Below are 57,671 nucleotides of genomic sequence, written 5' to 3' on the forward strand. Positions count from 1 at the left end.
TGTCTTAAAAGAAGAAATTTCAATTGCGTCAGCTACTAGTTTATTCAACATTTTTAAACTTGATTGGGATGAAGGTGCTTTAAAAGAAGCCGGAATTACTCGTGATCAATTACCAGAATTAGTTGAACCAACTGAACAAGTTACTGGGATGCATGATGAATATGCCAAAGTGATTGGTATTCCAACTGATACCCCATTCATTATGGGAGCTTCTGATGGAACTTTATCTAACTTAGGAGTTAATGCAATTGAACCTGGTGTTGTCGCCGTAACAATCGGTACCTCTGGCGCTGTTCGTACGGTTGTTGAAAAGCCAGTCATCGATCCTAAAGGCCGTGTCTTCTGTTATGCTCTAACTAAGGACAAGTGGGTCATTGGTGGACCAGTTAATAACGGTGGAATTGTCTTCCGTTGGGTACGTGACCAATTGTTTGCCCCAGAAAAGATTACTGCTTCAATGATGAACGTTGACTCTTACGATATGTTAACTCAAATCGCTGGCGAAGTTCCTGCTGGCTCAGACGGTTTAATTTTCCATCCATATCTTGGTGGTGAACGTGCTCCTATCTGGGATGCTAATGCGCGTGGATCATTCTTTGGTTTAACTAGAAATCATACTCGTGCTCATATGGTTCGTGCTGCGCTTGAAGGGATTGTTTACAACCTTTATAACGTGATGCTTGCCCTTGAAGAAGTCGCTGGCTCACCTAAAGAAATCATGGCTACTGGTGGATTTGCTCGCTCAGAACTATGGCGTCAAATGCTTGCTGATGTCTTCGAAAGCCCTGTTACCATTCCAACCGCTTTCGAATCAGGTGCTTTAGCTGCCGTTACCCTTGCCAAACAAAGTCTAGGATTAATTGATGATCTTTCAGTTATTAAAGATTACATCGGTGAAACCAACACTTACCAACCAAATGAAGCAAACTATGCTGCTTACCGCGAATTAGTTCCTATCTTTATTCGTCTAAGTCGCCAATTACAAACTGAATACGCTAATATTGCTGAATTCCAACGTAAATTCAGTGCTAATTCAGTTAAATAAGTTAAAAATATAGTCACAATAACCTGTCGAAACTCGGCAGGTTATTTTTTGTGAATTAAAATTACTTTTCGCCCAAATATTAAACCGCTTTCACCAGGATTGCTTTGATGTTATAATTTATCTATGATTCGTATAGGAAGTGGCTTTTTTGAATAAATTTGATTGGATTAACTCTTATTTTAATAATGCACCGGTTGCCATTATAATATTTCAAAATGGTTCTCTTTTAGTTTCCAATAATTTAGCCACTAAAGTTCAACAAGAACTTAATCTGGATCCAAGTTACTTATTAGATATGGCAAAATCTGTCATCGACAATCATAATTCTAAAATAATGGGCTGCTCTGATTGTAGTGCCTGCCAACAACAAAGTGAGCTCGCAATTCCGATTATTACCGATACAAATAATCCTAATAGAACTGAATATTACATGCTTTATAAAGTAATTAACAAGGACCATGGTATTGTTTCACTAACGATTAAAAATCAAAATTCAATTAATAAAGTTACCCGTCAAGCAACTCGTGAACGAAATAATCAAATTACCATAGATGCAGCACAAAAAGAGCGACAACAAATTTCTGCTAATTTACATGATTCTATTTCACAAAATATTTATTCGTCAATCATGGGGGTAAAACGTTTAACTAACTCATGTCTTACTCAATCAGAAACTGATGAACTTTCAAAATCAATTATTGATCAACTGAATAATACCCTTCTCGAAATCAAAGATATGGCGCTCGCAATTCGGCCGGCAGTTTTAGACAACTTTGGTCTCTTTTCAGCATTAAGAACCTTAGCAAAACGAATTGAGACTAACTCAGGGATCAATGTTATTGTTGCCGGTAATGCCAATCCTGAAAAATTAACTGATATTGTTCAAAACACCTTGTATACCATTGCTCAAGAATCAATTAATAACGTTTTAAAACATGCCAAAGCTTCTGAAATCATTATTTTATTAGTTGAACATACTAATTTTATTACTCTTGAAATTATTGATGACGGAATTGGATTCAATCTTTCTGAACATTCACAATTTAATGGTAATTCCTTAGGTTTATATACTATGAAAGACCGGATTAAATCACTAAATGGTATTTTTAACATTCATTCTGAACTATCCGTTGGAACAACTATTACCGTTAAATTTCCTGTTACTATTGACGTTAAGGAGGTGCCATCATGTATAACATCTTAGTCGCTGATGATCATGCGGTCGTACGCTCAGGATTAACTTATTTGATTAACCAACTACCAGGCTTTACAGTCGTTGATGAAGCAGATAATGGAAATAATACTTTTTCGCGAGTTTCACAAGGTGATATCAATATTGTTGTCATGGATCTTAGTATGCCTCCTGGAGAAAATGGTTTAGAAACAACTAAACGTATTCACCTTGAATTTCCAAGGGTATTAATTTTAATTTTATCAATGCATGGTGAAGAAGAATATGTCGATCGAGCCATCAATAACGGTGCGGTTGGTTATGTTCTTAAAAGTTCTCCTGATACCGAAATAATTAATGCAATCACCACAATTACTACTGGTAAACAGTATGTTGACGAAAATGTTATTCTCTTAAAATCCGATATTAAGGAAATTACTGCCGATGGTTCTAGTACGAACTTATGGGGCCACAATCACCTCACCAAACGTGAACGTGAAGTTATGCCGTTAATCGCACTCGGCTACTCAAACAAGGAAATTGCAACAAATCTCCATATTTCAACCAAAACGGTTGAGGCTCATAAAGCTAGTATTATGCGAAAGTTAGCTTTAAAATCACATGTCGATTTAGTCCGGTATGCGATTCATCATAAATTAATTGAATTTTAAAATAACAAAGGAGTTATGAGAAAAATCTTTCTCATAGCTCCTTTGTTTTTAGTGATCGTTGAAATCTAATTTTCAATGCCGCTAATTTCACAACTACAACATCATTTTGATTAATTCGTGCAAATACCTGAGTTTCTTCAATTAATTGCTGAATTAATTCAGGATGTTTATGCTGTTTCAAAGCATTTTGCGTAGATAGAAATTTAAGTCTTGGTAAATAATAAGTCACCCGATTGTCTGAACAAATCTTGACTCCCAGTTTAATTAATTGATTACTAATTTTAAAATTTTCCATCTCCGAAAAAAATTCTGCCGTATAAAAAATCAAAGTTAAAATTCTTAAAAAGTAATTATCTTCTTGTACCTGATTGTCAGTTTGATTACTACGAATATATTCTGCTACCTTATCAAAGTAAAAAGCTGCTTGCTTTAACTCACGGTGTCTTGCATACATAATTCCTGATCCAAGAAAAGCAAGCTGAGTATAGATAGTTTGATGATGCTCATCTAGATCATTTAAGATTCGTGAAAAATCAAATAATATTTCATCCGTTTGTTTATTAATCAAAGCATTCACGCATCCATGTAAATAACAAAATTGCATTTTAGCAGGCAATGAATTAATTTGACTTTGATCAATTAATTCAAGCTTCCTCAAAACTTCTTGATAATTTTCTACCATTAATTCTTTTTCAGTTTCATTCAGCTTTTCTGCTATTTTTGCATCAGAACAACTATCTTCCTGATACATATCATCAACCGTCATCCCCATCCGAACACAAAGTTTACTGAGAATAGATAGTGAAGGAACACGACTATTATTTTCAAATTTGCTCAAAGTAGCTTGTGTACAAATTCCATCACACAATTTAACCTGTGAAATTTTTAATTCTTTTCTACGATTAACAAAAATACTAATATCCATAGCACTGATACTCCCTATTCATGAATGCCAAGCGCAACCTTAGCATAGCGTGTCATCATGCCCATATTCCAAGCTGGTTCCCAGACTAAATCAATTTGACATTCATTAACACCATCAACTGAGATTGTGGCCTTAGTCACATTTTCATCTAACATATGTCCAAGTGGACAGCCCATGGTAGTTAATGTCATTGTAACGTGGCAAATTCCTTCAGATTCCTTTACCTGATAAATTAGACCTAAATTCACGATATCAATCCCTAATTCCGGATCAATAACTTCCTTTAATGATTCAAACACGTCACTTTCAATATTAGTTAATGTTTCTTGTTGTGGCATCTTTGGCTCCTCCTTTTTATCCGATTGATCCTTCCATTTCAAAACTAATTAGTCGATTTAATTCAACTGCATATTCCATTGGTAGTTGTTTAGTAAATGGTTCCACAAATCCCATTACAATCATTTCAGTTGCTTTAGCTTCCGTAATGCCGCGACTCATCAAATAATATAGTTGTTCTTCAGAAATTTTAGAAACCTTGGCCTCATGTTCCATTGAGACATTGGCATTTGAGATTTCATTAAACGGAATCGTATCAGAAGAAGATTGATCATCCATAATAATGGTGTCACATTCTACATGTGCTTTGGAGCCATCAGAATGTTTCCCGAAACGTACTGTTCCACGGTAATCAGTTGAACCACCCGTTCTTGATATCGATTTGGAGACAATCGTACTTGAAGTATTTTTGGCATTATGAATCATCCGCGCCCCGGAATCTTGATGAATTCCATTACTAGCCACGGCTATTGAAAGCATCGTTCCGTGAGCACCCTCGCCGTTTAAATAAACTGAAGGATACTTCATCGTTACTTTTGATCCAAGATTACCATCAATCCATTCCATGGTTGCATTTTCAGCAGCTGCGGCACGCTTAGTCTCCAAACTATATACATTATCTGACCAATTCTGAATGGTCGTATAACGACAATAAGCATCTTTTTCAACGTTCACTTCAACTACCGCAGCATGTAAACTATCTGATGAATAACTTGGTGCAGTACAACCCTCAACGTAATCAACTTTTGCCCCTTCTTCAACAATAATCAATGTACGTTCAAACTGACCAGAGTTTTCTGAATTAAGTCGAAAATAAGATTGAATTGGGGTTTTAGTTTCAACCCCTTTAGGTACGTAAATAAATGATCCCCCAGACCAGACCGCTGCATTAAGTGCTGCAAATTTATTATCGGTTGGTTTCACTAATTTACCGAACCACTTTTTAAACAATTCTGGATATTCACGAAGTGCAGTATCAGAATCTGTAAAAATAATCCCTAACTTAGCAAAATCATCTCGCATATTATGATAGACAACTTCTGATTCATATTGTGCAGACGACCCAGCTAAATAGTTCCGTTCTGCTTCAGGAACTCCCAAGCGATCAAACGTTTTTTTCAAATCTTCTGGTACATCATCCCAATCACGATACTTTTTATCAGTCATTTTTTGGTAATAGTGCATGTTTTTTAAATCAAGTTTTGATAAATCTGGACCATATGATGGCATTGGTAACTTTTTATAAGCTTTATATGCATGTAACCGATAATCCAGCATCCACTTTGGTTCCTTCTTTTCCGCTGAAATTTCACGGACCGTCTCCTCAGTCAAACCTCTACCAGTAGAATACGCTGGCTGAATATCATCATGGAAACCAAATTCGTAATCTTCATCTTTAATAACTTGATTAACTGCTTTTGACATTGTCTTTCCCCGATTCATTTTGATTTAATAATGCCCGCTGCAATGCCCACCAAGCTAAAGTAGCGCACTTAATTCTTGCTGGAAAACTCACAATACTCGAAAGAATCGCTGCGTCATCTAACTCATCCAAATCAGCTTGTGCATGTTGCTTTCCCATTACCATATCGGAAAATGTTTTAGCCATCTTTAACGCATCATCTTTACTTTTGCCTAAAACTGCATCCGTCATCATGCTTGCCGATGATTGACTAATCGTGCATCCATCACCCGTAAAGCCAATGTTTTCAATAATATCATCAGTTGATAACTTAATTTCTAAGTTAATAACATCCCCGCAAGTTGGATTTTTTAATGTAATTTCATTCGAAACATCATCGACAGCTAACTGCCCTTTATGATGGGGGTGATCTGAGTGATCTAAAATTACTTCTCGATATAAATTATTTAGCTTTGCTAGTCCCATGATTAAAGAACTCCTTTGTTTCAGTCAATGCATTCAAAAAGGAATCAACATCTTCCTTTGTATTGTATAAATAAAAACTTGCTCTAGCAGTGGCAACGACACCCAAATACTCCATTAGTGGTTGAGCACAGTGATGACCAGCTCGAACCGCCACACCTTCCATATCTAATGCTGTAGCTAAATCATGCGGATGAATTCCTTTAAGATTAAATGCGATCACACCCGAATGCTTTTGTGGATTTTTTGGTCCATAAACTTCGATAGCATCATCAGCAACTAACTTAGGTAATAAGTAATCAACAATTTGTTGTTCGTGTTGTGCGACGGATTCCATCCCAATATCAGTTAAATAATCAACAGCTGTGCCCAAACCAATTGCGCCAGCAATGTTTTGTGTTCCTGCTTCAAATTTCCATGGTAACTGTGTCCAAGTACTCTTTTGTTGATAAACAAAATCAATCATTTCTCCACCAAATTGATAAGGATTCATTTGATCAAGTAATTCATGTTTACCATATAAGACCCCAATTCCAGTTGGGCCCATCATCTTATGACCAGAAAAAGCATAAAAATCAACATCAAGTTTTTGTACATCGACGGCTATATGAGGTATTGCCTGAGCTCCATCAACGATGATAATGGCCCCAACTTCATGCGCCAGGTTAGCAAGCTCTTTAATTGGATTAATCGTACCCATCACATTGCTAGCATGTGCTATTGAAACAATTTTCGTACGATTTGTAATTTTAGCTGCTGCATCAACTAAATCGAGTTCACCTTCAGCTGTCAGCCCAATATATTTCAACGTGGCATGCTTACGAATTGCTAACTGTTGCCATGGAATTAAATTACTGTGATGTTCCATAATTGAAATAACAATCTCGTCACCCTCATGAATGTTTTGTTCGCCATAAGTACTAGCAAGCATGTTTAAACCATCAGTTGTCCCTTTGGTAAAAATAACTTCTGCGGCTTCATTAGCATTAATAAAATTTTTAACTTTAGAACGTGCCGCTTCATATGCCGCTGTCGCGCGTTCGGCTAGCGTGTGAACACCCCGATGAACATTCGCATTATCCGTATGATAAAATTTGTCCAAACTTTCAGTAACCACCAATGGTTTTTGTGCAGTCGCTGCATTATCCAAATAAACTAACCGTTCATCATTTACTTGTTGATTTAATATTGGAAAATCTGCCTGCACGTTAATCACTTTCGTGTCCATCTGCTAGTTTCCTCTCAATAATTTTAATTAATTTTTGCTGAACTGTTTTTAACGGAATTGCCGTTAGAACTGCACCTAAGAACCCTCGAATCACTAAACGTTCAGCAAGCACGCGACTTAATCCGCGACTCATTAGGTAATATAATTGTGATTGATCGACTTGACCAACACTTGCCGCGTGACCAGCTAGAACATCATTTTCATCAATTAATAAAATTGGATTAGCATTACCATATGCATTATTTGACATCATTAAAATACGATTTTCTTGTTCCGATTCGGAGCCTGACGCCCCATGAACAATATCACCAATTCCATTAAAAACTAATTGTGAATCATCTAAAATTACTCCACGTTGTAAAATGTCGCCAACGGTATGTTTACCCACATTTTTTATTCCAGTATTAATGCCCACGCGTTGTCGATGTTTAGTAATAGCCACTACTTTTGCCTTTGCTTGCGCTCCATCCCCATTTAATTCAAGCGCAAAATTACCAACGGTATCCCCATCATTCATCATTCCAATCGCCCAATTAACATGAGCATTGCGTCCAACTGCTGCGCGTCTTTGTAAATAAGCTAATGTATTCTCGCCTAATTCATCCAAAGATGACATATTTACATGACTATTTTCTTGAGCAATTACTTCAACAAAAGCATTAGCTAAATTAGCTTGACTCCCTTTAGTATGGATCTGCTGGATAACAGAAAATTTGGTGTTAGCACCAGCTACAATTAAAGTATGGCTGACTAATGGTGAAACTTGGGTACTATCTTGAATAAGATTTAATTCAATTGGTTCCTTAAATTCAACATTATCTGGTACATACAAAAAAATACCAGAAGTTAAACACGCAGCATGGTAACTAGCAAGAAAGTTATCATCCGTCTGAATCGCCTTTGTCATAAAATTATCATGAACAAGTTCTGGATAATCACGAGCAGCCGTAAACAAATCAGTTAAAATGACCCCTTGTTGCTTAAGCTCCGTTGCTAAATTAACACTAAGCGTGGTTTGACCGAACTGAACTAAACTATTATTATTCAAATCGCAATTAAGTAAGTTTTTATCAGATTTAATCCAAGCTAATAAATCACTTGTCATTTGCCAATTTCGGTAATTAAATCGTAATACGTTAGGAAAATTGAGAGTCTTCATTTGTTCACAAGCTAATAAACGTTTTTCAATTAACCAATCAGGTTCCATGTTTTGACGAGCGAATTCAGATAATTCATCAGCACTGATCATTTGTTCAACAGTTTTCATTAGCATGCCTCCTAATTTTCATCTACCAGTGCAACATCTAAATCTAAGTCATCACGTAGGCCGGCATAGCCTTCAACTTCAAGTGTTTTAGCGAGCTCAGCATTTCCAGTTTTAACAATTTTACCGTCCATCATAATATGAACAACATCTGGCACAATATAGTTTAGAAGTCGTTGGTAGTGTGTAATTATTAGTGAGCCAAAGTTATCTCCACGCATTGCATTCACACCCTTTGAAACAACCTTCAAGGCATCAATATCAAGTCCAGAATCAATCTCATCAAGCAAAGCAAAACTTGGTTTAATCATCATTAATTGCAAAATTTCATTACGTTTCTTTTCACCACCAGAAAAGCCTTCATTAAGGTAGCGCTCCGTCATCTCTTCACTCATATCAAGTAAATCAAGATTCTTATCTAGTTCTTTCAAAAAATTCATAACCGAAATTTGATCATCTTCTAAACGACGAGCATTCATCGCTGCCCGAAGAAATTCAGCATTAGTTACTCCTTGAATTTCTGCTGGATATTGCATCCCCAAAAATAACCCTTTTCTGGCTCGTTCATCAACTGGCATGTTAACAATACTTTCACCATTCAACAAAATATCACCTTGTGTTACTTGATATGCAGCTGCCCCCATAATTGTTTCCGACAATGTTGATTTTCCCGTTCCATTTGGTCCCATAATGGCATGAATTTCACCAGTTTTTATTGTTAAATTAACACCTTTTAATATTTCTTTTGCGTGCTGTGTCTCATCATCAGTCACTGAAACATGTAAATCTTTAATTTCAAGTATTCCCATTATTAAGTAGCCTCCATTATTTTTAAGTAAAAAATACATTGTGTACTTATGGACGATCTCAGTGTTCATAATCTTTATGGGAATATTCATGAATATTCTCAATCAAGCATTGCAAAACTACCGTTGAAAGCCCTTGCAGCTATTATACCCAGGAATATTCACAAAAAAATATTAGGCAATTCCCTAATGTTTGTGAAACTAGGAACATGATAAACTGAAACCATCAAGATATAAAGAAAGCGCTTTAAATATATGAAAGGTCTGTTGATGATGCAGCTTAACTACGCAGAACCATCCCATCAAACCGTTACCGTCCATCAAATGGAACAAATAGATAAGCCCACAGCCACACGTTTACATAGCCTCGGTATTCATTCAGGATGTGAATTAGCTGTACTACGTAAGTATCCATTCCATGGACCAGTTATTGTTGAATATGAATCTCAAAGAATTGGAATTCGTTATTCAATCTTTTTAGCTTTGATTGGAGGTAACTAACATGCCGGTTGTCGCTTTATTAGGTAATCCCAACACTGGTAAAACAACGTTATTTAATGGCCTCACAGATACATACTCATACGTTGGTAACTGGGAAGGCGTAACGGTTGAAAAAAAGGTTGGTAAAATTAACCATTCTGAATTGTTGGTTATTGACTTACCTGGAATTTACTCGCTAAATCCAATTACTAAGGATGAATCCGTCGCAATTAATTGTTTACTAAATGACTCTCCTGATATTATTCTTAATGTAACCAACGCTTGCCAACTCAAACGTAATCTCCTTTTGTCAGTCGAACTCTTAGAATTTGGTCAACCAATGGTCATTGCATTAAATATGATCGATGACCTTAAACGAAGTGGTATTAATTATGATCTCGATATTTTATCAGAGACTCTAGGTTGTCGTTTCTTTAGTACCAATGCCCGTAACAAAGACGGACTAGCACAACTAAAATCAGAATTAATAAGTTCACCAATTAAAAAAGCTGCTGTATTACACTTAAATTATCCAGTAGAGATATCAAATATTATTACCCTCACCAGCATGCAGCTCATGCAACAATTCAATTACACAGAACCTTTTGCTCGTTGGTTAACGATTCAGTTTATGAACAAGAATCTTCAAGTGAGACAATATGCGACTGATCATCATTTACATCCATTAACCAGTCAAGAAACCATTTTTGATAGTCATAACTACGAATCACAAATTTTTAACACTCGCTTGGATTTTATTAACTCAGTTTTAGACAGAGCCACTCAACAAGAATCATCAAAAAGTCATCAAAATATAACTGCCAAAATCGATCACTGGATTACACAGCCACTACTTGGATTACCAATTTTTATTGGCATATTCTTTTTAATGTTTAAATTATCATTTGACTGGTTGGGAACACCCCTCTCTGATTTATTAGACAGTTTCATTTCTGGCCCGGTATCCTCAGCCACAGCTGCCCTATTAACTCAACTTGGTGCAATCCCGTTTTTAAAGTCGTTAATTGTTGATGGAATAATTGCCGGTGTTGGTGGCGTACTGACATTTATTCCACAAATTTTTATCTTATTTGCTTGTATTTCCTTACTAGAGGATTCAGGATATATGTCACGCGCTGCATTAGTGACCGACCGATTAATGCAAATATTTGGACTAAACGGCAAAGCGTTTATTCCCCTAATTATTGGATTTGGTTGTAACGTGACCGGTATTATGGCTGCTCGAACAATTGAACAACCAAAAGAACGTCTGATCACCACATTAATCTCACCGTTTGTCAGTTGTTCAGCTCGTCTGCCTATTTATGGATTATTTGTCGCCGCCTTTTTTCAAAAGCATCAGGCTCTTGTAGTACTATCAATTTATTTCATCGGTATTTTCGTGGCATTATTAATGGCTAAAGTTTATCAATGGCTTTTTAAAGTGAAAGAAACTTCAGTCTTTATTATTGAATTACCAAAATATCATTTACCCAGATTAGATATCATCGCTATGGGTACATGGGATAAAGGCAAAGGCTTTATTAAAAACGCAGGTTCAATTATTTTTGCTGGAACGGTTTTAATCTGGTTACTTTCTAATTTAGGACCCCAAGGAGTAGTTACTAATATCAATGCCAGCTTTTGTGCTTTAATTGGACAAGCTGCATTACCAATCTTTAAATTAATTGGTGTGACTTCATGGGCGACAGTTAGTGCCCTATTAACAGGAATTTTCGCTAAAGAAGTCATTAGTTCAAGCATGATTGTCCTGTTTCATTTAAGTGGCCAAACTGGATTAATTGCTACCTTTAGCACATTGTTTACACCCTTGTCAGCTTATTGCCTTTTAATTTTTATCTTATTATATGCCCCTTGTTTTTCCACATTGTCAGCAATTAAAGCTGAAACCGGGTCAATCAAATGGGCAATATATTCCTTGATTTCTAACACAGTTCTCGCATTTGCGATTTCAATGATAATTTATCAAGTCGGTTCACTATTTATTTAAGGAGGAATATTGATGAGCTTGTTGGTTAATATCGTTGTAATACTAATAATTATCGGTATTGCAGCTTTAATTATTTTTCATAACATTAAAAAATCAGGAACCAATCAATGTCCAATTGGCAAAGATTGCAACTGTCAGATTAAAAAAAATATTAAATAACATTTTTTCATTAAAAAAACCACCAGATTCAAAATTCTGAATCTAGTGGTTTATTTTTCTCTATTTATGATCTTGATTCTCTTTTTCTTCTGGAAAGTAACGAAGCATCAATTGTTTAAAATAATCTGACGCATATCCAATGACAAAAATCCCCAATAACATTGATAAATATAATTGGAAAACGAATAATCCCCAACTATGAATGGTGATATTGGAAAGAATTAACATCGTCGTTCCCCAAGCAATCAGCCAAGCTGGCACGATTGTAAATTTCATAATGGTTCCTTGTAAAAATAAAACAATAAACGTCATAATACCAAACATGATCGATGAACCAATCAAGCCAGACATAAATGAAATATGCAAAAAATAAAATGCAATTAATCCCCAGCCAATTCCTAAAGCGAAACTAACCAAAATATTCCATATTTTATCCTTCGGAAACCCTGCACCAAAGAAATAAGATACTGCAATAAATGCCGCTGATCCCATCCAAAGACCGCCACCAGTCATCATTAAACTATAAACTAATGTAAATAATCCAACGCCAATCGAATCGAACCAAACTTTTTTACTAATTTTCATAATAACTAACCCCTGTCTGTTTAATAATTATATAGAAGTTGTTTTAAATTTAAAAATAATAAGGCTGGTACCAATCAAATGGGCCAGCCTTGTTATCTAACCAATCATTGCTTGCTGTAGACAAACGCTATTTCAATGGTTAATAGTTTATTATAATTAATTAAAAATGAGTCAATCGAACTGATTCAACCTGTTTATCTTCTGCATTTCCTTTACGACCAGGTTTCATAACTTTTTCACCAGTAGTAATAGCTCCAACCGGACAAACTAAGTTACATAAGTGACAACCAACACATTTGCTAGTATCAACACTTGGACGACGAGTTTTAGGATCCCATGTGATGGCTTGATGGGCACCATCAAAACATGATACATAACAACGACCACAACCGATACATTTATCCCAATCAATTTTTGGATATACTTTATAATCACGATCTAAATCTTCTGCAGGAACAATATTCTTATTAGCAGAACCAATTAATTCAGAAAGGTGATCAACTCCTTGATCTTCCATGTAATGCATCAAGCCATTTTTCATATCTTCAACAATTCGGTATCCATACTGCATAACCGAAGTTGTAACTTGTAATGTTGTTGCCCCTAAAAGAATAAATTCAGCGGCATCTTGCCAAGTTTCAATACCACCAATCCCTGAAATTGGTAGTTGTTCTAAACCGGCAGCTACACGTAATTGTTGAATAAAGCGAAGTGCAATTGGCTTAACCGCTTTTCCTGAAAAACCAGATATTGATGATTTTCCATTCACAATTGGTAAGGCAACCCGTTTATCTAAATCAATATTTGAAATTGATTTAACTGTATTAATTGTAGCAATACCTTCAGCTCCACCAGCTAAACTTGCTTTAGCTGCAGGAATCATATCCGTAATATTAGGAGTCATTTTAGCCATCATTGGTAAATCAGAGCCACGTTTAACCGCTGCACAATACTTCTTAACCAATTCTGGATTTGTTCCAACATCTGATCCCATTTCATGTGAAGTCATTTGTGGACATGAAAGATTCATTTCAATCATGTCTGCCTTTGCTTCTGTAACTAATTGAGCTAGTTCTTCCCAATCTTGCTCATTAGTCCCCATAATTGAAGCAATCACAATTTTATTCGGATAATTTTCTTTTAATTGTTTTAAATCATGTAAATTCTCCTCAAGAGAATGTTCCGCAATTTGTTCCATGTTTTTAAAACCAACAAAAGGTGTCCCCTCTTTTGTGAGTTCATCAAACCGTGGTGAAACTTCGTCAACAACAAAGTGTTTAGGGCCAATAGTCTTAAAGACTACCCCGCCCCAGCCTTCATCAAAGGCTTTAGCACACATTTCATAACAGTTATCTACAGGAGATGATGATAACAAGAATGGATTTTCAAAATGAACTCCTAAAAAATCTACGGATAAATCTTTTTTAATCATTATTTTGTACCCCCATCAATTCACTATCAATCAAATCAGCAACTTCTTTACCTTTACGAACTGCCCAAACAACAGTTTGATCACCTTGAGCAATATCACCAGTAACGAATACTTTTGGATCATCGGTTTTATAACCAGCATATGGCACAACACCGTGTTCGATATTAATTCCAAGGTTATCAGCATTGACTTGTTGCCCAATGGCTAAAATAACTTTTTCTGCCTTAATAGTTAATTTGCTATCCATATTACGTGCTTTAAATGTCACCGCATTACCTTCAATTGAATCTGGAACATATCCGTCAACGATGGTTACTCCGACACGTTGAGTACCCTCTAATTCCTTCTTAGAAGCACGGAATTCATCAAATTGTTCATAGGTTACATCAGTCACATGTTCAACATTCAAACGTTTAAGGGTGGTTGCAACATCCATAGCTACATCCCCACCACCAATTACGATAGCACTAGTTGGTAAATCTTTAATATTACCATTGGCTTCTTTTACACGTGCTAAGAAATCAACTGCTGATTCAACGTACTGATTGCCTTCAAACATTGGTAATACTTTGGCTTCACTTGCACCAACTGCAACTATGACAGCATCATTATTAGCTTTAAGTTCATCCATCATCATGTCTTTACCAATAGTTACGTTATAGTGGATCTTAGCACCTAGATTAATAATTCGTTTAATTTCATAATCTACAATGTCTGCAGGCAAACGATATTCTGGAATTCCATAAGTTAAATATCCACCAGCTTTTTCACTTTTTTCATAAATATCAACGGCATAACCACGTTCAAGCATCGTTGTGGCTGTTTGTAAACCAGCAGGTCCACTCCCAACAATCGCGATACTCTTACCATTAGCTTCACCTTTTTTCAAAATATCCATTTCAGATTGTTGTTCAAAATCCGTCACGAATCGTTGAATACCACCGATATCAATTGGCTTATCAATTCCAGTCCGTGAACAAGCTAATTCACAATATTTTTCAGTTGGACAAACACGAGCACAAATCGCACCCATTGCATTATTTTCACGAACCGTTTCGGCGGCTCCTTTGAGATTACGGAAGCGAACACTTCGAATAAATTTACCTGGATCAGTGTGTGCTGGGCACATCTGCGAACATGGCGCGTCATGACATAAAAGACAGCGTGCAGCTTCTTCCATTACGGTTGTCATGGTATAGCCAGGGGCTTCTGTTTCATAATTTTTAGTCATACTGATTACTCCTTGCCTTATCCTTTATTTGTAAAGTCTTAATGTGATTATATTTCATAATTTATTTACACTTCTTTACAAGTTAAAGATTATCAGCAAGTTTCAAAGTAAACAAAAAATTACTAAAAAATTACTACTTTTAAGCCCTCCATATTTAACTTTATATATTTTTATATGTAACCGTTTATTGCCAACTATCCTGATAGCATCCACATTCTAGCTGTTAAATCATCAATTACTAAAAAATTAAAAATTTTAATTATTTTTTCTATATCATTTTGGAATAAATTATCAAGAATAATTTTAATAAAAAAACACCTGAAATTAATCAGGTGCCCAATTTCTATTTATTTAGCTCCGGAAACATTTTTAATAGATAATCACGAGCCCCATTAGGGAACTCAATTCGTGGATTATTATCAAACCATTCATGTCGATTATCGTAAGTTAATTTAATTCCATTAAATAATTTAACCCGAATTCCTAACAAAATGGCGGCTTTAATTAACTCTTGCGCCACAACTGAATATTCATCAGAAATCACTTGGATTGGTAATTCTAACGCATGTAACTTTTGATAGCGATCATTAGCAATTTTTAGTCCAAATGATTCTAATGAATCATCCTCAATTCGATTTAATAATTGCCCACTAATGGTTAACGCTGGATTATTAACTCGTTTACGTGCAATTTCAATCGCAAAGTTGTACTTCTTAGGTGCATCATATTCTGCTACAAAATCACTTAACTTATCTAATAATTTTGTTGCTTCATCCATTAGCCATGCTGGTTGTTCTTTAGGATTTTGTAAGGCTACTTCATCATTCTTATCAGCAGCTTGTATGAGCTCTTGTGACAGATTTTCAGGTACATCTGCAACTAAACAGTATCCCATAAACAATTCTAAGAAATCTAAAGTATCATCGCTAACCCCGGCGCGAGAAAATGGATCTAAATCAAATGCTCTAAATTCTAAGTAAGTAACGCCTTCTTCTAGCATTTCATCCAAATCATTAGGTAATGAACCCTTCAGTCTAACTGGACCATAGAATTCCTGTAACGAACAAAATGTCCCATCGGCAAGCGATTGCTTTAATTGATCAATTTGTTCATTCAAAGAATTATAGGTAATGGTTTCATTTTCGCGATTAGCATAACCAAGACTACTACATCGAATACTTCTGACTGGTAATTCTAAGTCTGCTGGTAAATGACTTAACTTATTTTCAGTAATTGGGGAGGCTCCATAAAGATACGTAAACAACCAACGATATCTTACAAAACTTTGTGATAATTTGAAATAAATATGATTGCGTAATTCAGCAACTGATTTGAAATCATCACCATTATCAGCCTGATACAATTGATAAATCAACGTATCATTGATACTGAAGTTAATATGCGAGCCGACAATAATTTCGGACTCTGCTCCATATTTTTGTTCCATATAATCACGATATTCGCGATACCATTCCCGATGGAAATCTTGATGAATAAACTCTTCATCATCTTCTTCTAACTGAGGTGGCATGCTTAAAGGCCAAATTCGTTCATCATCATGTAATTCCGCATTAACAATTTGTTGTAACATTTTCAAATTTTTAACTGCTTCACGACTACCTTTGGTTGGTTCGGTAATTAATTCCAACATACTATCCGTAAAATTAGATTGTAGATACGGATGATTTATTCGTGAGCCAAATTTTTCAGGATATGGATAACGACTAATACGACCATCCGCCATTACTCGGTGCTCTTCTTGCTCTAAGCCAAAAAAGCCTTCAAATAACTTACTAGTTAATCCCAACTCTTTAATTTTTAAACCAAAATTTTCAGTCATCTTATTCACCTTGTTATTTTATTAAGTCCATAATTACTTATATATTATCGAAATGATCATCATAATCTAGACGCTTTCATCACTACATTCTATCACTCTCAGTGATGATTATACTAGTTAAAAATTTAAAGTAAAAAACTGATTCAGCAAATTGCCAAATCAGTTTTCATTCAATTGCTTTTCCACTGGTTCTTGTTAAAATTGCCGTTAAAACACCATCATTTGCTCTCTCGTATTTTGCTAAAATACCATTAGCTATCACTTCTGAATGTTGCTTATCTTCATTCGGACCCTCAGCAAAACCAAATTGGAATCCTGCAAAAGTTTGTTGATACTCAACGGAATGTGATTTAGTTGTCGTAATCGTAATTTTTTCGACTAACTGACTACTAACTACAATCGTTAATTTAATCAATTCATCATCAAAAATTGTCGTTACTCCATTTTCAATTTGCCTAGGCAAACGATACTGCAGTAAGCGAATGTTTTGATTATATACTTGTTGAATCGCATCATAGCTTCCGATGTCCATCACTATCACTCCTTAATTAGCAGCCAACTCTCGTCCATTTTTGAATCATGTCTGAAACGTTTGCCGTGTTCATCAATCGTTGCATGCCATTCTTTGACAGTTTGATAATTTAGATTATCAGTGTAATGTTGAAATTCGTTTCGCATCTCCATGTAACTATCAAACGTTCCCAAATCTAAGCGACCAAATAGTCGTAAAGCATATGTATCAGCAACAAAGACTTTCCGTTCAAAGATATAAAGTAACATTACATCAGCAGTTTCATTGCCTACACCTTTAATCGTTAAAATATCTTTTCTTAACTCGTCGGTAGGAATATCGATAAAATTATCAATCTGATTACCATGATCAAATATCCAATTCATAATGTTCTTAATGTATCCCGATTTTTGTTTATAGAACCCAGCTGGTTGGATTGCAATTTGTAAATCTTCCAATGACATTGCTCTTAAATCATCAACTGATAATTTACCCGTTAAATTTTTAAGTGCCTTGTCTACATTTAAAGACGTGGTTCTTTGAATTAAAATCATTGAAACTAAAACATAAATTTTATTCTTTTGTTCCCACCAATGTTGTGGGCCATAGTGCGCATTTAAATTGTTTAGTGCCGTTAATCTTTTATCATCTATCATATTTTCTACCTTAATCAATTTAGTGTCATGTTATCATATCAACTAATTTGTGGCCAATGATACGAAAAAAGCTGATACAAACTTAATGTTTATATCAACTTTTTATCCAATTTTAAATTAATCTTGCTTTTCTACCACGGTTGATTAGTTGGTCCTACCGTAAATTCACTAATATTAGTATCTTCCGGTTGATCAATTGCAAATGCTACCACACTAGCAATTCGTTCAGCACTAATTTGATACGTATCATACAGCTCTTGCATCCCAGCTGCAGCCCCTTGATCTGAAATAGTATTCAATAGTTCGGTCTTGATTGCAGCTGGGTAAATCGTGGCCGTCCGAATGTTCATGCTATCAGCGGCTGATTCCATTCGTAATACTTCCATCAACTCACGAACTGCCCATTTAGTCGCTCCGTAAACACCACCATTGGGATATGCTTTCAAACCAGCAACCGAACTCGTCGTAATCACATGACCTGATTTTTGCTGCCTAAATGTGGGTAAAACAGCTGCGATTCCATTAGTCACACCCTTAATATTAACATCAATCATTTGATTCCACTCATCCATTTTTAACGCTGATAAAGGTGAACTTGGCATCAATCCAGCATTCAAGAATATCACATCAACTTTACCAAATTTATCTTTAGCCAATTGAACTAAAGCTTCGATATCCTTGGGATTAACAACATTGGTTACACGATAGGCTGCTTCGCCACCCGCTGTTGTAATTAAATTAGCTAATTTCTTCAGCTTATCTTCTCGACGGGCACCTAAAACAACTTTGGCACCTTTTGCTGCTAATAATTTAGCGGCTGCGGCGCCAATTCCACTTGAAGCACCAGTAATCACGACAACTTTATCTTTAATCATCTTAATTTCCTCTTTTCATCTAACTTACAATTCTCATTTTATAAGCAACGATTCGAATTGTGAAATACTTAAATTCATTTAATCTATGCCCTACAAGCATAATCAACTATGGATAAATATATTCATGATATTTTCCTAAAATAATCCCTAAAAAAGTCATATTCGAAGATTAATATAAAAAGATAAATTTATTAATCTCGATTAAATAGAGGTTTAGGAGGAACTATCATGGCATCAACTACGAAAAAAAAGAAATATTTATATGAAGTCGACCTCATGCGCGTTATTTTCATTTTTGGCGTGCTCGCTAATCATGCGACCTCAGTTATTATTTCTCAAATGGTTAAAGGCTCTGGTCCCTGGTATGCACTACTATCTACCCACCTGTTATTACACTTCACTCGAATGGGTTTTATGTTCATTACCGGCCTGGTCTTATTTTTAAATTACTACAAAAAGCCTAGTATTAACTACTGGTCATTTTGGTTAAAACGATATAAAGGATCTGGTATTCCATACCTCTTCTGGAATGCATTTTTATTATTAATTACTGCGATTGCTACTTCATCATTAGGTACATTTGGTTCTCAATGGCTTGGTGCTATTTTACATGGCGATCATTTTTATATGTACTATATCTTAGTAGTTTTCCAATTATATTTAATTTTTCCATTATTGATTATGCTATTTAAGAAGACCATCACATTACGAAATCATTTAATCGTACTCAGCATTAGCTTTTTAATTCAATTAGCTTTCTTATTTTTCACTAAATATACCTATCCATACATTAGTCATGCGGGTTGGCCTTATATGTTTGTCCACTATGGCAATTTTGTATTATCATATCAATTTTATTTTATTGCTGGTGCCTTCGTTTCCGCTCATTACGAAACGACCATTTCTTTCTTAAAAAAATACCAACGGATTATTTTTTCAATCACTGGCTTATTAGCTCTCGGAACATTTGGTCTGTTTTATTACAACTGGCATATTTTAAAGCTTAGTGAACATCTAACCGAATTAGTCCACCAACCATACTTGCTCTTTTATGCTAGTTTTATGGTAATTTCCGTCTTCTTGATTAGTCTCAAATACGCCGAACGACGCAGTCAGGCAAACTGGCAACCGTTTGCTAAATTTGTCGCGATGTCATCAAAAATTTCATTTGGGATTTATTTATCTCAATCACTATCTTTAATGATTCTTACTGCAATTCTCTCACTATTTACTTTGCCTAATTGGACTTTAATTCTTATTCTACCTTTTGCTTATATTTTCGCTTTAGGAGGCGCCTGGTTAACATCTTATTTCTGTATGCAAATTCCACCATTTGGGATTCTAGTTGGCCGACCAAATCATCAAAAATTAAAGTTACACAGGAAAATCATCAGTTCAAACAATAATTTTGATTCTACAAAAATTCAAGAATAAATTAACAAAAGGAGTCCCAATGCATAAGTTAGTTAAACGTCTTTTCAGCACTATCTTTTTAGTTTTCATTATTGCCTCCGCAGTTTGGGGATACACCTTAACTAGGGAAGATAGCTCAAGTTCACTTGAAACCATCACTATCGGATACCAAGCTGGTGATCCAATCGATATTGCCAAAACACGAGGACAATTTATTAAAAAAATGAAAAAAGCTGGTTATAAAGTAGTTTTTAAGCAATTTCAAAATGGTTCAGCTGAAATGGAAGCTTTGGCATCTGGTAACATTGACTACGCTCGAACTGGTGATACGCCACCAGTCACAGCTCTAGCTAGCGGTAGTAGTATTACTTTTGTAGCTGCTGGTTCTTCAAAAGCTAAAGGAAGCGGGATTGTTGCTACTAAAAGTTCCGGCATCAAATCAATTAGTGACTTAAAGGGTAAAAAAATTGCTTATACTTCAAATACCAGTTCACAATATATGATTATGCAAGTTCTCAAAAAAGCCGGTTTATCAACATCCGATGTCACCTTGGTTGATATGAGCCAATCAGATGCTTCAGTTGCATTCGCCAAAGGAAAAATTGACGCTTGGACCAACTGGGACCCTTATACATCTTCAGCTGAACTAACTTATAGTGGCGCTATGATTGTTACCGGTACTACTGTTGGTGCATCAAACCGTGACTACATTATTTCTGGTAGTTATGCTAAAAATCACCCAGCCGCAAGCAAAGCTCTCATTAAATATCTTGGGCAGGATATGACCTGGGCCAACACTCATAAAACCAAATTAGTAAAAATGATGACTAAATCTTTGAAACTACCCAAAAAAGTTGTCGAGCGAATGGTTAATCGCCGCTCTTATAGCCTAAAAGCAGTATCGACAAAAGCTACTAGTGAAGAACAAGCAATTTCAGATTCATTTTACACTGATGGCATCACTAAAAAGAAAGTTAAGATTTCAAAATACGTACTTAATCTTAAATAAACAGGAGAAAATATATGCAAACTCTTGAAGAGAATCCCCATAATATTAAAATAAATCTAGCTAAAATATTAACTAATCTTCTACACTATCTATTACCTTGGACAATTCCAACTCTGATTATTATCAGCTGGCAACTTGCCTCTATAAACGGATTAATTGAATCAACCATTCTGCCTAGCCCTTGGCAGGTAGTTCAAACAACCATTACTAGTTTACAATCTGGCGTTCTCGAACAAAATATGGCAATCAGCTTATATCGTGCTCTTAGTGGCTTTGTAATTGGTGGTAGTATCGGATTCTTACTAGCACTTTGTACTAGTCTTTCACAAACCCTTAACTTATTACTTGATTCCTCAGTTCAAATGTTACGAAACATTCCACATCTAGCCTTAATTCCTCTTGTAATTCTTTGGTTTGGCGTTGGTGAATCATCAAAAATTTCACTCGTTACAATCGGTGTCTTATTCCCAATTTATATTAATACGTATCACGGTATCCGATCCGTTGACAGCAATTTGATTGAAATGGGGCACTCCTACCAATTGAATTCATGGCAATTATTTTGGCACATTATTATTCCTGGAGCATTACCCACTATTCTCATGGGCGTTCGTTATGCACTAGGTGTAATGTGGACAACCTTAATTGTTTCAGAAACGTTAGCTTCTAGCGCTGGCATTGGATACATGTCAACCAACGCTCAAAGTTTTATGGATATGTCGACAATATTAATGTGTATTATGATCTATGCCCTTCTTGGAAAATTATCTGATTTAATGGCGAAATCACTAGAAACCTCACTGCTTAATTGGCAAATAAAAGGGGGCATGATTAATGGCTGATACAATTCTTTCAATTGAAAATTTATCCAAAAAATATCAAGGAAAAGTAGCTTTAAATAGCACGAATCTAAAAATTAAGAATGGTGAATTTGTTGCGCTCGTTGGTCAAAGTGGTGGTGGTAAAAGTACATTATTACGTTTAATTGCTGGGCTTGAACCAATGACATCTGGTACCATTAGTCAAAACAATCAATTAATCCATGGTATTAATTCCAATACTCGTGTAATGTTCCAAGATGATCGCCTGCTGCCTTGGAAAACTGTCCGTGAAAATATAACCTTTAAAAAGCCTAAAAACTCAGAAACAGCTGAAGTGGTTAATCAATTATTAGAAAGAGTTGAACTTCAAGGTTTTGCCGATGCCTATCCGGCTTCGTTATCAGGTGGTCAACGTCAACGTGTGGCATTAGCAAGAGCACTTTTTGTTAATCCAGAAATTTTGTTGTTAGACGAGCCATTAGGTGCTCTAGATGCCTTAACCCGTTCTAAAATGCAGAAACTGATTCTTGACCTCTGGCAAGAACGAAAAATGACTGTCATTCTTGTAACTCATGACGTTCACGAGGCTACTAAAATGGCTAATCGAATTTACGTTGTTAAAAATAATAAAATTGAGGCTACATTTGAAAATCCACTTGCTTATCCACGGACTGATGCAACTTGTACAAATTTAAGTACAACCATTTTAAACAAAATCATCGATCAAGATTGAATAACATAGTAATTTAAAATAGCTTCCAATCATAATTGATTGAAAGCTATTTTTAATTATTTAACTATACTCTGGCGTTTAGGACTTTCCCAAGTTCCTGATCCTTTACCTAAAACAGTCTTTACAGCCGGAATAAAGGTAGCAATAATCGTTAATGGATTAACCATCCAATAACCTAACATGTAAAGTGGTGCAAATGGAAAATACTTCAACTTAGCTCCACTGTGATCTAGTATTAATGCCGTTAATAACTGTAATGATCCTGCAAATAATTCAAACGTTACCAAAATAAATGATAGATAAACGGTTAATATTGCTTGATCATAATCACCTTGTATCAAGAACCAGATAATGGCCGCCCAAAAGAGAACTGTTGAAATAACAAAGAAAAATGCCCATACAACTGACAGAGTTGCATCGATAAACATCGACATTTGATAGCGTCGTTTAATTGGATGTAACAAGAAGCTATGGATATTTGCTAACCAGACTTCCGTTCCACCTTGTGCCCAACGTTTACGTTGCTTAAACAAATCACCGAGTGTTTCTGGAACATTCATATGGAAAATGATATTTGGTGCAAACCGCGGAACACTACCACTAACTTGATGATCCCATGCAATACTAATATCTTCTGTTGCACGATCTTGACGAAAGCCACCAACCCCTATCAAGAAATCTTTTTGATATAAAGTGTTAGCACCACTATATGCATACATTGAATCGTTAATAGCGGTTTGACTTCGCTTAATTACTCCAACAATACTAGAAAATTCAACTGTTTGTGATTTCCCTAATAATGACGAGCGATTTTGTACATCCATATTAGCTGTTACAGCAGCAGTATTAAGATCTTGATCATGAATAAAGAAATTCATGTATTTCATTAATGCATCTGGTTCTGGAATCGTATCTGCATCGTTACTTAGGATATACTCACCACGTGCGAAATGAATTCCAATATTAAACGCATGTGCCTTACCTTTATTTTTAACAATTTCGACCGTTCTTAGACGATGATATTTATACTGTAATTTCTGAATAATATTCGCTGTTTCATCAGTTGAACCATCATTCATAACTAACACTTCAAAATTCGTATAATTCAAGTTATCAAATAAATAAGTGATAGTTTCACTCAACATAATTTCTTCATTGTGAGCTGGAATCATAATTGTTACAAATGGTTGTTGAGATGGATCAAGGTTCGTCCAGTTATCATCGCGCTTATTCGTTTTAATATATTTATATGATAGTGCACCCCAAAACCAAAAGAAAGCTCCACCAATCGGATATAAACACAACACTAATAAGGCAATCCTTACTATTTGGCTCAGTAGGCCATTCCCAAATATTTGCTCAATCATCTTGTTGATCCCCCTGCTTAAAAAGCTTAAGAAACTCGTTATCATCTAAATTTTGATCCGGTTCTACTCGATAATAACTATACTTTTTACAGTCAGCACCAAACTGGTCGTTCATTAATTTACGAATTAATTTTCGCCGACGAATTTGTTCATTTGGATCATAGGTTGGCCACTTATCAACCACACGATTACGTTTATGATTTTGCAAAATTGCCATGGTAATTGCATAAAATCCAGCCACTAAAAAAGTACAAAATAAAATAGTACCAAAAAAATGAATTTCATATATTCCGACTTTAGATTTCCAAAATCGAAAAACTTCATGATGATAAAAACCGGTAAATGACAAAATTGTAATCGTAATTGGAACAATTGCTACAATCCAACTGATCAAAACCACAATTCCTTCTCGCGTCTTGAGTCCCATATGGCCTTTATCAAAAAAATCATCAGTATATAATTGTGAATTATTTTTTTTCATATTAGGCTACGGACTCCTTATTAGTTTGCAAAGACGTTACCATCATTAAATTTGAATCTTCAAAATTTAATTGCTTAATAAAATGTCGATTTTTTTGATCATCCTTGCCAATTAAAATTAATCTAGTCTGATGATTAGACCTATTTAATTCACGAACAATTTGATCAACATTAGTTTGGAACCAGTGACTATGTTGCACTGTTGACAATGAACATTTCATTATATCAGTCAGAGGTATTAACGTTTTAATTGCTTTCACTTTTTTTGGTGTTAACTTAGTAATATTAGATGATAAAGTGACCCCAAGTATTCGTGCCTTATACAACTTTTGTTTCAAACGCCATACTTGCATTTTATTAATTTTACCTTGTGGCGTATATTCAATAATTAATTCACGTGTTCCAATTTTATTAATAGCATCACGAACAAAATACATAAATTCAGAACTCATAATTTGGTGATAATTAAGATTAATGATAAATGCTCTTTGCGATTCAATTGATTGACCAGATAATTCTTGCAGCAACAACATAATTTGATGTAATGATATTGATTCATCATCACTATTTTCCCACTGACCATTTTCATTTTTTCGCTGTAGGATACATTCAGAACCGACATTTTGTTGATACCAATCTGTTCGTGTTTGAATGACATACCGTAAATTTACCGGTCTTGCTAATACTCTTCGTTGAAACCCAACAAAAACAATTGCAAACACAATAAAAATAACTAACAGCACCAAGCTGCCTATTACAAATTCTTTTTCCCCATACGTGAGCATTACTTTCTCCTTATATACATTCTAAAAATCGTCACAATATTATCTTTTATTTTACCGCTACTTGTTTATAATTGCACAAAAAAAGTATATGGCATACACTCTTGAATAGCTACCACACACTTAATCATCATATTATTTTATCATTCAATAAAGATACCTGAATATTTCGTAACGTGGGGATATTAATTAAGCGGATATCTTGTCAACCTCTTTAACAATCATGTCTTAAAGCTATCTATTAACTAACCTTAATATTAAACAACATACTTTCATTGTTATTTAATTAACCATATCCAATTAAAATATTTTCCAAAAAATGAATCAATTAAAATGAAAATCTTTATCACAATATAAAAACGGTTAATAAAACACACCACGTTAAATTAGATTAATATTATTCAAACCATTATTAACGAGAATCATTAGCTATGAGCTAAATATTTATGTAGTATTAAAATAAATATAATAATAAATCAGTTACATATGCTTATCAAAATGAATAATCACCAGATACTCAACTACATGACCAAAAATAATCAATAATAGTGCGACCGATGCAACGCGATCAAGTCTAACCATAACCAACGAATTACTAAATAACAAAACCACCTGTATCAAAGCTACCAATATTAATATATATTCAAAATATCTTTTCGTGGCATTTCCAGCCATTAACTTAATCTGCAGCCAACGCTCATCATCTTGATATTCATTTTGTAGTTTTTGTACCGTAACTTTTGCATAAATCGCAAGTGAAACCACTACCACTAACATAATTAACATACTAATTTTGTATACCATTACTCTTCCTCCTCATAAAAAACTTCTTCAATTTGAGAATTAAACACTTTAGCAATTTTAAAAGCTAATTCTAATGACGGTAAATATTTATATTTTTCAATTGAAATTACCGCTTGCCTAGAAATATTCAACTGACTTGCTAAATCAGCCTGGGTCCAGTTGTTACCAACACGAAATACTTTAACTTTGTTCTTTATCAATGTAACACCTACTTTACTAAATGTAATCACTTGTTTACATCTGAAGTATAACTCTCAAATTTCAAAATGTAAACAAGTGATTACAAAAAAACACCTAATCAATTAAGATTAGATGTTTTACTTTTAACGTTCTAGTACTGTAATACTTTCAATATGTGTTGTTTGTGGGAATTGATCAACTGGTTGAATTGGTTGGTTAACTGAATATCCTTGGTCTTTCAACAAAGTAATATCCCGAACCAAAGTAGCTGGATTACAACTGACATACACAATCTTCTTTGGCTTCATTTCACCGGTAGCTTCAATAAATTCTGGTGCAAGACCCTTACGTGGTGGATCAACTACCAATACATCTGGATCTAGTCCATCTTCAGCCCATTTTTTCATTTGGATTTCGGCCATTTCAACGACGAATTCAGCATTTTTGATACCATTCTTTTTGGCATTTAATTTTGCATCTTGGACTGCAGAAGAAACAACTTCAACGCCATAAACTTTTTTAGCATGACTAGCCATTGCTAATGAAATAGTACCAATTCCACTATACGCATCAATAACCGTTTCCTTACCAGTTAAACCGGCTTGTTCAATGGCACTAGCATATAGCTTTTCAGTTTGTTGTGGATTAACTTGATAAAATGATGATGGTGAAATTGCAAAGTTCAAACCAAGTAATTGATCTTCAATGGTATCAGTTCCCCATAATTTACGATTTTCACGACCTAGTAAAACATTAGTATCTTCTGCATTAATATTTTGGAAAATACTTTTTACTTCTGGTAATGCAGCACGAATATCTTCAACTAGTTGTTCTTTGATTGGTAACTTTTTACCATTAGTAACAAAGACAACCATCATTTCATGACTGTAATAACCACGACGAACCATTACTGTTCGTACAACACCCTTTTTGGTAGCTTCATTGTAAGGCTTGATATGATACTTACGAATCATGTCACGCAAGACAATAATTGCTTCATCTAATTTAGGATCTTGAATATAGTAATCTTCAATTGGCACAACGTTATGACTACCACGCTTATAAAAGCCGGTTTCAACAACCCCGTTTATGTCACGAACTGGAACTTGTGCTTTATTTCGATAATGATATGGTGTTTCCATTCCAATGGTTGCTAAAACTGGAATATCAAGATGTTCTTTTTTAAGTAATTCTTCAATTTGATGTTGTTTAAATGTTAGTTGAGCTGAATATGCTAAATGTTGTAAAGGTGCAATTCCGGTTTGAGTATATTGCTTATCCTTTACTTCAACTCGGTCTGGACTAGTTTTAATCCAATTAATTGGCTTACCAAATGCATAAGTCTTTGAAACTTTGATTACACGGAAATGAATTTCTTCACCTGGAAGTGTATTATCAACAAAGATTGGATACTTATCAATCTTAATGACACCCATGCCTTGATAAGTTAGATCAGTAACAATACCGGTATAAGTTTCATTTTTTGTAACGGGTGCTTGAAATTTCATATTTTCTCCTCTGAGCTTTTCGACGCTCACGATTTTAATTATGCCCCATATTTAGGCAACTAATATATTATACACTGCCAATAATTAAAAAGCGATTCAGAATTGTTAATTGTTTAATATTTATCAGTAATAGTTTCAAATACATCAGCATAAGCAGAGTTTTTACGATAAAAGACTGCCGGTTGTCCGATCGGTACTTCAATCGTATAATTACCGCCTTGATATTCAACTCCCGACCAAAGGTGAATCCAATTATCGTCTGGTAAGTAAACATCCCAAGTGGCTTGACATTCATCGTAAACTGGAGCGACTAATACATCCGGTCCAAATAAATATTCATATTTAATATCATAAGCCGCTTTATCGGCTTCGTATTCAATAAAAAGTGGTCTTTTTACAGGGATTCCTAATTCTGTATTTTCCCGAACCACAGCCTGACGATATGATGTTAAATCAGTAAAAACATTCGTACACATAGCTAAATGATGTATTGCTTCATCATCATCCCAAACTTGAAAATTTTCAGTTGGTCGATTACCTTCATGCGATCGCATAAATGGCGAAAAAGTTTCCATCTCTGCCCAACGCATAAATAATTCGGGTGTCCGAACATTACCATGTAAACTTGTATAACCTCCAATATCACTATGGGTTAATCCCATCCCAGTCATTCCAACTGATAGTGCTGCAGGAATCGTTGACGCTAATCCATCATCGAGACTCCAATTAACACTTTGATCACCAGCCCATAGCATGGGACAATATTGTTGACTGCCAGCTGTCCCAGCCCGCATAAAGTAAACAATTTCGCCCAGCTTGTCCGACTCTTTAACTGCTTCATAATTACATTTTGCCCATAGCATTGGCCACTGATTGTGGCGAATCATCGGATCAGAGCCATCATATAAAACGACATCAATCGGTAAATATTCACCGAAATCTGCCATCCAACCATCACACCCAAAATCAATTAGATTAGTTTTAATTAAATTTTTAAACCAGTTAAACGCTGCCGGATTTGTAAAATCAACCACCCCACAGTTAAACTCACCAAAATCAACGAGATAAATATCACCATCATGATTCCTAGCAAAATAGTTATGATTAGCGGCCTCCAAATATAATTCGCTTGTATTAACTAGATACGGATTAATATACGATAAGAATCTAATTCCTTCCTTTTTCCAATCATTAATTTTAGTATCTAAGCCAGGATATAGCTTCGGATCCCATTGCCAATTCCAGAAATTACGTTTTCCAAAACTCGTCTGTTGTGTACCTTCCCAGTCTTGACAAAATACTCCGGCAATTTTCACTCCTGCCTTTCGTAATTTATCGACGGTTTCATACGTTCTTGCTGTTCCGCCTTGAATTCCCAACAATAATCCTTGATCAGTCCATTCTGGCAATCCTGGTTGACGACCCAATAAATTGGTTAGCTTTACTAGTAGATCCTTATAAGTTTCAGCTGTTTCAAAGATTAATGACTCTGGAATCCCCCAGTATTGTAGTTCATGGAAATCAGCATTACGAAAATCAAAATCGGCATAAACATATGAATTAGTATGACAATAATATTTTTCAGTGGAAATGAAAGTTGGTTCAGGAAAATTAGTCGTATAATAATCCCCACCGGCTTGATCCTGGGTGTCGGCTTTAAAAGTTGTCATCGTATTCTTATTTCGCCCAATACCAGGTTCTGAAGTCCATAATGGGAAATGTTGGCCACGCAAATTAAAATACGATAGTTGTTCACCGCAACCATAAATCTTGTCCTCTGCTTGTGCTGGTAACCTAAGCCATAGTCGATTGTAAGAATCCTCGCTTACTGTTAAATTAAGGATTAATCGTCCAAACGAATCTAATGAGGCCTTGATTTTCAATAACGACTCTTGTCCATTTGAGCTTAAATTAAAAATAAAACTATCACTAGTTTCTGTAATTTCAAAATGATTCAGGGGAATTCGGCTAATTACATAATCTTCAATTTTAAAATTGCCGCGGTACATCTTTATATTTTCATCACCTTGCCCAATAAATGCAAATGCTTCATTCGTTGCATAACTTAATATTTGGCGATTGTTATAAAATAATGTTTGGTACTTAAATACCAATGAGTTACCATTTTTTTCCATCATTTGTCCTCTTTTCAACTTAATCTAATATAGTTATTTTGCATTAAAAATTTGAACAATTTTTTTCTTTTTAGCAAAGAATGTTTGATTTCGGACAAAAAAAAAAACTAAACATAAGTTTAGTTTCTTTTTAATTACATTTTATCAGCATTTTCAGCTGCTTTAATTTCATCAGCTGGTAATTGTTCAACCCCGGCAAGAAATTTTTCTTCAGCTTCTTGTAACTCAGCCGACATTTCTTCAGCCGTTAATGAAGGTATCACATCTAAATTAGCTACTGTTCGAATATGACGTGCTAGATTTTCAAATTTCATGGGGGCATCCCCACCATATTCACCATCTAAGTTAATCATCATTCGATCATCAACGGGCTTTGCAGTTACCGTTGAAGTCTTACGGTAAATAATTCGTGGATCATCAACGTGTCGTCCACCATTTAATACTTTAGTTAATAGTTGCATAATTTCAACGACATTCGCAGTCTTCACAATAATCATTGTGAACTTGCCATCATCCAAAGATGCATCTGGAACGATTTGTTCGAAACCACCAACTGAGTTAGTCAATGCCAATAGGAACATTGAGGCCTTACCTCGATATTCACCACCATCAAACTTAATGTCCATTTCGATTGGCTTAATCCGAGGCAAAAGTTCAGCCCCTTTGACGATATAAGCTAAATAACCAAATAATGACTTAGTTTGTGATGGTACATCATATGTTAATTCAGTTAGTAAACCACCACCAGCAATATTAATGAAATACTTCTTACCAGCACGACCAATATCCATCATTAGTGTTTTATTTTTCAAAATCACCTTAGCAGCACCAACCGGATCTTCACGAGGAATCCCAAGCGCACGTGCATAATCATTAGTCGTTCCGGCAGGAATAATTGCCATCATTGGCCGGCGTCGTAAACCCGCGACTCCATTAACAACTTCATTAATCGTTCCATCTCCACCAGCAGCAACGATTAAATCAAACCCATCTTTTGCTGCTCGCTTAGCTTCAGCTTCGGTTGATCCAGGCTCTGGAACCGTAGCATACGCACTAGTTTCATATCCTGCTTGTTCATAAATTGCAAGAATTTCAACAAGATCGCCGACTAAAGCACCACGTCCTGAAGTTGGGTTATAAATAACACGAGCTCTTTTTGACATATTTAGTCCCATCCTTACCGTTTATAGTGCTTGTAACGACTTCATCAAAAGTTGGTTAACAACAGATGGGTTTGCTTGTCCCTTAGTTTGTTTCATAATTTGTCCAACTAAGAAACCAACCGCACGATCTTTACCATTTTTAAAGTCAGCTACTGATTGTTCATTATTTGAAAGTATTTCATCAATAATTGGTTGTAATTGAGCTGGATCAGAAAGTTGCACTAGTCCGTGCGCTTTAACATATTCAGCTGGATTTTCACCTTCAAGGATTCCCTTAAAAACTTTTTTCGCCATCTTCGATGAAATAGTACCATCATTAATTAAATTAATCATTCCGGCTAAATTAGCTGGAGTTAACTTGGTATCTGCCAAATCAACTTGTTCATCATTCAAATAAGCGTTCACGTCACCTTGTAAATAGTTAGATGCTAGTTTCGCATCGGCACCATCAGCAACGGTTGCTTCAAAGAAATCTGACATTTCTTTAGTTTGAGTTAATACCATGGCATCGTATTCAGTTAAACCAAGTTCATTGATATAACGTTCACGACGATTGTTTGGCATTTGTGGCATTGCATCGCCAATCTCTTTAATCCAGGCGTCACTAATTTCAAGTGATGGTAGATCTGGTTCTGGGAAGTAGCGATAATCATCGGAACCTTCTTTAACTCGCATTAAGATGGTTTGACCAGTCGTTTCATCATAACGACGCGTTTCTTGGCCAATTTCTCCACCTGACATGAGTACTCGTTGTTGACGTTGTTCTTCGAAGAGAAGTCCTTTTTTCACATAATTAAATGAGTTCAAGTTCTTAAGTTCAGTTTTAGTACCATATTTATCTGATCCAACTGGACGAATTGAAATATTAACATCAACCCGCATTGAACCTTCTTCCATCTTCACATCGGAAATTCCAGTAAATTGGATTCGTTCACGAAGTGCTTCAAGATAGGCATAAGCTTCATCAGCTGATGAAATATCTGGCTTTGAAACAATTTCAATCAATGGTGTTCCTTGACGATTTAAATCGACATATGAATAACCATTAGGACTATGGGTATTTTTACCAGCATCTTCTTCAATATGCATTTCGGCAATCCCAATTTTTTTCTTTTCGCCCTCAACTTCAATTTCAACCCAACCGTCATGTCCTAATGGACTAACAGATTGTGAAATTTGATAAGCTTTTGGATTATCAGGATAAAAGTAGTTCTTCCGATCAAAATGTTGATGTGGTTCAATTTCGGCGTGTAATGCAAGTGCAGCGCGAATTCCGTTTTCAACCACACCTTTATTAGTTGCTGGCAATACCCCAGGGTATCCCCAATCAATTACATTAGTGTTCGCATTAGGTTCTGCCCCAAATTGAACTGGTGATGGACTGAAAATTTTTGAGTTCGTCTTCATTTCAACATGGACTTCAAGACCAATAGTTGTTTCAAAATTCATTAGTTTTGTCCTCCTAAGTTAGGTTGTGCTTTATGAAAATCAGTTGATTGTTCAAAAGTATAAGCTGCTTTGTACATGGTTTCTTCATCAAATGGTTTCCCAATAATTTGAAGTCCAACTGGCATACCATCAGCTAAACCTGCAGGAATTGACATTCCTGGTAGTCCGGCCATATTAACAGGTACCGTTAAGACATCATTCATATACATTGCTTTGGGATCCGTAATAGTTGAACCAATCTTGTAGGCAACGGTAGGGCCAGCAGGTCCCATAACAACATCATGATCCTTAAAGACATTTTCAAAATCTTGACGAATTAAAGTCCGGATTTGGCTAGCTTTATTAAAGTAAGCATCATAGAAACCGGCTGAAAGTGAGAAGGTTCCTAACATAATCCGACGTTTAACTTCATCTCCAAAGCCTTCAGAACGAGACTTAACATAGACATCTTCAAGATTTTTAACATCATTAGTACGAACACCATAACGAACACCATCAAAACGTTGTAAGTTAGATGAGGCTTCAGATGATGAAATGATGTAATAAGCAGCAACGCCATATTGTGTATGAGGTAATGAAACTTCATCAACAATTGCACCTAATGATTCATAATGCTTTAAGGCATCCTTGATAACGGTCTTAACTTTTTCGTCGACCCCTTCTCCAAGGTATTCTTTAGGCACAGCAATCCGTAATCCTTTAACATTAGTGTCATCATTTAATTGGGCACCAAAATTAGGTACTTCACGGGTTGATGAAGTTAAATCATGTTCATCATGACCACTAATTAATGAAGTCAATAATGCATTATCTTTAACACTCGTTGTTAACCAACCAACTTGATCTAAACTTGAGCCAAAGGCAATGATTCCCCAACGAGATACACGACCATAAGTTGGTTTCATTCCCACAACACCATTATATGAAGCTGGGAGGCGAATTGAACCACCAGTATCAGTTCCTAAAGCGGCTAGTACTTCACCAGCAGCAACTGAGGCAGCAGAACCACCTGAAGAACCACCAGGTACACGAGTTAGGTCCCAAGCATTATGGGTTACTTGATAAGCTGAATTTTCAGTTGATCCACCCATGGCGAATTCATCTAAGTTTAACTTACCAGCATTAATAAAGTTTTGCGCTTTTAACTTTTCAATTACCGTTGCATCATAAATAGGCTTGAAATTATCAAGAATTTTTGAAGCAGCTGTAGTCCGAATATTTTTCGTAACAATGTTGTCTTTAACTCCCAAGGGAATTCCGGCAACTAATTGGTCAGCGGCAATTCCTTGTTCGTCTAATGCTTTGGCTTCAGCTAAAGCATTTTCTTCATTCAACGTTAAGAAGGCTTCAATTTGATCATCCTTAGCCTTTATGTTGTCATAGGTAGCCTTTGTTAATTCAGTTGCACTAATTTTTTTGTTAACTAAATCGTCATGCAATTGAGTTAAATCAGTTTCATAAAAATTCATTACTCAGCATCCCCACTTTCATCAATAATTGCTGGAACCTTGATGTATCCATTTTCAGCTTCCGGAGCATTTTTTAAGAGTGCTTCTCGTTGATTGCTATTCACCGCAACGTCTTCTCGCATTACATTAACTTGGTCAGTTGCAGATGTCATTGGTTTAACACCAGTTGTATCTACTTTTTCGAGTGTTTCAAACAAGTCGATAATACTTTCTAGTTGTGGAGTAAACTCTGAAAGTTCCGCATCAGTAAATTTTAATTTTGCTAGTGAAGCGACATGTTGCACTTGCTGCTCATCAATTTGACTTGCCATTTTATTTTCCTCTTTTCAAATTGTTCATACCGTAATATTGTACCATATCAATGATTTTTTTTTACTTATCTTACTTATTTTTTAAGACAAATATCAAAAAATCTGAATGATTTTAAATACAAATCATCCAGATTATTATTAGCTATAATTATCTGTCATTTTTAGTAACTATCGAACACATGCGTTGTGAACTTACTATCACCAGAATCACGGAAAGCAATTGCTTGTAAGTCAGTTGCCGATTGAATTTTAATATCAATTGGAATCCCTTTTTGTAAATACTTATTAGCGGCTTGCGTAATATATTGAGTAAAACTAGTAATTTCGGTTTGACTATAAAATTGGGTCGTCACGGTAATATGCATCCCAGATAAACTACCATCCGTATATTGAGCTTGCGCCGTTACACCACTTAAATTAGGGAAGAATCCTTGTACCTGACTCTTAAAGTTTGAGAAGGTATCGTTATCATCTTGGTCATCACTACTACTGCTAGTTGAAGCGGACTTTGGATAAACTTTATTCTTCACATTCATTTGTTTCCAGCTGCTAAGGTTTGTGCCACTATTTGAGCTGTATTCAAAGAATGTTCCACCAACTAAGCTATCATTAGCAGCTTGCTTATATAACGCAATTGTAATCGGTACATCTTTCAGTGCTTTATTTTTACGTAATCTCTTCAAAACCGTTTGTGCTGCCTTTTCACCATAGGCTTTCAGATCAGCATCACTAATTTTTTGCTTATAGGTTGGTCCATCGGTTGTCTTTTGATAGTAGTCAATTGAATTCAAGCCAATCCCGATTGTAATTCCGTGAAGTTTTAGTGAGCTTCCGCTTTGACTCATGAAATCTTGTTCCTCAATTTGTTGAATATAAATTGGGTTACGAGTGCCGTTAGTTTTACCCTTCACTGGATTCAATCCGGAGGCGTTACTACTTGATTTCCGTGATAACCAATTTTCAACTGTATCAGTGGTTAAATATTGTCCTTCTTCAAAGACATACGACTTAGTTGAATAGACCTTTTTTGAAACATTTAATAATCCAGTTTCAAAACTTTTTAAGTTAAATTGATTATCATTTTGACCAACATTAACCCCACGAGATTTGCTAACTTGGTACTTACCATTTTTAATAACACCTTGATACGTGCCACTTTCAGCTTTTCCAGTTGTGGTATAGCTTGAAGAACTGCTACTAGATTTAGAACTACCAAAACTACATGAAGCTAAAATTAGTGTTACTGACAAAGCTGCAATAACAGCCGCTAATTTTTTCAATTTCAATATAATCAATCCTCCTTCATTGCCGTTTCAAATCGTTGTTCGTTCCAAATTTCAATTCCTAAATCTTGGGCTTTAGCTAATTTACTACCGGCATCTGTTCCAGCAATCAACAAATTAGTATTTTTCGATACACTACCAACAACATTAGCCCCATGAGCTTCAAGCCATGCTTTAGCATCATTGCGTGTAAATGCTTCTAATTTCCCGGTTAGCACAACTTTTTGTCCTGACCATTCACTATCTTCAATTATATCGGTTGCTCGCAAGTATGTCATATTTACACCGGCTGCTTGTAGTTCCCTGATTAATTGTTGCACTTGCTCGTTGCTAAAATAAGTAACTACACTATCACCAATCGTTGGGCCAATCGACTCAACGGCACTAATTTCATCACTATCAGCGGTCATCAATTCGGATAACGTTTCAAAATTGCTCGCAATCAGCTTGGCTGCTTTTGCACCAACGTGGCGAATTCCAAGACCAAATAATAGACGTTCTAATGAGTTTTGCCGACTCGCATCAATTGCCATTAATAAATTATCAGTCGATTTTTCACCAAATTTATCCAGGACCAATAATTGATCTTTGGTTAAGCGATATAATCCGGCCACATCCTTAATTAATTCCAGTTGGAATAATTGCTCAACAATTCGTGGTCCTAAACCATCAATATTCATTGCATTTCGAGAAGCAAAATGAGCTAAACCTTCTTTAATTTGGGCTGGACACATTGGATTAATGCAACGTAATGCCACTTCTTCATCCAAATGAACTAGCTTCGAATCACATTCAGGACAATGAGTTGGAATAATATACGGTTCGCTATTTGCTTTTCTTTTATCTAAATTAACGTGAGAAATTTCTGGAATGATATCACCAGCTTTGTGCAAATAAACGGTATCACCAATTCTGACATCTTTTTCGATTAAATAATCTGGATTATGCAATGAAGCTCTGGCCACGGTTGTACCAGCTAACTGAACTGGTTCCATTACTGCAGTTGGCGTGACCGTTCCAGTTCTTCCAACTGTCCATTCAATCGCTTCTAAAATCGTTTGTTCTTCTTCCGGTGGAAATTTATACGCAATTTCCCAGCGAGGAACTTTCACCGTGTTACCAAGTTCTGCTTGTAAATGTAAGTCATTTACTTTTTCAACAATTCCATCAATCCCAAATTCCAGTTGATTTCGTCGTTCCGTATAATAATCAATATATGCTTTAATCTCATCAGTTGTTTGAACTTTACGATAATTTTCATTAATCGAAAAGCCGAGTTCTTTCAACCGCGCTAACATCTCGCTTTGAGTATCAACCCCAACACCTTCAAATTCAGGGACATAATAAGCAAACACACTTAACTCACGATCAGCAGTAACTTGCGCATCTAGTTGACGTAAACTACCAGCGGCCGCATTTCTCGGGTTAGCAAAGACGGCTTCACCATCGGTCTCACGTTGTAAGTTTAACTTAGCAAATGCTTCTTTTGGCATGTAACATTCACCACGAACTTCAATCGATAATGGTTCACTTAATTGTTGGGGCACTGACTTAATCATTTTAAGATTTTTAGTAATATCTTCGCCAATTGTTCCATTGCCACGAGTTGATCCTTGGACAAACTTACCATTTTCATAAACCATTGACACGGCAAGTCCATCAATTTTCAATTCTAAATTAAATTCTAAGTGATCCTTCGTATTTTTATAAACGCGCTCATTAAATTCCATTAGTTCGTCAACTGAGAACACATCCCCCATTGATAACATTGGAATCTCATGTTCAACTTTTGCTAAATTACTATCGGGCTTACCACCGACCTGTTGTGTTGGCGAATCAGGCGATTGTAGCTCCGGAAACTTCGCTTCAAGCGCTACTAACCGGGCATACGTTTGATCATAAATAAAATCTTCAACTGAGGGTTGATCTTGTTCATAATACTCAGCTCCCCATTTGATGATATCAGCTTTTATTTGATTAACTTCCGTCCTAGCTTCGTCGCTCGTTAATTGTTCAATTGGTTTTAAATCATTCATTCGATTCACCTTTGTTACTGCAATATATTAAGCTTTTTCAATCGGAGCAAAACTAGCTAACAAGCGTTTAATACCTTGGGCTGGAAAGGCAATATCAAGTTCCATATCGTCACCTGCACCATTGATTTTAACAACGGTACCTTGGCCCCATTTTTTATGGTTAACTTTATCGCCCGTTTTCCAAGCAACTTTGTCAGCCCCAGTTCCATCAAATGAAACCACCTTAGTTGAAGTTGTCGCAGCACGATAAGTAGTTGCAGTCGCGTTTCGTTGTGCAAATGGTACTTGCCGTGCTCCAGAAGCTCCACCGCCGACATTGACGTTCTCATTCTTAATTAACTCCGCATCAATTTCATCAATAAATCGTGACGCTTGGTTATTTTGATGACGTCCATATAACATCCGTGAATAAGCATTCGTTAGGTATAACTTTTCCTTCGCACGCGTAATTCCAACATAAGCTAAGCGACGTTCTTCTTCCAATTCGTCATCTTCCATAATGGCCCGTGAAAGTGGAAAAATTCCTTCTTCAAGTCCCATTAAGAAGACTACTGGAAATTCAAGTCCTTTAGCTGCATGTAAAGTCATTAATGTCACTGACGGCGCAGTTTCATCAACATCGTCTTGAGCTGAAACTAATTGTAAATCAGCTAAGAAGTTGATTAAATTTTCTGCCTTATTTTCAACTTCATCGTCTGGATGATTCTTATCATAATCTTGAGTAACTGACATGAATTCATCCAAGTTTTCAATTCTTGATTGATTTTCAAGCGTAGGATTAGCTGCTAAGGCCGCTGTATAACCCGTTTTCTCCAAAATTTGTTGCGTTATTTCAGTAATTGACAGAAATTCGGTCATTTTTTGTAATTCAGCCATCATCCGACCAAATTCATCAAGTGAATTCCGGGCACGGGTTGAAAGACCATTATTTAACAACACATTTTGTGAAGCTTCCAACATTGACCAGTTATTTTCACCCGCAAAAGCGCGGAGTTTATCAATACTGCTTGCTCCCAGTCCGCGTTTGGGTTCATTAACTACTCGTTCAAAGCTCATTGAATCAGCTGGATTAACTAATAACGTTAAGTATGAAAGCACATCACGAATTTCTTTACGGTCATAAAACTTGTGTCCACCAACCATCGTATATGGCACGTTGGCCTTCAAAAAAGTTTCTTCAATAACACGTGATTGGGCATTGGTCCGATATAGTATGGCAAAATCATTATAATTTTTATGGTCGTCTTTGATACCTTCTTGAATTTTAGACACCACAAAATGAGATTCGTCATTTTCTGATTGGCCACGATAATAAGATATCTTTTCTCCATCACCGTTATCAGTCCACAAATCTTTTTCTCGACGAATCGTATTATTTTTAATGACCCCATTAGCAGCATCTAAAATTGTTTGCGTTGAACGATAGTTTTGATTTAACAAAACTGTTTTTGCATCAGGATAATCTTTTTCAAAGTTCAAAATATTTTCCATGTTTGCGCCACGCCAACCATAAATACTTTGGTCTGCATCCCCAACCACACACAAGTTTCTGAAATTTTTAGCTAGCATGTTGACCAATTTATATTGAGCATCATTCGTATCTTGATATTCATCAACATGGATATAATGAAATTTATTTTGGTAAAACGATAAAGTTTCTGCATTTTTTTCAAATAATTCAATCGTTAACATGATTAAATCATCAAAATCTACGGCTTGATTAGCCCGCAATTCACGTTGATAATTTTTATAAACATTCGCCACAATATTTTCAAATGGTGATGCGGCTTCAGCTTCGTATTCTGCCGGTGTTTTTAAAGCATTCTTAGCATTAGAAATTTCGGATGTAATCGCACGTGGATCGAACTTCTTTGTGTCAATATTTAAGTCAGCACAAACCCGTTTAATCAGCGTTTTTTGTTCGCTTGTGGCAGCAATCGTAAAGGCTCGGTTGTAACCAATTTGTTCAATATCCCGTCGTAAAATACGGACACAAAGAGCATGGAAAGTTGATACCCACACATCACGTGCACCTTCAGGTAATAACTTACCAACTCGATCGCGCATTTCTTTAGCGGCCTTATTAGTAAACGTAATCGCTAAAATATTCCATGGATTAACATCTTTTTCTTCAATTAGATAAGCAATTCGATGTGTTAAGACCCGTGTTTTACCTGATCCAGCACCCGCCATTACAAGTAGTGGTCCTTCAGTTGCTAAAACCGCTTCTGACTGACGGTCGTTCATTCCTTTTATCAATGGTAAATTTGCCACTTTTATGTCAATCCCCTCTTAATTCAATCATTAAATATTATATCAAATTTATGCACTCAATGGCACCACTTCACTGACCAAATTAGTTGGTTTAACGACGTCAAGCCAGGCTCACCAATGCTTGAACCGTTTATTAACTATTTAATAAAATCAAAAATTAATTTTACAAAGAAAATTGCAAGTACGATTAAGATAATCGGTTTAGCAATTTTAGCCCCACCACGTTTAAAATAAATTGCACCTAAATAATTCCCCGCAATACCAAAGATGCCAGCCGTTAATCCTAAAATTAAGAATACTTTTCCACTAAATAAAAATACTAACAGCGCTGTAATATTAGTGGTTAAGTTAATAATTTTGGTTGTTCCGGCTGCCAAATTGATCGGTAACTTAGCAATTCCAGTTAGTCCAAGCAGCATAAATGTTCCCGCTCCTGGGCCATAAAAGCCATCATATATTCCAAGTACCAAAGCAATTACAAGTGATAATAAAACTTGTTTACCAACTAGTCTTTCAGCAAATTTATTATTTTTAAGAGCTTGTTTATTAAATACTAAATATAATGCAGTTGCAGGTAAAACTACGAGTAAAATAATCTGGAAATAATAATCAGAAATATGTAACGCAATTCTAGCACCTAAAAAAGCACCTGCTAAGGCTGCCATAATTGTCATTAAAGACAACTTCAACTTCATATAACCGTTGCGTGCGAATTGCAAAGTCGATACCGTCGTTCCCATTGCTGAAGATAATTTATTAGTTCCAATCGCAAAATGAATGGGCATTCCAGTCATCATATATGCCGGTAAAGAAATTAACCCGCCACCACCAGCAATTGAATCTACAAAGCCACCTAAAAATACCAGAGGACACACAATCAAAAATGTAATCAAGCGCTTCACCCCTAAAATTTTATTTTAATAATGACATGCTACTGAACATCAAGCAAGTCAAACTTTTATTTTAAAAGAAAAAGGAATCCTATTCGGATTCCTTTTTAAATGACCACATTTCAGTATTATCAATTTGCATTTCAATTTTATCAACTGAATCGCCGGTGACAATAATATGACCAACCTTTGTTTTAATTGGTACTGGATACATAAAATAAAACCAATTACTTTTAAGGACCCATTGGGTTTTTAAGTCCTTCATTTGACTAACTTCAAAAGTTTTTAAGACGGCCGATTGCATAATCTTAATTTCTTTTAAAGGTGCCCCTGAGATTGCAGTTAAAAATTGAGTATATTGATCAACGGTGGCTACCGTATCAAATAAATTAGCTTGTAAACAAATTCCGGGCTTAATTCCTTTAAGATACAGTGCATTCGTATCAGTTAAATAAAATTCAATTTCAATACTTCCTAGTCCCGTTAGGCCATTGACCGTTTCAGTGCCAATCCGCGTCATCTCATCAACAACTGCTTGGTTTAACTGTGCTAACTTGGCCGATACTAATTGGTTATCAATCACGGATTTCTCTAAAATTGGAAAGGCAACATCCGTATTCCCCTTCGTAATAATTAATGAAAATTCACGAGTATGTGGAATATATGATTCCAGTACGAACGTTCCAGTATCAATAAAATCAGCGGCTTTAGAAATATCTGATGAACGACTAATTATCAATGAATCATCATCACGCACATGTTGAATTGGTCGAATTACAGCTGGATAACCAATGGAATCAATGGACCCATAGACATCATCTAAGCCAACGATAGTTACATAAGGGGCAATATTAACATTAATTTGATCAAAAAAAGCTCGTTCTAATAACCGATCTTGAATAATCTCAAGAATATTTTGACCTTGTGGCACATTAGTATATTGACTAATAAATTCAATGACTGATGAATCAATCATATCACCTACGTACGCAACAAAATCACATTCTTCAGCAAAATGTTTTAATTGCTCACGATCATTATGTGCTCCGATAATCATAAAATCAGCAAGCTGCAAAGCATCATCCGACGGTGACGGGCCATACGCTCCAACCTTATATCCCATTAGTTTGGCAGCCATCACTAATCGTAATGCAGAGTAGCCTCCACCGATAACGCCTAATATTTGTCCTGGATAAAATGGCTGATTGCTCATTATAAACACCTCATAAGTTTATTTTAATGCTCGTCCATAAAAGTTACTTTACCATCGGTCAATGACTTAATTCTAGCTAACGATTCCAACTGAATACCTTGCGCTTTTATTTTATCTGCACCTGGTTGGAAACTCTTTTCAATCACGATTCCGACCCCAGCTAATTCAATTCCAGCTTGTTTGGCGATATCAATTAGGCCAAAAACAGCTTGTCCATTGGCGAGAAAATCATCAATAATCAATACTTTATCATCTGTAGAAATATACTTTTGTGAAACCGTAATTTGGTTCTCTGTTTGTTTTGTAAATGAAAATACAGACGATGAATAAAGGTTATCAGTTAACGTTAGACTCTTGTGCTTACGAGCAAATACAACGGGTATATGCATTTGTAAACCAGTCATAATCGCTGGGGCAATTCCAGACGATTCAACGGTTAAAATTTTAGTGATTCCTTGATTTTGAAATAGGTGTGCAAATTCTTGGCCCATTTCAAACATCAAATCTGGATCCATTTGATGATTTAAAAATTGATCAACTTTTAAAACATCCCCCGATAATACTACCCCGTCTTGTTTAATTCGTTCCTCTAATGCCTTCATGATAATCTCCTAACTGTCATATTGGTCTAATTTATATTTTTGAATAATTTCAATAATTTTGCTTGCATAGGTTGGATCAGTCGCATATCCATCAGTTTGCAATGCCTGCGCCGCGGCTTGATAAGTCGTGGCCGAAATTACGTCTGCATATTGCGCACTATTATAGGTCGTTCCATTCACCATTAACATTGCATGCTCTTCAATTGATTCGTTCCAACTTGAGTATAACTGAAAGCGCCCATTAATTGTAATCCATTCGCCATTTACATACTCTTGCGTTTTTAATACCTTGCTATTATTCGGATCATCACTTTTAACCCCAAATAAATTGTAGTACTTTGAAGCCAAGGTACTTTTACCCCAATTAGATTCCAAAATTGATTGGGCAATTGTAATTGACGCATACACATGATGTTGTTGCATCATTGCTTGTGCTTCCGGTTTAACCGAAGCGATAAATTGTTCTTTTGCTGTCGGTAATTTTTCGCGTGCTTCTTGTTCTAACCGAATTTGATGTAATTCATACACACCATAACCCACTAAAAAGAATGCAGTTAATAATACAAATAAATTCTTCCACTTTAAATGGCCACGATTAAATAAAAAATTAGTTCCACGATACTTTTTTCGCCTTCGTTTGGCCACCCAGTTTCACCTCTTATATCAATTACCACTACCAAAATATGAGCTTAGCTATATCAATTAATTTTATTTATAGTCACCATTCATTATAGCGATTTAATTAGTTTCATTTCAAGTTATCGCATCAAAATTATTAATAAGTTGTCGATACTTAAGCGAATGTTATAAATTAAACAAAAAGCGAACCCAATATTCATTAGGTTCACTCTTAAATTATTTATTTTGTCATAATCTCTGCAACTTGTTCATCATTAGCTACCGTTTCCTTGGCACTAATTTTCATATATGCAACGTCTGCCATATTAGTGATAATTACCATTGTTGTGGTCACTTTGCCAGCCTCAGTTATTGCCGCTAAATCAACGTTCGCTAACAATTCACCGTGCACTACTTTTTGACCAGCTTCAACGACTACTTCAAACGGCTCACCTTTTAATTCCACTGTGTTAATACCAATGTGAACTAAAATTTCTAACCCCGCATCTGTTTTAATTCCAATTGCATGCTTAGTTGGAAATACTGACATAATTTCACCATCAACTGGTGAAACAATCTGACCATCAGTTGGTGTAACTGCATAGCCATCACCTAACAGTTTTTGAGCAAAAGTTGCATCATCAACCGCTTCGATATTCATAAACTTACCATTAGCAACACTGTAAAATTTATCAACAATCCCAGAAGTAACATTTAAATTATTTTTCGCTGTTACGGTATTAGTTGCTTCACTAACTTCGCCAATTTCAGCACCTTCCGCAAACAATTGTTTCAACGCATCCGCTACGAATTGGACTTCAGTACCAACGATTATCTGCACATTGGTATCATCCAAAATATTAACCCCGGCAGCGCCTGAAGCTTTAGCCGCTGCTTGATTAACTTTACTTGAATCATTCAATTGTAGACGTAAACGCGTAGTACAGTTATCAATAATTTTAATATTATTTTTACCACCAATAGCGGCATAAATCTTTTTAGCTTGAATCATATATTTGTCATCAGAGTCATTTGTAGCGACTTCATCAATGACTTCATCCACATCAGGTTCACGTCCTGGTGTCATTAAATTAAATTTTTTAATCGCAAAGTCAAAAGTAAAGTAATAAATAATAGCCATCACTATTCCTTGCAACAATAGCATGTATGGTTGATTAGCAATCGACATATGGAAGCTCAGTGAATAATCAACTAAACCGGCACTAAATGCGAATCCAGCTGTCCAATGCATGAAAGCAGCAAAGGCTAATGATAAACCTGTTAGCACTGCATGAAGTAGATATAGTGGCCATGCAATAAACATAAATGAAAATTCTAATGGTTCCGTTACACCAGTGAAAAATGAAGCAAAGGCCCCGGCCATTAATAAACCACCAACTTGTTTTTTACGATCTTCACGAGCGTTACGGTACATTGCCAAGGCTCCTGCAGGTAACCCAAACATCATTACGGGGAAGAAGCCAGCTTGATACATTCCAGTAATACCTTTAGGTCCTTTATTAGCCCAGAACTTACCAATATCATTGATACCAGCAGTATCAAACCAAAAAACTGAATTTAAGGCTTGATGTAATCCAGTTGGAATTAATAATCGGTTAAAGAACCCATACAATCCGGCCCCAGTAGCACCCAGTCCCACGATAAATTTACCAAAGGCAACTAGTCCTTCATAAATTGGTGGCCAAATTACCATTAAAATGGCTGTAATGACTAACATTACAGCTGCAGTTACGATTGGGACTAAACGTTTTCCACTAAAAAATGATAGTGCCATCGGTAATTTAGTTTCAAAGAAACGATCATATAATGCTGCCGCAATTAGTCCGGCTAGGATACCAATAAAGACATTACTACCAACATTAGCATACGCTGGATCAACCTGAGCAACTTTCATGCCCGTTAAGGTTGCGACTGATTCTGGTGTCAGGACTTTAGTTGGAATTAAATATCCAACTAACCCAGCCAAAGCTGCCGCCCCGTCATTGCCTTTTGACATTCCAAGCGCAAGTCCAATCGCAAATAGAATTGGTAAACTACCCAAAATCGCGTTCGAACCAGCGCTCAAGAATTTAGCAAATAGCCAATTTTGTGGCAACCACATTGCAATCCCGATTAATAATGCCGCCGCAGGTAATACTGCTACAGGTAGCATCAAAGATCTACCCATTTTTTGTAAATATGTCTTCATTAATTTTCTCCCCTTATGCCCAATAGACAAGATTTTACACGTTTAAGGTCATGGACGCAAGTTAAATTTGAAATTGGTATATATCAATTAAGCTAGATAATATCACGTTTTGAAGCTTTAACTAGTATTTGGACTGGTTTAATCTGTTGCGTCAAAAAAAGTTTAATCCAATATTGTCATCTGGATTAAACCTTTTTAATAAATTTAACTTATTCTACTTTAAATCCTTGCCGCTTAATCATCTTAAAAATGTTATCACGTTTAGGATTCCCATGACCCGCAAAGCGAGCAATCATATCACTAAATTTTTCCTGACGCGGTGAACCAGTGCGAGTATTGTAATATTCAAACACTCGTTGATCATAAGCTACCATTTGTTCGTCATAATCGGCTGCAGCTTGATATTTATCAGTCATTTTAATCAGTGGTTGCCGTAATCGTGGCTTAAGTTCTGGCACTTCTAGAGCTTCGCCAATAACAACCCCCATCACTGGAAAAGTGTATTGAGGTAATTCAAGCGCCGCAATCATCTCTTCCGTGTTATCTAAAAATGAAGTCATCATCAACGACCCCAGGCCTTCGCTTTCAGCTGCCAAGGCAAAAGTTTGCGCTGCCAAAGTAGCATCATAAAAGCCTGCTAAAAAGCGATCAAAGTTAGTTAAGTATTTAATACTCTCACCAGCTTTTAGCGCTAAATCAACATTGCGCTTTTGATCAGCAATAAAAACCACTAGCTCTTCACCAGCGTTAAAATCATGATTCCCTAATTGAGTCATTTTAGCCAACTGGTTGCGATCTTTAATTCTAATTACTGAGTATGATTGCATAAATTGCGAATTAGCGGTGTGTTGCGACAATGCCAATAAATTATCAACACGTTCATCATCAATTGGTTGTTCTTTAAAATCACGGATTGACCGATGATTTAAAATCAAGGATTCAGTTTCATTGTTTGTTATCATTTCTCTCACTCCATTTTAAAATAGCTATTTTATGTAAAAATCGTAATAAGTATAGCACAAGATTTTAACGATAGAAAAAAACTCACTAGTTAAAGTGAGCTTTGAAAGTTGAAGGCGATTAATTCACAAGGTTTACTTATGAATTTATATTGTCCACATAACTTATTTCCCAATATCAAGCTAAAACGGAATATATCTGTTGTTCAAATGGTCCCTCAAAAGATGTTTGTTTCTATATGCCTTAATAATAGGGCATTTCCGCCGATTTGTAAATCAATTATCGATAAAAAGTGTAAATAAATATCTTTTTTTTAATAAATTAATTATAAAATAGAAAAATCTTAATATTTAGTTTAACATATTTTTGTGAATAACTTAAAAATACTGTCATTTTGGACTTATCATTACCGACACATAATGGTCAACATCACTGGCAATATGATAAGGTTCTTCAACACCTGCTCCCCAGCTATCAATGCCTCCAACTCCTCTTACTGCTCCCAAAATAGAAAGTACTGTGCGTCGTGGTACTGGTAACTCTTCGCAATGAGTCGCGTTTTCCAATTCTTCTGCTGTATAGGGTAAGCAACTAAAAGCAAACTTATCACTATTTTTTTCAACATATAAGCTAAATTCTTGTTTATCGTGATCGGCATTATTCAACGTTTGCTTTCGAGTAATCATTAAATCGCTAGTTTCCATATGCACCCCACAGTCCTGTGGAACCAAGTAAGAAGTTACTGGCATTCCATTAACCCGATAATGACCAGTAGTTGCCCCAACCATTCGATCTGGATAGGTTTCACCTGATAAGCCAGTATATTCAAATGCTACTGCTGGCGTTGGTATCACCAATTTTATCCCAAAGGCTGGTAATTCAGGTAATCCTGGCTGACCATGGTACTCTGATGAAAGTAATAATCGACCACTGCTATCAACTTGGTAGGTAATATCTACTTTGGTTTGTGGTACTGTATTGGTTAAATAAGTGAAACAAATTTTCACCGTTTTTGCCATTTCATGATTAGAATACTGATTATTAATTGGCGCAATGGGTAGCTCAATCATTTTCCCATCAATCTCGATTGCAATCTCATCGCATACACTAAACTGATCTGCCCCAAGCCACATTGCAGATTTTTCAGAAAAGTGATTACCACGATCATTATCAGTCGTAGCTCGCCAAAGTAATGGTTTAGGTACTCGATAAAGCCACTCTTTGCCATCAATTAATAATGATTCCAACCCACCCCGTTCATAACTAAAAAGATATTTAGCATGATCACTCAAAACACCTAGCGTTGCATCTCCATAAATAACTTGAAGTTGATTACTTGTATTTTCCATAAAAATATTTAACCTCCTGTGATGCTGGTTTTAACTGACGATCCGCAAACAGTAAGCCATCCCCAGAAAATTCATAATCAGAGTGACGATCATCAAAATCACCACCATATCTCAACACCTTTTTCCCAGTTACTTCGTCAGAAACTAATAAGGCCTGATCAACGAAATCCCAAATAAAGCCACCTTGATAACTGTCATATTTATTAATTAAATCATCATAACTCTTCATTCCACCAACCGAATTGCCCATACTATGCATGTATTCACAATTTAAATATGGTTTATCTGGATTAGATTCTAAATATTCAGCAATCTCTGCCGGATATGCATACATCCGACTTTCAACATCTGATACCTGATCGCGATATTTGGGATCCCGGAAGACACCTTCATAATGAGTCAATCGGTATGGATCCATTGTTTTATAATATTGGTTCATTTTAGCAATATTTTCACCCGCAAATGACTCATTGCCTAATGACCAAAATATGATTGAGGGATGATTTTTTAATAGTTCATAATTATTTTTAGCACGTGCTAGAACTGCTTCTTGCCATTCTTTCACCGAACCAGGAACATTATATGACGGTTCAACTGATCCCATTTTTTGCCAAGAGCCATGTGTTTCCAAATTATTTTCAGCCATCACATAAGTCCCATGTTCATCACACAAGTAATACCATAAATCCTGATCTGGATAGTGACAAGTTCTGACGGCATTAATATTTAATTCATCAAACGTTTTTAAATCATCACGCATGTCGGCTTCATTAATACAACGACCGGTTTCGCAATTCCACTCGTGTCGATTAACACCTGAAATAATTAACCGTTGACCATTTAATAAAATAACATTGTTTTTAATTTCAATTTTTCGAAATCCGAAACGATATGGAACTACTTCAATAAGATCCCCATTTTCATCAATAACTTCAGCTTGAAAGTTATATAACGTTGGCTGTTGGTTACTCCATAACTGAACATTATCAATCTGCAAATGATCAATATTAATTAGTTTCTCTGAAGCTACGGTACATTCTAATAATTTAATTTTTGAACTATCAAAAACCGTAATTCGAACCTTAGTTTTTTCTAACTGGTCACCAGCTAGTTTAAGTTTAACTGCTAAGTTTCCTTGTTTAAAATCATCCGTAACCGTGGGCACTAAACTAAGGTCAGCTACGTGTGTGTTAGGCTCTGCAAGTAATGTGACATCCCTAAAAATGCCAAAGAACCTAAAGAAGTCCTGATCCTCAAGATATGATGCGCTACTATACTTGAAAACTTCAACCGCAACTACATTTCCAGTTCCATGAACCCATTTCGTAATATCAAATTCAGATGGCGTAAAGCTATCCTCTGCATAGCCGATGAAGTGCCCATTTATCCACACATACATGGCAGTTTGAACCCCATCAAACCGTAATTTAATTCGTTTGCCTTGTAGACTATCATCAAGATCAAATTGTTTTCGATACTGACCCACACAATTTAGCTCGCTGGTTGAAAATAAACTCGAACTATTTTTTTCATATGAATCAGTTCCAACTGGGCGGCGATACTCTTTCCCCTCCCATGGATACAGCGTATTAATATACTTAATTTGTTCATACCCTGCTAGTTCAATATGTTGTGGTACTTGAATCGTGTCCATTTTATCTGCATCAAACTGTAATGAAAAAAAATCTTTTAATCTGACTTGTGGCGTTTGAGCAAAATTAAATAACCAGTTTCCATTTAAATTTTGGGTAAAACTACTTTTTTGTTCAATTTCATCAATCGTTTTATAGTATTGATGATCACTATGGGCTGGTTCATTACCAATACTAAATACCGCTGGATCATCCAACCAATCTATTAAAGGATTCATATTATTCTCCTTATCAATTTATTTAATAACAATCACATCAAACATTCCGTTAAAGCGCTTTCAAAAATTATGAATGCTATCAGCAAAAAAATCATAATATGACATACAATTCGTAATATCATATATGCTTCAGCATAAATCTTTTAAACCACCTTTGTCTAGTTACTTTTTGGTTTATATTAATTGTAACCAATTTTCATGCTATACTCACAAAAGATACCTCATTTCAGCTAAGTTAAGGAGTAGATTACTATGCGAAAATTAAATTGGTTTTCTGGTGGAACCGAACGCAGCGACCAAGCGGAAACTATTATCCATGATTTATTAAACCAGCTACCATCAGAATTAAGGACAGCTCCACTACAAAAAGTGTTAACAAGTTATCTTAAAGAATTAGAGCGCAAGGATACTTCTGTCCCACTAATTTTAAGCCGTATGAATTTAGATATTGCCAAAACCATCAGGAACAATAAGATAAATTTAACAGAATTTCAATCTCAAAAATTAAAAGAATTAACTAACTTATCCAGTATTAGATATGGTTATTAAACACAAATTGATAACCAAAAAGGGTTCAGCTTAAGCTGAACCCTTTTTAATAACAATTTGTATACGTCTGATAATGATTAATGTAAATTCAAATCTGTTTTATCAGTATCATATGCTAATGCTTCGTCAATAGCATCTTTAATCGTGTTCATTTTTGTTTTTTCAAAGAATGGTGCATCGACTGCATATTCAGAACCTGCTGATACAATAACTAGTACTGTTTTAATTCCAGCACAAAATACTGCAATTCCTATTACCATCAGAATAAGTGCAATCAAAAAATTGGCTTTCATCACAAAAAAACCAATAATAAGTATAACTAGTCCGAAAAACATTGCTTTTACATCATAACTTGATGATAAGTTTGCTTCCTGTAAGTTTTTCAAAGGAAAAGTTCGATTCTTTTGACCAGCTGGTATTACACCTAAGATTGTATTTTTTGTTTCTACTTTGACAAATCGTGAGTCAACTTTAATTGATCCCTTAACCCAAAAAAAGATTGTTGATAATGCGAAAATAACTTTCTGTGTTTGTCCTGCTATGGTACTCGTAATATCTGTTTTATCCATGATTAAATCTCCCCTATATTATATATATCCATTATTGTCGTACCACATAACTCCATTAATACCAGTTACCTAAACTTCCATAAACATCCTCCCATTAAGATTTAATGCCATTTGGTATATGACCGTAAACCCTTGTTGAATAATCTCGTGATTCTTAATTTATACTCACCTTTTCATTATAATAATCGCATTGGCCACAATACGGCCAAGAAGTAATAGTTCCATAATTTATTTAGTTTTTTTAATATCTTTAAAAATTACCTAAATTTATTTGCTATAAAAACAATGAATTAATTAGTGAACACAAAAAAACACCTCGCAATATAATTGCGAAGTGTTTGTAAACGTTGATATAAAGGATATTAACGTTTTGAGAATTGTGATGCTTTACGAGCTTTCTTAAGACCTGGCTTCTTACGTTCTTTCATACGAGGGTCACGAGTTAAGAGACCAGCACGCTTCAAAGGACCGCGGAAATCAGGATCAACTGTAAGCAATGCACGAGCGATACCGTGACGAGTTGCACCAGCTTGACCTGAGAAACCACCACCATTAACGTTAACTAAAACGTCATAGTTTCCGTTTGTTTCAGTTGCGTTGAATGGTTGTAAAACAACTTCACGCAAGTTTGCAAATGGAATGTAGTCCTCGATTGCTTTATCATTCATGATAATTTTTCCTGAGCCGGGTACTAAACGTACACGAGCAACAGAGTTTTTACGACGGCCTGTGCCGCTATATTGTACTTGAGCCAATGTTATGTCCTCCTTAAATTAAGTTTGTAATGTCTAGAACTTCAGGTTTTTGTGCTTCATGTTTGTGATTTGCATCAGCGTAGACATGTAGCTTCATTCCCATTGCACGACCAAGCGTGTTATGTGGAAGCATACCTTTAACAGACAATTCAATTAATTTTTCAGGAGCGTTGGCGCGCAAGTTACCTGCAGATTGTGCCTTTAATCCACCAGGATAATTTGAATGACGATAATACATCTTATCGTTAGCCTTGTTACCTGTTAATTTAATGTTTGATGCGTTGATGACGATAACGTTGTCACCAGTATCCACGTTAGGTGTGAATGTTGGTTTGTTTTTACCGCGTAAAATTGATGCAACTACTGTTGACAAACGTCCCATTGGTACGTCTGTGGCGTCAACAATATACCATTTGCGTTCAATCTCGCCTGGCTTTGCTAAATATGTCGTTCTCAATGTAATTTCCTCCATTGTCTTGTTTTCTTCGAGTTAGATTAAGTTTCCGGGGCTTATTCGGTTTCAAAGAAATACCATGTATAAGTGTACTAAACATTTGAGTTTCAGTCAATGCTTTTTGTTAACTATCATCGATATCTGTCATTCAAATTCTTACCTTAAAAAAGCTACGAATCATAGTCTACATTAACTAAATATAGTCCACTTGCGGGTGCAGTCCCACGAGCTAAGTCCCGATTCTTCGCAAGGATCACCTTTTCAACCGCATCCACAGTTCGTTGTCCGCTCCCTACTTCTAGTAAAAAAGCGGTCATAATTCGAACTTGATTATATAAAAATCCATTACCAGTAAATTCCATAATGATTTCTTGATTAATTACATCTGCTTCAACTTTAACCGCATAAATCGTGCGAACATTACTTTTAGTTCCACTCCCAGAAGCTACAAAACTTGTAAAATCGTGTTCACCTACTAATGATTTAGCCGCTTCCTGCATGTTCGCTATATCCAAGCTATATTTACAATGTCCCGTATAGTTACGTTTAAATGGATCGACAAACTCACCTAAACTAACCCGATACCGATACGTTTTAAAATGGGCATTAAATCGTGCATGAAAATTTTCATCTACCATTTCAACTTCATTCACTAAAATATCTAGTGGCAAAATACTATTTAATGCTTTGCGCAATGACTCATTTGGAATTTGATAAGGTAAATCAAAATGTGCGACCTGTCCTAATGCATGCACCCCAGAGTCAGTTCTACCTGACCCGTATACTGCTATCGGTGGTGTTGGCTTTTTGGCAATCTTATTCACCGCATTGGTCAGTGCTAATTCAACTGTTCGTTGTTTTGGTTGTACCTGAAAACCGGCAAAATTAGTGCCATCATATGCAAATGTAATTTTATATCGATATGTCATTTATTCTTCTCACAATATTTTTAATAAAAATAATCCAGCTGTCACTGCGACCATACACATACATGCCAGTGTATCAGCATGTCGCCATTTCAAAATTCGAAACTTACTCCGATTATCACCGCCACGATAGCCACGTGATTCCATTGCTGTGGCTAAATCTTCGGCTCGATTAAAGGCACTTATAAATAACGGAATCAAAATCGGAACAATTGATTTCACCCGCTTTAATAGACTACCCGAACTAAAATTAACCCCACGAGCTCGTTGTGCATTCATAATCTTTTGTGTTTCATCCATTAGCGTTGGAATAAAACGTAAAGCGATTGATAGCATCAAGGCAATTTCATACACTGGCACCTTAATTTTTAAGAGTGGCTTCATCAAAGACTCCACTGCATCTGCAATTAATAATGGCGTTGTCGTTAAGGTCAACACAGTCGACATACAAATAATTAAGAAAAATCTTAAAAAGACGTATATACCATTGATTAGTCCCCCTGATGTAATAGAGAAAATGCCCCAATGCCAATAAGTCGTTCCACCCGCACTAAAAATAATCTGTAGCAACACCGTCAAGATAATAATGAAAATTAGCGGTCTAATCCCTTCCCAAAAGAACTTTAATGGTACTTTAGTGAGAATGATCGTTCCAAGCGTTGCAGCCCCTAAAAACGCATAAGATTGCCAATTAGTTGCAAAGAACACCAACACAATAAAATAAAGGCTCAAAATTAGCTTCGAACGAGGGTCGAGTCGATGAATGATTGAATCAATCGGCACGTAGCGACCGAAAATAACTTTAGTAAACATTATTTTTCTCCCTTTAAGTTTGGCAATAATTTTGCACTTAATTCCTCGACTGTTAATGGGAATTCATCAAAATGATAACCTTTATTGATTAATTTTTGAGCGATTCTCGTTGTTACAGGCACAGTTAAATAATTGTCGTTTAGCCATTGTTGATCCGCAAATATTTCTCGTGATCCACCTGACTTAACAATCTTGCCATGATTAAGTACATAAACTTGGTCCGCATACTTCGCAACATCTTCCATGTTATGAGTGACTAAAATAATGGTAATTCCATGTTCGACATTCAACTCTTTAAATAAAGTCATAATTTGTTCTTGTCCTGCCGCATCAAGTCCTGCAGTTGGTTCATCCAGAATTAAAATGTCTGGTTCTAAAGCTAACACCCCAGCAATCGCAACCCGCCGCATTTGTCCACCAGAAAGATCAAATGGTGATTTCTCAGCAAAATCATCCGATAGACCAACTAATTTCATCGCCCTTGATGCAATCTCATTTGCTTCAGTATCTGACTTACCAAAATTCTTTGGGCCAAACGCAATATCTTTAATAACGGTTTCTTCAAATAATTGACTCTCCGGAAACTGAAAAACGATTCCCACATTTTTACGTAGTTGATCCAATTCTTTACCTGAGCTATCAGGGGTAACGTGCTTATCTACAACCGTCACTTCGCCAGTTGTTGGTTTAATTAAGCCATCAATTAATTGGATTAACGTCGACTTACCACTCCCAGTATGCCCAATAACCGCCGTGTACGTTCCTTGTTCAACTGCAAAATTAATTTCTTGCAATGCAATCGATTCGAATGGAGTATCTGGTTGATACTTATAATCAACATTTGTTATTTCAATTTGTCCCACAACCATTCCACCATCCGATCTTCATTCATATATTCTTGTGGCATTTTCACACCATCTTGAATTAATTCTTGTTTTAATCGCTCCGAATACGGTAATTCCAAACCATTTGCTTTAATAATATCGGGTTGTGAAAATAACTTTTCTGGGACATCATCAACCACTAAATGACCCTTGTTCATCAATAACACCCGTTCAGCCATTGCCGTTTCAGCTAAATCATGTGTAATCATAATAATCGTTAATGAAAACTTTTGTTTCATTTTAACTAAGATATCTAAGACTTCTTTGCGACCTTGAGGGTCTAACATACTAGTGGCTTCATCTAAAATTAAAATTTTAGGTTGTAATGCCAGTGCTCCAGCCAATGCAACGCGTTGCTTTTGACCACCAGATAATGATGAAGGCTCTCGAGTTGCAAACTCACTCATGCCAACGACTGTTAATGCATTCTTAACTCGTTCAATCATTTCGGGTCGTGGCACGCCTCGGTTTTCCAAACCAAAGGCGACATCATCTTGTACCGTTGCCCCAACAAACTGATTATCTGGATTTTGAAACACAAATCCAATCTGATCACGAATATCCCAAACCGTATCATCTGTTAACTCAATCCCGTTAATGACAACAGTTCCCTGATAGTCATCGACTAAGCCATCCATGATACGCGCAATTGTGCTCTTACCACTTCCATTATGACCCACGAGTGCAATCCACTCATTATCTTGGATTGTTACGGAGACATCCTCTAAGGCGGGAATTTCATTGCCGGGATATAAATATGTAATGTTTTTTACTTCAATCATTATTAATAATCCTTCACGTATAATCTAATAGCTATCTTACCAGAAAAATGGAAATAAAAAAATCACTTACGACCGAGACGCGCGAATAAATTCGCATTCAAGCTAGACTAGGATTACTCCACCATCATAACGCTCTATATCATCGATCATAGTGATTCTTTATTACAGCTATTTAATTGTTGTTAGATTAGTCAACGAATTCTAAAACAACCATCTGTGCGGCATCACCGCGACGAGGCATTGTCTTATACATACGTGTGTATCCACCATTGCGATCAGCAAACTTAGGTGCGATCTCTTCAAATAAGTTTTGAAGTGCAGATTGTACACGGATATTATCGTCTTCTTCTTTAACATCAGCAACAACATTACGAACGAATGCTGCAGCTTGACGACGTGCGTGTAAGTCTCCACGCTTACCTAACGTAATCATTTGTTCAGCAGTACGACGAACTTCCTTAGCGCGAGCTTCGGTAGTTTCGATACGACCGTTAACAATTAAATTAGTAGTTAAATCGCGTAATAAAGCTTTACGTTGAGAACTAGTACGTTGTAGTTTACGGTAACTCATGTAAATTTCCCTCCCTTTTCGAGTGAATATTAATCTTCTTTACGAAGTGATAATCCCAAATCAGTTAATTTAACCTTAACTTCTTCTAACGACTTGCGTCCTAAATTACGAACCTTCATCATATCAGCTTCAGAACGGTCAGTTAATTCTTGGACAGAATTAATTCCAGCACGCTTGAGACAGTTATAAGAACGAACTGATAAATCAAGTTCTTCGATAGTCATTTCTAACATCTTTTCTTTATGTGTCTCTTCTTTTTCTACCATGAATTCAGCATTCTTGGCAGTTTCAGTTAGATCAACAAACATAGCTAAATGTTCTGTCAAAATCTTAGCGGCCAAACTAATAGCTTCGCTTGGTGTAATTGATCCATCAGACCATACATCAAGTGTCAACTTGTCGTAATCATTACGCTGACCAACACGAGCATCTTCAACGTTGTAGTTTACTCGTTCGATTGGGGTATAAATGGAATCAATAGGCAATACACCGATTGGTAGATCTTCCATTCGAGACTTGTTATCGTCTGCTGAAACATAGCCACGACCAGTATTAGCAGTCATTTGCATATGCAATTCAACACCATCAGCGACAGTAGCTAACTGTAAATCAGGGTTCAAAATCGTAACATCGCCATCGGCTTGGATGTCACCTGCAGTAACAACTGCTGGGCCTTTAACATCGATTTCCAAGGTCTTGTCATCTTCTGAATCTATCTTCAATGCAATTTTCTTGATGTTCAAAATGATTTGAGTAACATCTTCAGTCACACCTTCAACACTTGAAAATTCATGTAAAACACCATCGATTTGAATACTTGTGATAGATGAACCGGGAAGTGATGCAAGTAGGATTCGACGAAGCGAGTTTCCTAAAGTTGTACCGTATCCGCGTTCCAATGGTTCGATAACAAACTTACCATAGCCATCATTTTCTTCAATAATATGAATGTTTGGTTTTTCGAATTCAATCATCCTAGTCATTTACCCCTTTCAAAACGTGGTTCGTTATTAAATAGTACATGTACAATTAGTGAAGTGTTTATCACCAAAATGCATTAAATTAAACACGACGACGCTTTGGAGGACGAGAACCATTATGGGGAACAGGAGTAACATCACGAATGGCGCTAACCTCTAACCCAGTTGATTGAAGTGCACGAATTGCGGCTTCACGACCTGAACCAGGTCCTTTAACAGCAACTTCAACAGTCTTCATACCATGTTCCATCGATGCTTTACCAGCAGCTTCTGCAGCCATTTGAGCAGCAAAAGGAGTTGATTTACGACTACCCTTGAAACCTAAAGAACCAGCTGAAGACCAAGCAAC

General features: G+C 35.9%; 57 protein-coding genes (2 of these 57 cut by a window edge). 11 read left to right on the top strand and 46 right to left on the bottom strand.

The window, feature by feature from the left end:
* From gntK to FC70_RS03910, 3 genes are all read left to right on the top strand, one after another.
* Nucleotides 1–1,045, top strand: the 3' portion of a protein-coding gene (gntK, locus tag FC70_RS03905; protein ID WP_057889703.1) for a gluconokinase. It extends 503 nt beyond the left edge of the window; 1,045 of the gene's 1,548 nt are visible here — the last part of the coding sequence; the start codon falls outside the window, past its left edge; the stop codon is at nt 1,043–1,045.
* Between the two features lie 148 nt (nt 1,046–1,193).
* Nucleotides 1,194–2,249: a sensor histidine kinase gene (locus FC70_RS09160; protein WP_083478631.1), complete on the top strand. Its 1,056-nt coding sequence runs from the start codon at nt 1,194–1,196 to the stop codon at nt 2,247–2,249.
* Nucleotides 2,234–2,887, top strand: a complete 654-nt coding sequence (locus tag FC70_RS03910; protein ID WP_057889704.1) for a response regulator — start codon at nt 2,234–2,236, stop codon at nt 2,885–2,887. Before FC70_RS09160 ends, FC70_RS03910 begins: the two co-directional genes overlap by 16 nt.
* 31 nt (nt 2,888–2,918) lie before the next feature.
* Here FC70_RS03910 and FC70_RS03915 read toward each other — a convergent pair whose 3' ends face one another.
* From FC70_RS03915 to sufC, 7 genes are read right to left on the bottom strand one after another with little or no spacing between them, the layout of a single operon-like run.
* Entirely contained in the window at nt 2,919–3,812 is an 894-nt protein-coding gene (locus FC70_RS03915) for a helix-turn-helix domain-containing protein (protein WP_057889705.1), read from the bottom strand.
* A 14-nt stretch (nt 3,813–3,826) separates the two neighbouring features.
* Entirely contained in the window at nt 3,827–4,150 is a 324-nt protein-coding gene (locus tag FC70_RS03920) for a metal-sulfur cluster assembly factor (RefSeq protein WP_057889706.1), read from the bottom strand.
* A gap of 16 nt (nt 4,151–4,166) precedes the next feature.
* Nucleotides 4,167–5,573 carry a Fe-S cluster assembly protein SufB gene (gene sufB / locus FC70_RS03925; protein WP_057889707.1) on the bottom strand — a complete coding sequence of 469 codons (1,407 nt, stop codon included), beginning with the start codon at nt 5,571–5,573 and terminating at the stop codon, nt 4,167–4,169.
* Complete coding sequence (gene sufU, locus FC70_RS03930; protein WP_057889708.1) at nt 5,557–6,036, bottom strand: Fe-S cluster assembly sulfur transfer protein SufU; 480 nt, start codon at nt 6,034–6,036, stop codon at nt 5,557–5,559. The genes sufB and sufU overlap by 17 nt, the downstream gene beginning before the upstream one ends.
* Complete coding sequence (locus FC70_RS03935) at nt 6,014–7,261, bottom strand: cysteine desulfurase (RefSeq protein WP_057889709.1); 1,248 nt, start codon at nt 7,259–7,261, stop codon at nt 6,014–6,016. The genes sufU and FC70_RS03935 overlap by 23 nt, the downstream gene beginning before the upstream one ends.
* A complete protein-coding gene (gene sufD, locus FC70_RS03940; RefSeq protein WP_083478632.1) occupies nt 7,242–8,528 on the bottom strand; it encodes a Fe-S cluster assembly protein SufD in 1,287 nt (428 codons plus the stop codon). Before sufD ends, FC70_RS03935 begins: the two co-directional genes overlap by 20 nt.
* An 11-nt stretch (nt 8,529–8,539) precedes the next feature.
* Nucleotides 8,540–9,334 carry a Fe-S cluster assembly ATPase SufC gene (gene sufC / locus FC70_RS03945; protein ID WP_057889710.1) on the bottom strand — a complete coding sequence of 265 codons (795 nt, stop codon included), beginning with the start codon at nt 9,332–9,334 and terminating at the stop codon, nt 8,540–8,542.
* A gap of 270 nt (nt 9,335–9,604) precedes the next feature.
* On the opposite strand from sufC, the gene FC70_RS03950 reads away from it, so the two are divergent.
* The 3 genes from FC70_RS03950 to FC70_RS09245 are packed head-to-tail and all read left to right on the top strand — an operon-like array spanning nt 9,605 to nt 11,981.
* On the top strand, nt 9,605–9,832 hold the full coding sequence (locus FC70_RS03950; protein ID WP_057890277.1) for a FeoA family protein: 228 nt from the start codon (nt 9,605–9,607) through the stop codon (nt 9,830–9,832).
* Nucleotide 9,833: 1 nt separating this feature from the next.
* A complete protein-coding gene (gene feoB / locus FC70_RS03955) occupies nt 9,834–11,822 on the top strand; it encodes a ferrous iron transport protein B (RefSeq protein WP_057889711.1) in 1,989 nt (662 codons plus the stop codon).
* Nucleotides 11,823–11,834: 12 nt separating this feature from the next.
* Nucleotides 11,835–11,981: a FeoB-associated Cys-rich membrane protein gene (locus tag FC70_RS09245; protein ID WP_123827732.1), complete on the top strand. Its 147-nt coding sequence runs from the start codon at nt 11,835–11,837 to the stop codon at nt 11,979–11,981.
* 60 nt (nt 11,982–12,041) lie between these two features.
* Here FC70_RS09245 and FC70_RS03960 read toward each other — a convergent pair whose 3' ends face one another.
* From FC70_RS03960 to FC70_RS03990, 7 genes are all read right to left on the bottom strand, one after another.
* A complete protein-coding gene (locus tag FC70_RS03960; protein ID WP_057889712.1) occupies nt 12,042–12,566 on the bottom strand; it encodes a DUF1097 domain-containing protein in 525 nt (174 codons plus the stop codon).
* 160 nt (nt 12,567–12,726) lie between these two features.
* Complete coding sequence (preA, locus tag FC70_RS03965) at nt 12,727–13,998, bottom strand: NAD-dependent dihydropyrimidine dehydrogenase subunit PreA (RefSeq protein WP_057889713.1); 1,272 nt, start codon at nt 13,996–13,998, stop codon at nt 12,727–12,729.
* Complete coding sequence (locus FC70_RS03970) at nt 13,991–15,229, bottom strand: FAD-dependent oxidoreductase (protein WP_057889714.1); 1,239 nt, start codon at nt 15,227–15,229, stop codon at nt 13,991–13,993. The genes preA and FC70_RS03970 overlap by 8 nt, the downstream gene beginning before the upstream one ends.
* 343 nt (nt 15,230–15,572) lie before the next feature.
* Entirely contained in the window at nt 15,573–17,069 is a 1,497-nt protein-coding gene (locus tag FC70_RS03975; protein WP_057889715.1) for a hypothetical protein, read from the bottom strand.
* Between the two features lie 166 nt (nt 17,070–17,235).
* Nucleotides 17,236–17,601, bottom strand: a complete 366-nt coding sequence (locus FC70_RS03980) for a hypothetical protein (protein WP_057889716.1) — start codon at nt 17,599–17,601, stop codon at nt 17,236–17,238.
* A gap of 5 nt (nt 17,602–17,606) precedes the next feature.
* Nucleotides 17,607–18,236, bottom strand: coding sequence for an endonuclease III domain-containing protein (locus FC70_RS03985; RefSeq protein ID WP_057889717.1), 630 nt, complete (start codon nt 18,234–18,236; stop codon nt 17,607–17,609).
* A 131-nt stretch (nt 18,237–18,367) separates the two neighbouring features.
* The gene (locus tag FC70_RS03990) at nt 18,368–19,111 is read right to left on the bottom strand and encodes an SDR family oxidoreductase (protein WP_057889718.1); all 744 of its coding nucleotides are present in this window, start codon (nt 19,109–19,111) and stop codon (nt 18,368–18,370) included.
* Between the two features lie 228 nt (nt 19,112–19,339).
* Here FC70_RS03990 and FC70_RS03995 point away from each other — a divergent pair, with 228 nt between their 5' ends.
* Genes FC70_RS03995 through FC70_RS04010 form a run of 4 tightly spaced genes read left to right on the top strand, consistent with a single transcriptional unit; the run spans nt 19,340 to nt 23,087 of the window.
* Entirely contained in the window at nt 19,340–20,545 is a 1,206-nt protein-coding gene (locus FC70_RS03995) for an acyltransferase (RefSeq protein ID WP_057889719.1), read from the top strand.
* A 19-nt stretch (nt 20,546–20,564) separates the two neighbouring features.
* Entirely contained in the window at nt 20,565–21,533 is a 969-nt protein-coding gene (locus FC70_RS04000; RefSeq protein ID WP_057889720.1) for an aliphatic sulfonate ABC transporter substrate-binding protein, read from the top strand.
* 14 nt (nt 21,534–21,547) lie between these two features.
* Nucleotides 21,548–22,375: an ABC transporter permease subunit gene (locus FC70_RS04005; protein ID WP_083478634.1), complete on the top strand. Its 828-nt coding sequence runs from the start codon at nt 21,548–21,550 to the stop codon at nt 22,373–22,375.
* Complete coding sequence (locus tag FC70_RS04010) at nt 22,368–23,087, top strand: ABC transporter ATP-binding protein (RefSeq protein WP_057889721.1); 720 nt, start codon at nt 22,368–22,370, stop codon at nt 23,085–23,087. Before FC70_RS04005 ends, FC70_RS04010 begins: the two co-directional genes overlap by 8 nt.
* A 56-nt stretch (nt 23,088–23,143) precedes the next feature.
* Here the strand turns inward: FC70_RS04010 and FC70_RS04015 are convergent, their stop codons facing one another.
* The 22 genes from FC70_RS04015 to FC70_RS04120 form a co-directional block, all read right to left on the bottom strand.
* Nucleotides 23,144–24,454, bottom strand: coding sequence for a glycosyltransferase family 2 protein (locus FC70_RS04015; RefSeq protein WP_057889722.1), 1,311 nt, complete (start codon nt 24,452–24,454; stop codon nt 23,144–23,146).
* The gene (locus FC70_RS04020; protein ID WP_057889723.1) at nt 24,447–24,935 is read right to left on the bottom strand and encodes a cytochrome b/b6 domain-containing protein; all 489 of its coding nucleotides are present in this window, start codon (nt 24,933–24,935) and stop codon (nt 24,447–24,449) included. The genes FC70_RS04015 and FC70_RS04020 overlap by 8 nt, the downstream gene beginning before the upstream one ends.
* Nucleotide 24,936: 1 nt before the next feature.
* A complete protein-coding gene (locus FC70_RS04025; RefSeq protein WP_057889724.1) occupies nt 24,937–25,719 on the bottom strand; it encodes a hypothetical protein in 783 nt (260 codons plus the stop codon).
* A 477-nt stretch (nt 25,720–26,196) separates the two neighbouring features.
* Nucleotides 26,197–26,520 (bottom strand): hypothetical protein, encoded by a 324-nt coding sequence (locus FC70_RS04030; RefSeq protein ID WP_057889725.1) that lies wholly within the window; start codon nt 26,518–26,520, stop codon nt 26,197–26,199.
* Nucleotides 26,520–26,717: a helix-turn-helix transcriptional regulator gene (locus FC70_RS04035; protein ID WP_420835990.1), complete on the bottom strand. Its 198-nt coding sequence runs from the start codon at nt 26,715–26,717 to the stop codon at nt 26,520–26,522. The genes FC70_RS04030 and FC70_RS04035 overlap by 1 nt, the downstream gene beginning before the upstream one ends.
* A gap of 126 nt (nt 26,718–26,843) precedes the next feature.
* Nucleotides 26,844–28,208 carry a 23S rRNA (uracil(1939)-C(5))-methyltransferase RlmD gene (rlmD, locus tag FC70_RS04040; RefSeq protein ID WP_057889727.1) on the bottom strand — a complete coding sequence of 455 codons (1,365 nt, stop codon included), beginning with the start codon at nt 28,206–28,208 and terminating at the stop codon, nt 26,844–26,846.
* 113 nt (nt 28,209–28,321) lie between these two features.
* Nucleotides 28,322–30,343: an alpha-glucosidase gene (locus tag FC70_RS04045; RefSeq protein ID WP_057889728.1), complete on the bottom strand. Its 2,022-nt coding sequence runs from the start codon at nt 30,341–30,343 to the stop codon at nt 28,322–28,324.
* A 134-nt stretch (nt 30,344–30,477) separates the two neighbouring features.
* The gene (locus FC70_RS04050; RefSeq protein ID WP_057889729.1) at nt 30,478–31,506 is read right to left on the bottom strand and encodes a diacylglycerol kinase; all 1,029 of its coding nucleotides are present in this window, start codon (nt 31,504–31,506) and stop codon (nt 30,478–30,480) included.
* 21 nt (nt 31,507–31,527) lie between these two features.
* Nucleotides 31,528–32,955, bottom strand: coding sequence for an Asp-tRNA(Asn)/Glu-tRNA(Gln) amidotransferase subunit GatB (gene gatB, locus FC70_RS04055; protein ID WP_057889730.1), 1,428 nt, complete (start codon nt 32,953–32,955; stop codon nt 31,528–31,530).
* Entirely contained in the window at nt 32,955–34,424 is a 1,470-nt protein-coding gene (gene gatA / locus FC70_RS04060) for an Asp-tRNA(Asn)/Glu-tRNA(Gln) amidotransferase subunit GatA (protein ID WP_057889731.1), read from the bottom strand. Before gatA ends, gatB begins: the two co-directional genes overlap by 1 nt.
* Nucleotides 34,424–34,735 carry an Asp-tRNA(Asn)/Glu-tRNA(Gln) amidotransferase subunit GatC gene (gene gatC, locus FC70_RS04065; RefSeq protein WP_057889732.1) on the bottom strand — a complete coding sequence of 104 codons (312 nt, stop codon included), beginning with the start codon at nt 34,733–34,735 and terminating at the stop codon, nt 34,424–34,426. Before gatC ends, gatA begins: the two co-directional genes overlap by 1 nt.
* A 161-nt stretch (nt 34,736–34,896) precedes the next feature.
* Nucleotides 34,897–36,021, bottom strand: coding sequence for a CamS family sex pheromone protein (locus FC70_RS04070; RefSeq protein WP_083478635.1), 1,125 nt, complete (start codon nt 36,019–36,021; stop codon nt 34,897–34,899).
* Between the two features lie 5 nt (nt 36,022–36,026).
* Nucleotides 36,027–38,054, bottom strand: a complete 2,028-nt coding sequence (ligA, locus tag FC70_RS04075) for an NAD-dependent DNA ligase LigA (RefSeq protein ID WP_057889733.1) — start codon at nt 38,052–38,054, stop codon at nt 36,027–36,029.
* A 27-nt stretch (nt 38,055–38,081) separates the two neighbouring features.
* Nucleotides 38,082–40,301 (bottom strand): DNA helicase PcrA, encoded by a 2,220-nt coding sequence (gene pcrA / locus FC70_RS04080; RefSeq protein WP_083478673.1) that lies wholly within the window; start codon nt 40,299–40,301, stop codon nt 38,082–38,084.
* Nucleotides 40,302–40,465: 164 nt separating this feature from the next.
* Nucleotides 40,466–41,221, bottom strand: a complete 756-nt coding sequence (locus tag FC70_RS04085; protein WP_057889735.1) for a sulfite exporter TauE/SafE family protein — start codon at nt 41,219–41,221, stop codon at nt 40,466–40,468.
* An 88-nt stretch (nt 41,222–41,309) separates the two neighbouring features.
* On the bottom strand, nt 41,310–42,431 hold the full coding sequence (locus FC70_RS04090; protein WP_057889736.1) for an ATP-grasp domain-containing protein: 1,122 nt from the start codon (nt 42,429–42,431) through the stop codon (nt 41,310–41,312).
* Nucleotides 42,432–42,454: 23 nt separating this feature from the next.
* Nucleotides 42,455–43,033: a xanthine phosphoribosyltransferase gene (locus tag FC70_RS04095; protein ID WP_057889737.1), complete on the bottom strand. Its 579-nt coding sequence runs from the start codon at nt 43,031–43,033 to the stop codon at nt 42,455–42,457.
* 9 nt (nt 43,034–43,042) lie between these two features.
* Entirely contained in the window at nt 43,043–43,678 is a 636-nt protein-coding gene (locus tag FC70_RS04100; RefSeq protein ID WP_057889738.1) for a glycoside hydrolase family 73 protein, read from the bottom strand.
* A 214-nt stretch (nt 43,679–43,892) separates the two neighbouring features.
* Entirely contained in the window at nt 43,893–45,860 is a 1,968-nt protein-coding gene (gene nagE, locus FC70_RS04105; protein WP_057889739.1) for an N-acetylglucosamine-specific PTS transporter subunit IIBC, read from the bottom strand.
* Nucleotides 45,861–46,069: 209 nt separating this feature from the next.
* The gene (locus FC70_RS04110) at nt 46,070–46,822 is read right to left on the bottom strand and encodes a nitroreductase family protein (RefSeq protein WP_057889740.1); all 753 of its coding nucleotides are present in this window, start codon (nt 46,820–46,822) and stop codon (nt 46,070–46,072) included.
* A gap of 387 nt (nt 46,823–47,209) precedes the next feature.
* Nucleotides 47,210–48,169, bottom strand: coding sequence for a beta-galactosidase small subunit (locus tag FC70_RS04115; RefSeq protein WP_057889741.1), 960 nt, complete (start codon nt 48,167–48,169; stop codon nt 47,210–47,212).
* Nucleotides 48,153–50,039, bottom strand: a complete 1,887-nt coding sequence (locus FC70_RS04120; RefSeq protein ID WP_057889742.1) for a glycoside hydrolase family 2 TIM barrel-domain containing protein — start codon at nt 50,037–50,039, stop codon at nt 48,153–48,155. The genes FC70_RS04115 and FC70_RS04120 overlap by 17 nt, the downstream gene beginning before the upstream one ends.
* 252 nt (nt 50,040–50,291) lie before the next feature.
* On the opposite strand from FC70_RS04120, the gene FC70_RS04125 reads away from it, so the two are divergent.
* Nucleotides 50,292–50,588 (top strand): bacteriocin immunity protein, encoded by a 297-nt coding sequence (locus FC70_RS04125; RefSeq protein WP_057889743.1) that lies wholly within the window; start codon nt 50,292–50,294, stop codon nt 50,586–50,588.
* Nucleotides 50,589–50,665: 77 nt separating this feature from the next.
* Here FC70_RS04125 and FC70_RS04130 read toward each other — a convergent pair whose 3' ends face one another.
* The 10 genes from FC70_RS04130 to rpsK form a co-directional block, all read right to left on the bottom strand.
* On the bottom strand, nt 50,666–51,157 hold the full coding sequence (locus FC70_RS04130; RefSeq protein WP_057889744.1) for a hypothetical protein: 492 nt from the start codon (nt 51,155–51,157) through the stop codon (nt 50,666–50,668).
* Between the two features lie 362 nt (nt 51,158–51,519).
* Nucleotides 51,520–51,912 (bottom strand): 30S ribosomal protein S9, encoded by a 393-nt coding sequence (gene rpsI / locus FC70_RS04135; RefSeq protein ID WP_057889745.1) that lies wholly within the window; start codon nt 51,910–51,912, stop codon nt 51,520–51,522.
* Nucleotides 51,913–51,925: 13 nt separating this feature from the next.
* On the bottom strand, nt 51,926–52,369 hold the full coding sequence (gene rplM / locus FC70_RS04140) for a 50S ribosomal protein L13 (RefSeq protein WP_057889746.1): 444 nt from the start codon (nt 52,367–52,369) through the stop codon (nt 51,926–51,928).
* A 167-nt stretch (nt 52,370–52,536) separates the two neighbouring features.
* The gene (gene truA, locus FC70_RS04145) at nt 52,537–53,295 is read right to left on the bottom strand and encodes a tRNA pseudouridine(38-40) synthase TruA (RefSeq protein WP_057889747.1); all 759 of its coding nucleotides are present in this window, start codon (nt 53,293–53,295) and stop codon (nt 52,537–52,539) included.
* A gap of 9 nt (nt 53,296–53,304) precedes the next feature.
* Complete coding sequence (locus tag FC70_RS04150; protein WP_057889748.1) at nt 53,305–54,105, bottom strand: energy-coupling factor transporter transmembrane component T family protein; 801 nt, start codon at nt 54,103–54,105, stop codon at nt 53,305–53,307.
* On the bottom strand, nt 54,105–54,974 hold the full coding sequence (locus FC70_RS04155) for an energy-coupling factor transporter ATPase (protein WP_057889749.1): 870 nt from the start codon (nt 54,972–54,974) through the stop codon (nt 54,105–54,107). The genes FC70_RS04150 and FC70_RS04155 overlap by 1 nt, the downstream gene beginning before the upstream one ends.
* On the bottom strand, nt 54,950–55,771 hold the full coding sequence (locus FC70_RS04160) for an energy-coupling factor ABC transporter ATP-binding protein (RefSeq protein ID WP_057889750.1): 822 nt from the start codon (nt 55,769–55,771) through the stop codon (nt 54,950–54,952). The genes FC70_RS04155 and FC70_RS04160 overlap by 25 nt, the downstream gene beginning before the upstream one ends.
* A gap of 187 nt (nt 55,772–55,958) precedes the next feature.
* A complete protein-coding gene (gene rplQ, locus FC70_RS04165; protein ID WP_057889751.1) occupies nt 55,959–56,342 on the bottom strand; it encodes a 50S ribosomal protein L17 in 384 nt (127 codons plus the stop codon).
* Between the two features lie 29 nt (nt 56,343–56,371).
* Nucleotides 56,372–57,316: a DNA-directed RNA polymerase subunit alpha gene (locus FC70_RS04170; RefSeq protein WP_057889752.1), complete on the bottom strand. Its 945-nt coding sequence runs from the start codon at nt 57,314–57,316 to the stop codon at nt 56,372–56,374.
* Between the two features lie 88 nt (nt 57,317–57,404).
* Nucleotides 57,405–57,671, bottom strand: the 3' portion of a protein-coding gene (gene rpsK, locus FC70_RS04175; protein ID WP_057889753.1) for a 30S ribosomal protein S11. Its footprint extends 123 nt past the window's final position; only the last 267 of its 390 coding nucleotides appear in the window; its start codon lies beyond the right edge, outside the window — the gene reads right to left on this strand; its stop codon occupies nt 57,405–57,407.

The sequence above is a fragment of the Paucilactobacillus oligofermentans DSM 15707 = LMG 22743 genome (assembly GCF_001434315.1).
Classification (GTDB): Bacteria; Bacillota; Bacilli; order Lactobacillales; family Lactobacillaceae; genus Paucilactobacillus; species Paucilactobacillus oligofermentans.

Coding starts and splice junctions, on each gene's coding strand:
- gatC (WP_057889732.1), bottom strand. CDS start 34,735: ATGGCAAGTCAAATTGATGAGCAGCAAGTGCAACATGTCGCTTCACTA.
- sufU (WP_057889708.1), bottom strand. CDS start 6,036: ATGGGACTAGCAAAGCTAAATAATTTATATCGAGAAGTAATTTTAGAT.
- FC70_RS04095 (WP_057889737.1), bottom strand. CDS start 43,033: ATGAAGGCATTAGAGGAACGAATTAAACAAGACGGGGTAGTATTATCG.
- ligA (WP_057889733.1), bottom strand. CDS start 38,054: ATGAATGATTTAAAACCAATTGAACAATTAACGAGCGACGAAGCTAGG.
- sufC (WP_057889710.1), bottom strand. CDS start 9,334: ATGGGAATACTTGAAATTAAAGATTTACATGTTTCAGTGACTGATGAT.
- FC70_RS04160 (WP_057889750.1), bottom strand. CDS start 55,771: ATGATTGAAGTAAAAAACATTACATATTTATATCCCGGCAATGAAATT.
- FC70_RS03920 (WP_057889706.1), bottom strand. CDS start 4,150: ATGCCACAACAAGAAACATTAACTAATATTGAAAGTGACGTGTTTGAA.
- FC70_RS04000 (WP_057889720.1), top strand. CDS start 20,565: ATGCATAAGTTAGTTAAACGTCTTTTCAGCACTATCTTTTTAGTTTTC.
- feoB (WP_057889711.1), top strand. CDS start 9,834: ATGCCGGTTGTCGCTTTATTAGGTAATCCCAACACTGGTAAAACAACG.
- sufB (WP_057889707.1), bottom strand. CDS start 5,573: ATGTCAAAAGCAGTTAATCAAGTTATTAAAGATGAAGATTACGAATTT.
- FC70_RS03910 (WP_057889704.1), top strand. CDS start 2,234: ATGTATAACATCTTAGTCGCTGATGATCATGCGGTCGTACGCTCAGGA.
- FC70_RS03970 (WP_057889714.1), bottom strand. CDS start 15,229: ATGACTAAAAATTATGAAACAGAAGCCCCTGGCTATACCATGACAACC.
- FC70_RS04155 (WP_057889749.1), bottom strand. CDS start 54,974: ATGGTTGTGGGACAAATTGAAATAACAAATGTTGATTATAAGTATCAA.
- FC70_RS04120 (WP_057889742.1), bottom strand. CDS start 50,039: ATGAATCCTTTAATAGATTGGTTGGATGATCCAGCGGTATTTAGTATT.
- truA (WP_057889747.1), bottom strand. CDS start 53,295: ATGACATATCGATATAAAATTACATTTGCATATGATGGCACTAATTTT.
- FC70_RS04170 (WP_057889752.1), bottom strand. CDS start 57,316: ATGATTGAATTCGAAAAACCAAACATTCATATTATTGAAGAAAATGAT.
- FC70_RS04015 (WP_057889722.1), bottom strand. CDS start 24,454: ATGATTGAGCAAATATTTGGGAATGGCCTACTGAGCCAAATAGTAAGG.
- FC70_RS03960 (WP_057889712.1), bottom strand. CDS start 12,566: ATGAAAATTAGTAAAAAAGTTTGGTTCGATTCGATTGGCGTTGGATTA.
- FC70_RS04005 (WP_083478634.1), top strand. CDS start 21,548: ATGCAAACTCTTGAAGAGAATCCCCATAATATTAAAATAAATCTAGCT.
- rplQ (WP_057889751.1), bottom strand. CDS start 56,342: ATGAGTTACCGTAAACTACAACGTACTAGTTCTCAACGTAAAGCTTTA.
- FC70_RS04125 (WP_057889743.1), top strand. CDS start 50,292: ATGCGAAAATTAAATTGGTTTTCTGGTGGAACCGAACGCAGCGACCAA.
- FC70_RS04030 (WP_057889725.1), bottom strand. CDS start 26,520: ATGGTATACAAAATTAGTATGTTAATTATGTTAGTGGTAGTGGTTTCA.
- preA (WP_057889713.1), bottom strand. CDS start 13,998: ATGATTAAAAAAGATTTATCCGTAGATTTTTTAGGAGTTCATTTTGAA.
- FC70_RS04090 (WP_057889736.1), bottom strand. CDS start 42,431: ATGAGCAATCAGCCATTTTATCCAGGACAAATATTAGGCGTTATCGGT.
- FC70_RS03990 (WP_057889718.1), bottom strand. CDS start 19,111: ATGATTAAAGATAAAGTTGTCGTGATTACTGGTGCTTCAAGTGGAATT.
- FC70_RS03915 (WP_057889705.1), bottom strand. CDS start 3,812: ATGGATATTAGTATTTTTGTTAATCGTAGAAAAGAATTAAAAATTTCA.
- FC70_RS04010 (WP_057889721.1), top strand. CDS start 22,368: ATGGCTGATACAATTCTTTCAATTGAAAATTTATCCAAAAAATATCAA.
- FC70_RS04115 (WP_057889741.1), bottom strand. CDS start 48,169: ATGGAAAATACAAGTAATCAACTTCAAGTTATTTATGGAGATGCAACG.
- rlmD (WP_057889727.1), bottom strand. CDS start 28,208: ATGAAATTTCAAGCACCCGTTACAAAAAATGAAACTTATACCGGTATT.
- FC70_RS04025 (WP_057889724.1), bottom strand. CDS start 25,719: ATGCTCACGTATGGGGAAAAAGAATTTGTAATAGGCAGCTTGGTGCTG.
- FC70_RS03935 (WP_057889709.1), bottom strand. CDS start 7,261: ATGGACACGAAAGTGATTAACGTGCAGGCAGATTTTCCAATATTAAAT.
- FC70_RS09245 (WP_123827732.1), top strand. CDS start 11,835: ATGAGCTTGTTGGTTAATATCGTTGTAATACTAATAATTATCGGTATT.
- pcrA (WP_083478673.1), bottom strand. CDS start 40,301: ATGAACGACCGTCAGTCAGAAGCGGTTTTAGCAACTGAAGGACCACTA.
- FC70_RS04150 (WP_057889748.1), bottom strand. CDS start 54,105: ATGTTTACTAAAGTTATTTTCGGTCGCTACGTGCCGATTGATTCAATC.
- nagE (WP_057889739.1), bottom strand. CDS start 45,860: ATGAAGACATATTTACAAAAAATGGGTAGATCTTTGATGCTACCTGTA.
- FC70_RS03980 (WP_057889716.1), bottom strand. CDS start 17,601: ATGGACATCGGAAGCTATGATGCGATTCAACAAGTATATAATCAAAAC.
- FC70_RS03985 (WP_057889717.1), bottom strand. CDS start 18,236: ATGATAGATGATAAAAGATTAACGGCACTAAACAATTTAAATGCGCAC.
- FC70_RS04130 (WP_057889744.1), bottom strand. CDS start 51,157: ATGGATAAAACAGATATTACGAGTACCATAGCAGGACAAACACAGAAA.
- FC70_RS04110 (WP_057889740.1), bottom strand. CDS start 46,822: ATGATAACAAACAATGAAACTGAATCCTTGATTTTAAATCATCGGTCA.
- FC70_RS04020 (WP_057889723.1), bottom strand. CDS start 24,935: ATGAAAAAAAATAATTCACAATTATATACTGATGATTTTTTTGATAAA.
- gatA (WP_057889731.1), bottom strand. CDS start 34,424: ATGAATTTTTATGAAACTGATTTAACTCAATTGCATGACGATTTAGTT.
- FC70_RS03975 (WP_057889715.1), bottom strand. CDS start 17,069: ATGACTGAAAATTTTGGTTTAAAAATTAAAGAGTTGGGATTAACTAGT.
- FC70_RS03950 (WP_057890277.1), top strand. CDS start 9,605: ATGCAGCTTAACTACGCAGAACCATCCCATCAAACCGTTACCGTCCAT.
- gatB (WP_057889730.1), bottom strand. CDS start 32,955: ATGAATTTTGAAACAACTATTGGTCTTGAAGTCCATGTTGAAATGAAG.
- FC70_RS04045 (WP_057889728.1), bottom strand. CDS start 30,343: ATGGAAAAAAATGGTAACTCATTGGTATTTAAGTACCAAACATTATTT.
- FC70_RS04050 (WP_057889729.1), bottom strand. CDS start 31,506: ATGTCAAAAAGAGCTCGTGTTATTTATAACCCAACTTCAGGACGTGGT.
- FC70_RS03995 (WP_057889719.1), top strand. CDS start 19,340: ATGGCATCAACTACGAAAAAAAAGAAATATTTATATGAAGTCGACCTC.
- sufD (WP_083478632.1), bottom strand. CDS start 8,528: ATGAAAACTGTTGAACAAATGATCAGTGCTGATGAATTATCTGAATTC.